Below are 57,055 nucleotides of genomic sequence, written 5' to 3' on the forward strand. Positions count from 1 at the left end.
GAATAAACCATTCTAATTTTAGATTAATCCATAACGGATGGGGGCGTAGAATTGTTCCTGCATAAAAATCAAAAACTGCCCCAATAGAACAAATGATTTTTGCATCTAATAAATGACTGTTATTGTACGACCATACTTCTTGCTTAGGAGCAGTCATACCAACGAATAAAACATCAGGTTTAAATTCGTTTATGGCATTAATCATTTCCTCATTTTGCATTTTGGTAAAATTATTTGTGAAAGCAGGTGAAAACGTTTTTACAAGTATATTTGGAAACTCATTAGAGACTTTTAGTTTAATTTTTGACAAAGTAGTTTCTGAGGAACCTAAATAAAAACATTTTCCTGATTTTTGATTTAATTCTTTTAAGAGAAATTGATGAATGTCGGCTCCTGCAATTTTTTTAATACTGGCTCCACTAAGCAAATTAACCGCCGATACAATTGCCATTCCATCAGGCAATAAAACATTCGATTTTTGAAGTGCTATTTTAAATTCTTCATTATCATTTGCCAAACAAAAAGAATATTGATTAATCGTATTGATAATCGTTTTTTTTACATCTTTAATTTGATTTAAATCACCACAAAATATCGAATAATCAATTAATGAAACAGTTGGTAAAGAATTATCCATTATTTAATCTTTAGAAAATTGGAAGCCTAATAATGAATTTTTCAGTCTATAGATTGGAGAGATAATCCGACCATAAAAAATCCTTGAAGAAAATCCAAAATAACTTTTAAATGATTTAAAAATAACAGGATTTGTTATTACTTTCCGAGCAAAAATAAAATTTTCATTTCTAGAAGTATCAAATACTGTTTTATATCTATTATAAGCATTCGTATGTGTGGCTAAATAATCAAATCCTAAATTCAAAACTTTTGATTGTATTGGATACACTGTTAATTGATTCTTTTTGTATTGATTAAAATACCATCGAATTGCCCACGAATCTATTTTTCTTGCTATTTGTTTCTCTAACATAGAACATAAATCTGATCCACCAACTGCAAAGTTTTTTTGGTCATTTCTATTTGATTTGAATTCTTGATAATCTTTTATTTCCCAATCAACACTTTCCCATCTCTCTTTCCAAGTTGCCCAACCCCATGACATTCCTCTAGGAGTAAAGTAGACGTCATATTCATAATTTTTAGGAATAGTTATTTTTAATCCATATCCTGAAATAGAAAATACATTTTCGTTATTTTCGTAGAATTCCAAGGCTGAATTCATGAAATATAAAAAATTTTCACTAGTAATTAGATCGTCCTCAAGTACAATTGCCTTTTTATGAATATTTATGATTTCTGTTACACCATTTATTATTGAATTAGCAAGACCTTTATTTAATGGTGATTCATAAATAGTAATCGTTTTAAATCCTGAAATTGTTTTTAGATATTTTCTCACTTCGCAAATAACTTCTTCCTCCAGACTGTTTTTAGGACCGTCTGAGTAAATTATAAAATCACTTTCTAAAGCTAAAGAATTAGAGGCTAATGCGTTAATTGTTTTTTTAAGCGTATCTAGTCTTTTGTATGTAAACAGTACTATTGGTGCCAATTTCATAGTAAAATGCTTTTTTTTATTTCTGAACCGATAATTCTCATATAATCTATGAAAAAGTATACAAATGGTATTGGACTATTCTTTCTTGCCCATGACCATCTTAATTTCAAGTTTACAGGAGATTTTTGAGATAACAGTAAATCTTTATAATATTTTGGTGTTTTTTTTTGATGTTCGCTTTTGATCCCTGTAGCATCAATCTCGCTAAGGACTGCAGCATTTGCTACTACAAATAAATCATATCCTTCCTTCTGACACCTAAGAGAAAAATCTTCATCAGCTGCATAATGAGGGAAATACACTTCATCGAATAGTCCAATTTTTTTAAATACTTCTATTGGAATTAATGTTCCTCTTCCTGGTAAAAGTTCACTCCTAATCAAAAAGTAATCTCTCATTATTTTTCCCCAAGAGTATTGTAAATTTATTGTAGATCGATATTTGGCTATAAAAGGATTCCATTTTGTGCCTGCAAATACTATTTTTTCAGGATTATTTTTGTCTAAGGATATACTTCCTAAAATACTATTGGGGTGCTTTTGAATAGCCGAAACTAAATTTTCTAAATAATTTGGATACACTATCAAATCGTTGTTTAATGTCAAAACATAATCCGCATTATTATTTATAGCATACAACACTCCTAGATTAGTAGCTGCTGTCCACCACATACCGTTATCTCCTTTTAATAAAACAACTTGTGGAAAATTAGACCTAATTTTTTCAGATGTCCCGTCAGTTGAACCATGATCAACAACAATAACCAAAAAATTCTTATACGATTGATTGTAAATGCTATGCAAGCATGATGCTGTAAAATACCAACGATTTAAAACTGGAATTACAATGTGTATCATTCAGGAATTAAAATTTTAGCTTTCGAAGTTTTGTTTTTTTTCTTTTGCAAAATTATAAAAGGCAATCCTAAATACAAAGGGTAATTAAACCATTGCTCCCCTTGAAGATTTAATAGCACAACAAGAACTACTATAAAAGCGAAAAATAAGCCTTGTCTGTTAGTGGCTTTCCATAAAAAATAAAAGAACCCAATTAAAAAAAAAACTCCTAACGATGCTAGATATCCTGTAAACCCATTACCACTAGCAATAGCATCTCCTTTTTCTCCCACAAAAAGATACTGATGTTCAGAATAACGCGTTTTTTCATTTAATCCATTTCCAATAAATGGATGCTTCTGTATGTAATACCAATCAAAAATTAAGGAACCAAATCGCGTGTTTGAAAATTCGCCAACTTTCTGATTACTTGATTTTTCTATTTGTATTTCGATTTTTTCTTTTAAAAAATCAGTTGTCTCATAAATGTATGTTATAGCGAATACAAAAACTGGAACAATAAAAATATTTTTTCCTTTAAATAAAAGAAACAAAAAAATAATTGCTCCGACTAGATATCCTGTTGTACTTTGTGTGGTAAGTAACGCTAAAATAATAATACCTAATTTAAAAGGTTGTTCAAACCAATAATTTTTTAAGTTATTATAATTTAGAGCCAGACACAAAGTCAAAATACCCGCAAAAGCACCTGGTTCCCAAAACATACCTGCATTTTTAAGCATATGTAACTCTGTAGATGTTCCGTATATAATATATGATTCTATTTCTGGTCCTAAAGTAATACTAGGTATTACAATTCCAAAAATATTAACTACTAAATAAAACATTAATGATATTAAACTTAAATCAGCAATAACTTTAAAAAAAATTGATGCAAATTGTTTCTTTAAATAATTAATTATAATTCCCCCTAATAAAAATTTTATCACTAAATTAATCATTCCTAATACAGATACATAACCTAGCTTAATATGTTGGAAAACGCCAATAATTAAAATTCCGGTAACAATAATGAAGATAAGTTTTATAAATTTTTTACTAAAACGGATACTTTTATAAATTATTAGGATAGTTAAAGTTAGCCCAACAACAGTTGAGAATTTCCCAAAAAGAAATGTAATTAATGGATTACCACTAAAAAAAAGGAGTATTAGTATTAATAAATATGATTTTTTATTTTTCATTTTAATTGTAACAAGAACTATACTTTTAAGTTTATTTTCGAAAAACCTTTTTGATTTGTACCAAAATTTAATTACTAATAGAGTCTTTTTTTTTCTTTTAATACTTTATTATAAATAGAATCAAAGTACAACTTTTGCAACTTTGGTGAATATTGATTTTGATAACTATGATATGTATTCAAATAAATTTGCTCTTTTTCTGAACTAGAAAGTAAATTAAACTTGTTTAATGTCTCTATTAAATTATTCTCATTTCCAGATTCAAACAAAAAGCCATTTTCTGCATCTGAAATCATTGACGACATTGCACCAATTCTGGATGCAATTACTGGAGTACTTGTTGAAAAAGCTTCAATTATTGTCATTGGCATACCCTCATACCAAACAGAAGGAAAAATTAATGCTTGACATTTATATAATTCTGCTATTACTTTTTCTTTTGATAAATTGCCTAAATAAATAATATTGGCAGATTTTTCACAAACTTTTAATACACTTTCTTTTAATGGTCCATCTCCTGCTATTCTTAGTTTAAAAGAAGTGTTTTGAAATGCTTTTACAAGAATTTCTACTCCTTTTTCTTCGGACAATCTACCAATGAATAAATAGTGATTTTCTCGCTTAATTGCATTACTATTTTCTATAACTGTAGTGAAATTTGGTTTTATAACAAAACGCTCTTTAGAAATTCCAAAATTAGATTTTTGGAAAACATCAGCTGCAAAAGGAGTTAAGCATATATAAGCATTAATTTTGTTCCAAGTACCTATTTTCTTATGTAACCAAATCGTGAAAGCGATCCAAAATGTCTGAGTTCTTGAAGAGCGATATACTTTATTACGAATAGATGTCCACGGAAATCTTTGAGTCAAACTATTCGTAAATAAATTTTGATTGTGAAATAAAATGGCTGACGGACAAAGCAAACGATAATTATGAATCGTATGAACTATAGGAATTCCTAACTTGCTAATTGCTCGAAAAAGCAATGGCCCCATAGCGAAATGCCAATTATGAACATGAATGATATCTGGCTGAAATTCTTTAATTTTTTGCTTTACTTCACTTATAGATACAAAATTCCATATTGACAACAAAAATTGTAAAGCACCCTGAAAACCTAAATGATTTTGAAAATATAAAACTTCTACATCATAATACTGTTTCAACAATTCAATTTCATGTTCAACAACGGCATCTTCGCCTCCTTTGAAATGATAATGTGTATGTATGATTAATATTTTCAATTTGAACGTATCTATTTTATTTCTTTGCCCTTAGAATTAATTCTTTGATTCTGTTTGTCTTTGCCTCTTCGCTAAAATAATTATTGTAACATTCTATAGTTTTTTTTGATTCTTCTTTCAATAAATCGTCATCAAATAGTATCTTTTGCAATAAATTTTTAATCTTTTCCTTATCCAAGTTAAAATTTTCTAAATCAAATCCAAAACCTATACCTCTATCTAAATAAACGACATGTGCTCCCGATTTACTAACTAGAAATGGAACTCCATAACTTATTGCTTCTAATAATGAAGCAGCACCTGAGTCATGTAATGAGGTCGAAACAAACAGTGAAGAATTTTTTAAAATATTGAGCATATCCTCTCTTTTCTTAAACTTGTTGTGATGAATAATTTTTATATTATCAACAAATGGTTTTATCTTACTATAATAAGGACCATCTCCTATAATAACAAGTTTATAATCTGTATTATTTTCAGTAATAAATTCACTAAATGCTTCTACAAACAGATGAGACATTTTCCAATCTATAAGTCTATTTGCAATAACAATGTTTTTTTCAGGATTTTTGTTTACAAAATTCTTATCCTTATCAAAAACCATTAATTCTATCTCTATTTTGTGTTTAAAGAAACGTGGAATCATCCTTGCACTTTCTGGAGAGGAACAAATAATTTTTAATGACTTTAAACACCCTAAATAAAATAAAGGATTGATATATATTGAGTTACGAATAATAATTCTTAATAATTCTTTAAGAGCGTCTCTCTTTTTTAGTGCATTCAAATAACTCAACGGAAAGAATTCTCCTCCTCCTAATGGTCCCCAAATAAACTTAAAAGGCAATAAAAAGATAATAGTAGGATAATAAAGTGGTGTAAACGTAAGCTGATGAATAATTGAACCTTTGTACTTACTATAATTAAAAAGTAAATGAAAAAAAACTAAAAATTGCCAAAGGAAATAGTATAATCGAATACCTAAAAACCGTTTAGTAAATAAAATGCTACTTGGGTAATCAATTCCTATAGAAAAAAGATTCGTATTGTTTACAATTGCTGATACATTATTATTTTTTCTAGTTATTAAAAGAATTTTTTCGTCCTTGCAAATAGTAGAAATTGCCTTTGTCCAATAGTAACCAACACCTGGCTCAGAACCACTGTCTTCGCAAGCATAAGCAATAATTATTCTATTGTATTTTTGCATTTAAATCAAATGGATTTAGTTATAAATTCTAACAACTTGTTTTCTCTTTCTGAATTCTCTTTATCGATAGTATTTACAAGAATCTTATTTATGAGAAAAAGTGAAAATACTTGTGAAAACTCATTTATTTGAATTTTATCTTTTACATATTCTACTATTCTTAAAGGAGATTTTAATGATTTGAGGTTTACTGCAATTTGATAATGATAATTTATAAAATCTAAATGCTGTAATCCATCTTTCACAAAATATTCAAAATCAAAGAAACTTATTTTGTTTTTTTTATTAATAAATATATTCCACGGAGCCATGTCTCCGTGTTCATAACTTAAAGAATATAATTCTTTAGAAGAATTAGATATTTTAATTAACACTTCTTGTAAATGAAAAAACTCTAAGTTTTTAGTCGTATTCATTAAAGCTATAAATCTAGGGTGCTCTTGTAAAATAAACTTCTTTTCTCGGTCAAATTTTCTAAGTTTTTTTAGAAGGTCTTCATCCGAAATTGGTTTATTTGTACCCTTAATTTTTTTTACTATTATATAATTATAATTAACATAATCACCATGCATAATTAGATACTCTTCTTCAAAAACATCCGATATGTTGGCTAATTCTTTGATGGCTTTTAATTCATTTTCAATTTTCAACTTTCCAGAATGGCTAAGGCCAATTTTTGAGTATCCTAATACTTTTCCGTCAGTTGTGAGTAATTGCAAAACCATTTTTCCTGCTATTGTAGGATAATATAGTGAAGCATGAATTTGTGTTTTTAATGTTTTTTCTAAATGAATAATAAAGCTACCAGAATCGAATTTTCTTGACAAAGTTTCTCTAAAATATGGAATATTTACTACTGCAAAAAAGACTACTTTCTTTAATATTTGAGCTTTTAAAGAAAAGGGATTATAGAGTTTAAAACTTTGTTTTACTATGCTAGATGAAGATACATTTAAGGAAACTCTAGGATTATGAAAAGGCAAATTTATAAATAGACCTTCTGAAAAAAAATCATCAAACTGCATGCTTTTTTCTATTTAGAATTTCGAGAATTACTTTATTTGCTATTTGAGGTATCGAATTGGATACATCTATTTTTATAAATTTATAATCTTCACATAAATTAGTATATCGCTCTAATTGTGACTCAAGCTCCATTTTACTAACTTCTTTTTTTCTAGAATAAATAATTTCAGATTTTGCAACAAGAACAAATGTAATTGCTGGTTTAGGTATAAACATCCTAGCTATTTTGATTGCTTTTAGAGAACCTCCGTATCTGTATCTTTTTGGGTCAGCAATAATATCATCAAAATATCTATCAAAAATAATAATTGTTGGGGTTAATTTAATGGTCCAAATATTTAGTATCCAGTTGACATTATATTGAAAAATAAGGTAAATTAATTTTAAATAAGAAACAAAAGCTGGATAAGATGGATTGCTATGTGGATTAATAATCGCATGTGACTTCTTATTGACAGTTGGTTTTAAATGAAAATAGTGAAAATTCACAAACGGATTCTGATTTCTTAATTCCTCAATAATGGTGCTTTTACCCGATCCATCTGGGCCTAAAAAGCAAATTGTTAGACTTGGTTTTTCATACATTCGAATAAAAAACAAATATAATTTTTGAATTTTTTTACGATAATCAAAACTAAATGTCTTGAATTTACTTGACTTTTTATCAAAAATAATTTTCAATTTATTAAAATCAATTTTTGAATTTAAGTCTTTGAAATATGCAAAATTATCATCAATTGTTTCTTTTTTGAAAGCCTTTTTATCTAAATAATATTCTATTTCATCATTGTTTTCAATCTTTGAAAAAAGAAATCCATTTACTTCCCGTTTCGTTTTCTTTTTCAGAAGCTTTTTTACATTTACATCTAGTAAGTTGTGATTTGAAAAAGTAATATCAAGTTCAATTTTAAAACTTTGATTTTCATTTAAAAAAATTAGATTAAACCGAGAGGTACCGCTATCAACTGTATGACTTAAAAAATACCCGTTATTTTCAGTACAAAAAAAGGAAATAAACTCTTTTAATTCTTTTTTACTACAATCTACAATTAAATCTATGTCATTATTTAGACTAAAAACATCTTCAACATGATGTAAAATAGCATATTGAAATTTGCTTTCTAAAGTCCTGAAAAAAGATAAAATTAGTGCTTGTCTCATCGCTTAAAAAGCCTTAAAATTTCTAAGGAAATCCTAATCATTATTCCAAAAAAACATTGATAAATAGTCATTCCCGCATTTCTTCTAGCGCTATAATTTTCTTTAATAGATTTAAATAGTGATAATTTAGCGCTAATACCTCCTATTCTATAATTAGTAATTAATGCTGGAATATATTGAAAACAGGTTTTGTCTTCTAAATAAGCTGACAATACTAGTTGATAATCAGACAACGACGATAAACTAGTATTATATTTATACTTTTTATATACTTCATTATGAATAAACATTGTAGGGTGATTAAGAATCATACCATGATATCTAATCAAAAAATCATTGTTATTTGCTTTTCTTATAAAACTCTCGTTGTTAGACAAAATACATTTTTTATCTCCATAAAATATTTTTTTAACCAAATTATTATTATAGGACTCTACAACTAATGCTACTGCATTTTGTTCATACCAATCATCACTATTTATCAAACCTATAAGCAATCCTTTTGCATGAGCAATTCCCTTATTCATAGCATCATAGAGACCTTTATCAGGTTCGCTTATATATATTGCTAATTTATCTTCGTATTTTTTAATAATTTCTATCGATCCGTCTGTAGAACCACCGTCTATAATAATATATTCAATATTAGAATACGATTGATCAATTACACTTTTAATCGTTTGCTCTAAAGTAGCAAATCCGTTGTAAACTACAGTTATTATGCTTACAAGAGGTTTGTCAGAAGTCATGTTTTATTTTTTTTGACAAATCTTTATCTCATTAAATTTTATAGTCCTCTTCTATAATATTATATACTCTATCAACTGTAAGTTTCCATGAATAATGAAGACTATGCTCGTAACATTTTTGTGCTTTTAATGCAACTTCATCATGGCTTTTTGAAATTGACGATAATCTTTCTGACATTTCCTCAATAACTTCTTGATAACTCTTTCCATTTACATCTGTAACCCATCCTATTTCATCATTATTAAAATATCCTGCTCCGCCTAAATTAAAACTCATCACTGGCAAACCATTGCTAATAGCCTCTAACAATACCATCCCGCCACTATCATGTAAGCTTGGGAATAAAAAAAGATCATTACTCTGATACAAATCTTTTAAATCTCCTTGAGGCAACCATTTTATCCAATGAATGTTTTTTTCAAGACCCAATTCGCGTACTTTATTTTTAAGCAATGATTCAAAATCTCCATGACCAACAATTGTAAAAGTAAATTCTACTTCTTTAGATTTTAAAATGAATAAAGCATCTAAAACAATTTGAATACCTTTCCAATAAATAAAGTTCCCAACGTATAAAATTTTTAAATCTGTATTTTTATTTTTTTTGTTCAAGTTAAGTTTCTCTCTATTTACACCAATAGCAGGAAAAACATGAATTTTACTTCTTAACGAATTTGGAAAATAAGAAGCAGATTCATAAGTAGTTGCGAAAATTTTTCTTGAGTGATTAAATATAGTTGTAGAAATCGGATTCCATTTAACCAAAGAATTTAATAGATTTCGTAATTTTTCTTTAAAATAATATCGAAAAGGAAGTCCTTTTAGAAGTGCGTCAGGACAAGTTTCTCCTCCTCCTAATGGACCATAATAAAACGGTATTCCTAAAAAACATAGAAAGCTATATTTTCTAATCGCAACAAAAGTTATGTGATGAATTATATCTGGTTTTAATATATGCAATTGTTTTTTAACTCTAAAATAAATGACTATTTGCCATAATAAATAATAAAGATGAACACCTATGATTTTTTTTATCCAAATGATATTACCTGGCAAATCATAATAAATATATTGAATATTTGCATTTGTATAATTTTCATTTTCAATGACCTCTTTATTATTTTTTCTAGTAATAACTGTTACATTATGTCCGCGTTCAGCTATTTGAACAAGCCAATTCCAACCTACTCCTGGCTCCGAACCTCTATTAGGTTCACATGCATATGCCGATAAGAGTATTTTCATATGTTGCTATTTATTGTTCATTATAACGACTAACCAAATAGTTGTGTATGTTTTTTTTAATTTCAAAAGCGATTATTTTTGTTTCTCTTTTAGTGTCAATAAATATTACTTTTTTAGATTTTAGAATATTTTTATTAGAAATTTTTTGTTCCGAAATTTTAAATGAAGAATCAACAACGAAAAAAAGATCTGGCTTAGGAATTATTTTACTTAAAATACGGTTGAAAAAAAAATTGCTATTTTGATTATAATAAGTTGTATCAAAGAATAATTTGTAAAAACAACTATCCAAAACAACTAACTTACTTCTAACTTTCTGTGGATAAACTATAAACCAATATTGATAAATAAAATAAAGCCATTTAAAATTAGACATACTATTAGTTTTCAAAAAATTAAGATTAGAAACACTTCTAAAAGCCTCTAAATCCTTAGCGTTTTCTATAACTAAATTTGTTAAATCAGACTTTGTTGTTTCATCATTACCAAGAATTTGAATAATCACACCTGTTGGTTTAATAAATCGAAATACTCTTCGTTTAAATTCGAGAATTGCTAGTTTTAAATTCTTTTTATGCGATTTTTGAGTTTCTTTTTTAAGGACTTTTAAAAATTCTGGAGTAAGATTTGTTTCGTTGCCGGTATCAAAAACATCAATAAGCTTGTTACATAATTCTAACCGAAAGCGGGAATGAAATTGTTCAATAATTACATTGCGATTTTGAATCCATAATTTATGTAAGTATTCAAATTGATTTTTAGAAATACTTTGTTTTATTATCTTTTTGTATAAATAATAAATAAATGCAATTTCATCTGAGCAAACCCAAAACTCAACACCGTTATTTCTAATTAGTTTCTTTGAAGCTAAAAGTTCTTTATCTGTAAGAACAATATTTCCATTAACCATGTAGTTAGCACAAAAATCTAAAGCTAACATTACTAAGTTGCATTCTTTATCATTAACACTAGATACAACAAAATATTTTCCTTCAATTTCATGTTGTAACAAATTGCAAGCCTCAAGGTTATTACTAACTAAAAATTGACTGACTAATAAATTTACTTTTCTGAATTGATTGGAATTTATAACTATATCTACGTCACTCCCTATTTTAACAGGATATTCATTTACATTACCTAGAATACAATATTCTATGTTCTCTTTTTTAAAAAAGTGTATTAATTTAATGAAAATGTCTTCCTTCAATTATTCTCTTTTTTTTATAAATTTTGCTGGAACACCACCAATTACACTGTTGTCAGGAAATGATTTGGTTACGACTGCACCTGAACCAATTATAGAATTACTACCAATACTAACTCCTGGCAATATAATAACACGAGTGCCTATCCAAACATTATTCCCTATTGAAACAGGATTTTCTATTGACGGATTTGTTGGGTCAATCATAGGTTTTGTTGTATCTGAAATATCGTGCGTGACTGCCATGATTACAACATCTGGCCCCATCATAACATAATCTCCAATTTGAACTGAACCTGATATTCTAGCATTTTGACCAAGTTGAGAATAATTCCCAACTCTTAGCTTTGAACCATCTCCAAAATAACATTTGTTTTTAACAACTACTTTTTCTCCACATGCTAAAATAATTCTTTTAACAAGAAAGAGTCGAATACTATAAAATAGCTTATAGCCAGGAATAGGCTGCATTGGTAAATGTGAAGCAAAAATATAATATATAAAAAGATACAATTTTTTCATTAAAATGACTTAAATATAGTTACTCGAATGAATCGTAATACAACAGAAAAAAAGTTCTGAAACAAACTTAAACCCGCCGCTTTTCTGGCTCTAAAACCTTCTTTTATTGCTTTGAAACTGCTCATTTTTCCACTTATCCCGTCAAGTCTATAATTCACATATGCTTCAGGGATGTAAAAAAAAATGCTTGAATTTTTTAAATATTGCTTCAATACAAACTCATAATCTGACAGTGATTTAAGATTGGTATTGTACAATTCATTTTCGTAAATTTCTTTGCTAACAAACATAGAAGGATGGTTGTATGTCATACCGTAATACAAAAATTTGAATTTGGAAGGATGGAATTTTTTAAGTTTTTTTGAACCATCTTCAAGAATGTCAAAACGATCTCCATGAAAAATGCATTTATTTGGATTTTGAGTATACGATTTTACAATTAATTCTACTGCATTTAACTCATACCAATCGTCGCTATTAATCATTCCAATAATTTCCCCTTTTGCATGCAAAATCCCTTTATTCATAGCGTCATAGAGTCCTTTATCAGGTTCACTTGACCAAAAGGAAATGTTATTGTCGTATTTTTTTAAAATATCAATTGTACCATCTGTCGAACCTCCATCAATAATAATATATTCGATAGTTGCATAGGTTTGATTAATTACACTTAGAATGGTTTGCTCTAATGTTTTGGATGCATTATAAACAACTGTAATTATACTTACTAATGGTTTTGAATGATTATTCATTTAAGCAAATGCAGGTGTGAATTTTCTTTTTGGCTTATTCAAAATGCCAATTAAAATCCAAATAAAGAAAAAATGTACTCCAAAGCTTGGAAAATTTTCAACTGACAGCATTGCAAATTCGATTAATAACCAAGCTGCAATTAAAAATTTAAAGCTATTGGGTTTATAATTTATTATACCAAAATAAATGCTTTTAATAAATAACAATATTGTAGTTATTAGCAATAGAAGCCCGCCCTTTAGAATAATCTGGAGAAAACCAATTTCAACAGAAAATCTTTGAGAACTATCACCTCCATCACCTAACCATTCTTTAAAATAAGGACTATAATAAGTTCCTAAATATCCTCTTCCCATAGCATAATCGGCTCTTTTTAAATCTGAAAAAAGTTCAATAAATAAAAATGAACGAGAGTCTGTTTTACTTAAAGTTTCAGCCTTTATTGAAGAGGTTAGGTATTCAAACATTTCTGCAAAATAAAAGAAAAGAAAGTAAACTAGAGTAAATGAAGCAACTAGGAAAGTAAATTTTAACATTTTCGACCTAACTAATTTAAATATTCTTGAAGATAAAAACGCCAGTAAAAAAATTGTTATTACAATAATACCCGATCTATAATCGTATAGCCTAAAGAAATTAATTGCAGCTAACAACAATAAAACAATAAATAACTTTCTTTTAGTACTTGTTGTAGTTAAAAAATCAAATAAGAGAAACGAATAACCAGCAACAAGCATAATGGGATGTTTGAAAATAATTAAATCTATAATGGTAAATAATGGAATTAGTTTAGTCATGTAACTACTTACTAAAGATAAAAATGAAATACTATTCTTATTTACAAATAGAGCAACAACTGCTAAAAAAAATGCGGGAAAGGCATAAGGATGAAAAAACAAAGTTATGTAATCAATTTTCGTTCTAGTTAGTGAGAAAATTAAAATTATAAAAACTACTAGTAGATATATTGAAATTGGGTTTACAGAAAAAAAATCTTTATTTAACTCTTTTATACGTAATGAAAAGTTCATAGAAATAAACAAGTAAAAAAAAGATAAACCTGCAAAAGATAGTGCTCTAAAGGCAAACAACCCCGTTGCTGTAAAATAAGAATAAGCAATACCTGATAGAAAAATTGAAATAAATATATAGTTCTTTAGTCTCTGCACTTAATTAATGAATTTTATAAATTTTGCAGGATTACCCCCCCATATTTCATTACTTGGAATATCTTTCGAGACTAATGAACATGCCCCAATAACTACATTATCACCAATTGTAACTCCTTTTAGTATAGTAGAATGTGCTCCAATAAAAACATTATTCCCTATTTTAATAGGTGTCGTTTTTGTGTGTTCGACATCAGATTCACGATTTAATCTTTTTAGAGAATCTAAACTATGGAAATTTGTATCGTATATCACAACATTACCGCCAATATTAACATAATCTCCTATTTCTATTGAATCTTGACAAACAATTGCAGCAGAACTCATTCCAACATTACTGCCTATTGTAAGCATGCCTTTTTTGCCTACAACAATACTACAAGCATGAAAACGACCAATAGGATTTGATGATTCCCGATTATTCATTCTAAAATTAGTTCCAATTATACATTTTCCTCCTATGCTAATATTCACTTTTGGAATTCCAATACTTTTAAACGAGTTAAATTTGCACCCGTTAGCATAAAGTATAAAAAAACTAATCATCCAATCAAAGGGGATAAGAATATAAAATTGTATTTTTTTTATACTTTTAAAAAAATAGATAATTAAGTATTGCATCTTAATTGCTTAAAATTTTATTATAACATGCGAGTAAATCTGAAAATATAGTTTCTTTATCATGTCTAATTATTGCTTCTTGTTTCGCTTTTTCAGCAATATTGAAATATTTTTTAGGGTTACTTATATAATCCTGAACAATTGCAGTAAGTTCATAAATACCATTAGAAGGAAATAATGTTCCTGTTGTACCATTTTTTATCAATGAAGATATACCTCCAACGTTACATGCAACAACTGGAATTCCTAATATTTGCGCTTCGCAAACACTGTTTGGACTATTGTCAATATAAGATGGATGGATGAACAAATCAGATTGTTCTAGAATTGAAATTAAGTCATTAGGCGATTTTCGACCAATGCATTCTATATTGATATGTTTATGATTAATTCCTGTTTTCTTTTCAAAATGTCTCAATAACTTATCGGTATCATCAATACCAATTATTCGCCATTTGAATTTGATATCGGTTTTTCCGTGTAATAATTTTGCCGTATTTAAAACTACGTCGATTCCTTTATAAATGGTAGATGATAATGTTGAAACCAAATTAATTGTATTTGAATCAAGATTTATTCTCTCGTTTTGATCATAAAAAGGCAATCTTAATACTTCGTCGATGTGAAAATATTGAGCTTTTGGAGCATATAAACGCACTAAAGCTTTATCCCAACTTGTTCTTCCCATTATAAATTGGGCAATTTTTAAATTATTTTCTTCTCGTATTGCTTGTTTTCTGAGTCTTTTTAGTGAAAAAAAATGGCTTTGTCCAAGCAAATTGTTTTTGAAAAAACTCAAATTAAAAAGAAAATCTAGTTTAGATTGTGAAGGCGGAAAATAGGCGTTTACTATTGGATTTAATAATCCTTGAAGATGAATTACAACCGGAATAACTGTTTCTGTTTGAATAGATGTAAACATACCTTCTGTTCCAAAAACATGAATTATATCTGGTTTAAAATCTTCAATTACTTTTTTTATTTGAAGATTATATTCAGAATTTTCAATTTTACCCGACCAATTATTTATAATATATTTTAATGGTGTTTTCTTTGCTGATTTTCTTAATATTGGATAATAGGTTGTGCTGTTTTTCTTAACTTTCTTTAAATCTTTAGGATGAAAAAAAGAAATCCCTAATTCAACTTTTGAACTTTGGGAAACTAACTGCTCTAATGACTCTATCCAGCCACCACCATAATAAGCATGATTGTCATTCTCATAAAGTGACGGTGTATTAGTAAACCAAAGAACTCTCATACTAAGTTATATTTTTTGATAAGCAACTAAAATAGTATGCCCTTTTAAATGCTGTTTGTTTAAGTTAGTTTCTTTAATTCTCTTATTATATAACCCCGATATTTTATGAAGTTTTTGGATTATTTTGCCAACAAGTTTGGAATATTTCGAATAATATTCTGAGAATACATATCCAGATATGTGATACTCTTGAAGCTCTTCAAAATGCACCTTAATTAATTTTAAAGGAAACATATTTGTCAATTCTACAAGGGATTTTTCATTCCAAAGTCCCATATGATGTGGAGGCATATTTAAGCAACCTTTTCCATCTTTTATAAAAGAATCATTATTAGGAACACTAATAATCAAGGTACCGCCTGATTTTAAACAATCTATTTTTCCTTTTATAAAACTATGAACCTCTGTAATATGTTCTAAAACTTGATAAGAACAAACAATATCAAATTTATTTTCATTTTGCTTTGAATAGTCTTGAATGGTTTGATTTATAATTTCCCATTTCCCATCCTTGTCTTTAGTAGTTTCATTAAGTTCTAGACCTACTGAGTATTCTAAATCATAATGCTCATTCACTTTTTTTATAAAATCACCATGAGCACAACCAACCTCAAGTAATTTCATTCCTGGCTTAATATATTCTTTTGTGATTTCATGCTCCCATTTCCATGACATATAATACCAGTCAAACTTTTGAAAGTGTTCATAAAAGGCACTATTCCCTGATAAATTAAATGGATAATAAAAACTATAATTGGTCTCATTACATTTATAAACGGACACTTCACTGATTGCACTAAAATAGCTAGAAACATCAATTTCGTACACTTTGTATGCATCAACAATCTCACTCACTTTTATACTTTTCTCAAAAGTAGTATTACTAGATTTTGTTAAAGGGGATAAAACAGCATTCATAGAATTAAATTATTTGTTCCAAATACCTTTGGCGGATTTAGAAATTATTTTGATATATTGAATTGGACTCAAAATTACACTGGGAATAAAACAAATTACAGTTGAAAAAATTACTCCTGAAGGTCCTAAATTGAAATACTTTGCAAAAAGAATAGATAATGGTATGTTTAACAATGCAGTTAATAATCCTTGAATAGCCTGCATTCTTATTTTTCCAATCCCATTAAGAAAAATTGTAAATGGTGTTACATAAATACAAAGAATAAAGAAAATACCCATAAAAATACTCAATGTTTTAGGCACAAACACCTTAGAACCTACCCAAAAATTATAGAAAAAATCTGAAAAAAGTATCATAAGTATAATTAATATTATAAAACTGAAAGCTAATTTTTTCATATTTGCAATCGATCTTTTAATCCAATTGAAATCTTGTTTTTGATAAGCTTCAGTAATACTTGACCAAAATGGAGTTGCTATAATTCCAAAAACCATTGTAGAAATACTGAAATATTTGTAGGCTATATTATATGGCACTACTTCTTTTGGGGAAAACAAATTTGATATAATTAGATTATCGGTTGAATAAAGAATTATCCCTGAAATTTGAACAATAAAAAAAATAAGACCTAATCCGAAAATATCTTTTAAATATTCTTTTTTCCAGAGCGATAAAGATGGTGAAAAACATTTATAGGTATTAGTGAACGCAAAAAAATTAAGCCCAAATAGAATTACTACGGGTAAAGCAGAAAAAATTGTTCCAAAAAGCAATAATGAACCATCGTTTATAAAAGTGATAAGCCAAATTGATAATAATGATATTGCTTGTGTATAAAAATTAATTTTTCCCTGCATAGAATGATTCTGATCAGCAGTATATATAGTTGTAATAAGTTTTACAATTAACTGTAAACAAAAAAAAGAGAAAACAATTGGCATAAGTATTCCAAGGTCTTTTTGCAAGTAATGGTTTGCATTAAAAACTAATGTCCAATCTATAAAGAAGTTAAGAAGAATAAATAGTAGCGCAAGAATTAAACAAATACTACCAATAGTAAAATAAGCAGAGCTTACATATCCTCTTGCCAAAGTTAAATCACCTTTAGCCTTAGCTTCTGCAAATTTATTTCGTAATCCGTTTCCTAACCCAATATCAAAAAAAGAGAACCAAGCAATAAATGAACTTAATGTAAGCCATATACCATAATTTTCAGAATCAAGAAAATTTATAGTAAGAGGCACCATAAGAAATGTTGCAATTATACTACCCCCTTTATATATAAAAGACGCGATAACATGCTTTGTTATGTTTTTAGTTCTATCGCTTTTAATTCCAACTTTTTTAAAACCCTTCTGAACCGTTTGTTTCAATTTTATTTATGCAATTTTAAATTAAAAACTCTTTCAATTCAAGCAATGAATTAATCCTCAGAAATTTTCTTTTTTAGGATAAAATTATGATTTAATATTGCTATTTTGAATAAAGTTAAACTTTTTAAATTAAACCTAATGTTTATTAAGACAATTATAAATTTGTGAAAATCATTATTTTAACCACAGCTTCGCAACTCTTACCCACAATAATGAGCAGAACCTTTGAATTAACTTGGCTTGCAAATATAGTTACAAAAAAAGGTTTACAGATAATTATATCTTTTTTAACAATTAAGTTATGTAATGTTTAATTTAAAAATCGCTAAATTATTACACTAAAATAATTTAAACTCGCATTTTTTCGTATTTTGGCATTCGATTAAAAAAAATATAAATGACTCCATTTGCCATATTAACCTTAATTGTAATTTACTTCGGAATTTTATTTTTTATTTCACATATTGTCAGCAATAAAAATAGTGGAAACGATGCTTTTTTTAAAGCCAATAAAAACTCAAAATGGTACTTAGTGGCTTTTGGAATGATTGGCACAGCACTTTCGGGCGTGACTTTCATTTCTGTTCCTGGAGAAGTAGGAAATCCTGATAACCAATTTAAATATTTTCAGTTTGTTATAGGAAATGCCATTGGATTTGTAATCATTGCCAAAGTTTTGCTCCCTTTATATTATAGAATGAATCTCACTTCGATATACAGTTATATCGAAAAACGCTTAGGAACTGTGAGTTACAAGACCGCAGCAAGTATTTTTTTAATCAGTAGAACTATAGGTTCATCCTTTAGACTGTATCTTGTAGTTATTGTTTTGCAACGGTATGTATTCGATTTTTATCAAATTCCGTTTGCCGCTACCGTTCTCATTTCGTTGCTATTAATATTTGCTTATACCTATCGTGGTGGTTTAAAAACAATTATAATTACAGATACTTTACAAACATTTTTCTTGGTTTCCTCTGTTTTCCTGACCATCTTTTTTATTTGTAATAGTTTAAATTTATCTGTTTTTGAAGCCTTTGAAGAATTAAAAAATAGCAATTATTCTAAAGTTTTTTTCTTTGAAGATTATATGAAAGGCACTTATTTCTGGAAACAAATTTTAGGAGGAATTTTTGTCACTATTGCCATGGTTGGATTAGACCAAGATTTAATGCAGAAAAATTTGAGTTGTGCCACCATTGGGGAAGCCCAAAAAAACATGTTTACCTTTACAGGGATTTTCGTGATAATTAATATTTTCTTCTTAAGTGTTGGTGCTTTGCTTTATATTTATGCTGATAAAAACGGAATTGCAATTCCTACTGACATAATAACCGGAAAACCAAGAACCGATTTATTATTTCCTGAAATCGCTTTTCATCATTTAACATTAATTCCTTCGATTGTTTTTCTATTGGGATTGACTGCAGCCACTTTCGCCACTACTGACTCGGCATTAACAGCACTAACAACTTCATTCTGTGTAGATTTTTTAGGAATGGATAAAGCGGAAAATCTAAATAAACCCAACATTGTTAGAACCCGACATTTGGTTCATATTGGTTTCTCATTTTTAATGTTTTTAGTCATAGTGATTTTCAATGCTATAAATGATGCCTCTGTTGTGAGTATGATTTTTAAGATTGCATCCTATACCTACGGACCGCTTTTAGGATTATATGCTTTTGGATTATTTATGAAATCGAAAACCGTACAAGACAAACTAGTCCCTATGATTTGCTTAATTTCTCCTGCTATTTGCTTTTTTATTAGTAAAAACTCATCACTACTATTTGGAGACTATGTATTTGACAACGAACTTATTATTGTAAACGGATTAATAACTTTTATTGGATTGTTACTAATTAGCAAACCTGCAATTTCAGAAACGAGATTTTAATTGAATGCCTAGCACTGATAGCAACGGCATACTTTTGTGTTTTTCTTTAAAACACAAAAGATAAAGTGAATAGCAGGATTAGCTCCTGAAAAATCTAATATTGATTAGTTGTTAATAAAACCAATGTACAAGCTATTTCAACTTTAATGTTATTCAATTGTAATAATTGGTAGAATTCTGGATTTTCAGTCCCGGGGTTAAAAATAACACGTTTAGGTTTTGCCTCAACGATATAATTGTAATAATCACGTTGACGATCTGGGTTTAAATACAACGTTACGGTATCTATATTTTTTAGGGGAATAGCTTTGGTTTGAATTTTAATTCCAGCAACTTCGCCAGCATTTTGACCTATTGCAAGTACTGAATGTCCTTTGTCTACAAGCATTGTAATTGCCAAATAAGCATATTTATCTGGTTTTGAGGTTGCTCCTAAAACCAATGTTTTTTTATTTTTCATAATGCAAACGTACAAAAAAGGAATAGTTAATTTTTTATTCTTTTGGCAAAAAAACCTCAGCCATCATACATCTTGCACTACCTCCACCGCACGCTTCGATAGTATCAAGGCTAGAACTTAAAATAGTTACATGCTCCTCTATTTGTGCGATTTGTTTTTTGGTAAGACTTTTATATGCTGCTGTACTCATTACTAAATATCTTCGATCATCGGTGCCTTTTACCTCAAGCATGTTTCCTGCAAAACTATTTACTTGATCTTCTGTAATTAGTATCACTTCTTTTTCATCTCCCCTTAAGCTGTCCAAAACCATTTTACGTTCTTTTTTGTCATCGATACAATCGGCACAAATAATTGCAAATGTTTCACAAACACTCATCATTACATTGGTATGATAAATCAATTTTCGTTCCCCGTTTATGGTTTGAAATGCTTCGAAAATTACTGGGCTGTATTCAAAATCTTCACAGAACTCTATGAACAATTCTTCATCAGCTCGTGGTGATAATGCACAATAAGCTTTACCATTTTCTCTATCTAAAACCATACTTCCAGTACCTTCTAAGAAATAACCATCGTCCTCGGCTTCAGTATAATCCATGATTTCGTTGATTATAAACCCTTTGTCTTCTAGCATATCTAAAACATCTTCACGGCGCTCTTTACGTCGGTTTTTGGCAAACATAGGATACATAGCTACATCACCCTCTTCGTGAAAAGAAATCCAATTATTAGGGAAAATACTGTCAGGAGTATCTGGTTGCAATGTGTCTTCTACAACTGTGACATCTACTCCTACCAAACGAAGTTTGTTGACAAAAGTATCAAACTCTTCCTGCGCTTTGGCATTTACTGTAGCTGGCGATAAAGTATCAATTACTTTTTGATAATAATTATTAACTGCGGTTTGTTCGTTCATTCTAAATGCTACCGGGCGAATCATTAGGATGGAGTTTGTAGTTTGTTTCATGGTATTGGTTGTATGTTTTATAAAGATTAATCTCTAATTAAAGGCAAGGTAGAACATCTTAATAACCCCTCTTGTTTGGCAATTTCTGCATATGGAATTTCCTCTACAATAAATCCGCTACTTCTAAGCCAATTATTTAATCTAGTGAAATTTCGTTCTGAAACAACCACGTTTGGAGCTATTGAAAAAACATTCGAATTCATATGATACATTTCTTCTCTAGTAATATGAAAAAGGTTTTCTTTTCCGAACAGTTTAACTAAGAATAGATAATCGGCTTCTTCTCGAAAGCCTCTTTTGTAAATAATTCCTTTATCCACACCAACAGGTTGAAAGCAACAATCTAAATGCAAAGCATTATCTCGAGCTTCAATTTTAGATTTTACCAAATCGAATTCTTTCACTATTTTATTTGGAAAAAATTCTTTTATAAAATGTACTCCTGCCGTATTTGTTCTTGCAGTAATGTAATCTTTATAATCGCTTCCTTTATAGGTTCCTATAAATATGTATTCATTCCAGAGCATGACATCACCGCCTTCAATGTGAACTTCTTCAGGCGGGCGAACCACTTTTTCAGGATTCATTTCATTAATAATGTATTGAATAGCCTCTAATTCTCTTTCTCTATCTGGAAGAATATTAGATTTAAAAAAAATATCATCAATCACAAAACCAATATCTCTCGCAAAAATTTGATTGTAGTTTTCAATCATTTCTGGCCTATAAACAGTAACATCATATTTTTTAAATACTTGATAAAATGCTTCCATTTCTTTAACCATATTAGCTTCGACTGGATAAGTTCCTGCTAAAATATGTTCTAAAGATTTAGGGTCGTATGCTTCATCTATACTTGGAGTAGGTCCGTTGTTTATTGCCGAACCAAGAACAACTGCTCTTAATCGTGCTGTTTCGTCCTTAATATTTAATTGTAGCATAAGTGGTTATTAATAGTGTATCAAAGATAAAAAAGCTTCTCGATTAGAAGAAGCTTTTTAAATATATAAATTATTTAAACAAATTATCTCTTGTCAACTGGAACAAATCCTCGAAAAGCATGTCCTGTATAAATTTGGCGTGGTCGTCCTATTGGTTCTTTATTGATTCGCATTTCTTTCCATTGTGCAATCCAACCTGGTAAACGACCTATGGCAAACATTACCGTAAACATATCTGTTGGAATTCCTAGTGCTCTGTATATAATTCCTGAGTAAAAATCGACGTTTGGATATAACTTTCTTGAAACAAAATACTCATCAACAAGTGCTGCTGCTTCTAATTTCTTTGCAATTTCTAAAATAGGATCATCAACACCTAAAGTACTTAATACTTCATCGGCTGCTTTTTTAATGATTTTAGCTCTAGGATCAAAATTTTTATATACTCTATGGCCAAAACCCATTAGACGGAAAGGATCATCTTTATCTTTTGCTTTCGCTAGGTATTTTTCAGTATCTCCTCCATGTGCATGAATTTCTTCTAACATTTCGAGTACCGCTTGATTTGCTCCACCGTGTAATGGACCCCAAAGTGCCGAAGCTCCAGCAGAAATTGATGCAAAAAGTCCTGCATGAGAAGAGCCCACCATTCGTACTGTAGAGGTAGAACAATTTTGCTCGTGATCAGCATGAAGTATAAACAATTTATCTAAAGCATCTACTATAATTGGATTGGCTTTGTATGGCTCTGTTGGTAGATGAAACATTAAATTCATGAAATTTTCTACATAACCTTTTGTATTATCGTAATAATTTAATGGATACCCCATTGTCTTCCTATACGTCCAAGTGGCAATAACCAAAAATTTACCCATGATTTTGCAAACCGATTCATACAACTCTTTTGGATTATCTGGATTGACGGCTTTTGGATTAAAAGCAGTTAAAGCACTTGTTAATGCAGATAAAACTCCCATAGGATGAGCCGTTTTTGGAAAACCGTCAATGATGTTTTTCATTTCCTCGTTTACCAAAGTATATTTTCTAATGTCGGTTTCGTATTGTTTCAACTGCTCAGCTGTAGGTAACTCACCAAAAATTAAAAGATAAGAAACTTCAAGAAAATGAGCTTTCTCTGCCAACTCTTCTATAGAATATCCTCTGTAACGCAAAATCCCTTCTTCTCCATCTAGAAAAGTTATTTCGCTTAGACAAGAACCTGAATTTTTATAGCCACGATCCAATGTAATCGCACCTGATAAATCACGTAACTTGTTAATATCTATAGCTATTTCATTCTCACTCCCTATAATTAATGGAAACTCGTATTTCTTGCCGTCAATTTCTAGTGTTGCTGTTTTTGACATAATATAATCTGTAATTTATCTTTTGAAATAATAATTTAACAAATCTATGGAATTTAGCACAAATTAAAAAATGATTTTAATCATGAATACGTTAATTATAACATAAAAATACTTTTTCAATTCATAAAAAATTTTACCTCATTAAAAAAATGGGTTGGATTGAAAGAGAAGGCTTATTTACTCTGTTGAGGCACTTATTAAAACATCAAATCATACACATTTTATATTAGTTACCCTTGGTACTTTTCAAAATTTATAATTTTGAAATCAAAGCGACCTAAATCTATTAAATTCAGGCTTTGTAGAATTATTCATTTTTTACTATTTTATATATTCTAATTACTTTTTCTATAGTAACTTATAAGTAATATATTCCATTTTGTTTTTCCGAATATATTGTTTTTATATATCAGTTTACGTAACTCCACCTCTATTTATCCGAATACATCCGTGATGTATATAGGAATTTTAAAATCCATTGCATTAAAACACTCGATTTGATGACGACTTTAAATTATATAAATTAAAAAACCCTTTCAAAACATAAGTTCTGAAAGGGTTTTAAAAATATAAATTCTAAACTTCTATTTTTGTTTAAAAGCTTTCAATCCAGGAAAGTAAGCTGTATTTCCTAATTCTTCTTCAATTCTTAATAATTGATTGTATTTTGCCATACGATCTGAACGAGAAGCTGATCCTGTTTTTATTTGTCCACAGTTTAACGCCACTGCTAAATCAGCAATAGTGTTGTCTTCTGTTTCTCCAGAACGGTGTGACATTACTGATGTATACCCTGCATTTTTAGCCATATTTACAGCTGCAATAGTTTCAGTTAAAGTTCCGATTTGGTTCACTTTTACTAATATAGAATTAGCGATTCCTTTTTCGATACCTGTTGATAGACGCTCTACATTAGTTACAAATAAATCATCACCAACTAATTGTACTTTATCTCCTATCTTTTCAGTCAATAATTTCCATCCATCCCAGTCATTTTCATCCATACCGTCTTCGATAGAAATGATTGGATAATTTGCTGCTAATCCTGCTAAATAATCAACCTGTTCGGCAGATGTTCTTATTTTTCCTGTTTCTCCTTCAAATTTTGAATAATCATATTTTCCGTCAACATAAAATTCAGATGCAGCACAGTCAAGAGCTATCATTATTTCGTCACCAAAACTATACCCAGCATTCTCAACTGCTTTTTTAATAGTGTCTAAAGCATCTTCTGTTCCACCAGCTAAGTTTGGGGCAAAACCACCTTCGTCACCAACAGCAGTAGAAAGACCTCTGTCGTGTAAAACTTTTTTCAAACTGTGAAAAATTTCAGTTCCCATTTGCATAGCGTGAGAAAAAGATGTTGCTTTCACTGGAAAAATCATAAATTCTTGAAATGCAATAGGAGCGTCAGAATGAGAACCTCCATTGATAATATTCATCATAGGAACTGGCAGAGTGTTTGCAGATACACCTCCAATATATCGATATAAAGGCAATCCCAATTCATTAGCCGCCGCTTTAGCAACTGCAAGAGAAACACCTAAAATTGCATTTGCACCAAGATTAGCTTTATTTGGAGTTCCGTCTAAATCAATCATAGTTTGATCGATTAAATTTTGTTCGAAAACAGAAGTTCCAACTAGTTCACTTGCAATTTTTGTATTTACATTTTCAACAGCTTTTAAAACTCCTTTTCCTAAAAAAGCTTTTCCACCGTCACGCAATTCAACTGCTTCAAATTTTCCAGTAGAAGCTCCGGAAGGAACTGCTGCTCTACCAAGAACACCACTTTCTGTTATTACATCTACCTCAATAGTAGGATTACCTCTTGAATCAAAAATTTGTCTTGCGTGAACTTTGATAATAATGCTCATAATATATTGATTTTTAAATTTTATACTCTATTTTTTGTATTACAAATATAATTCTATTAAAATAATGATAATGTGAAAATATCGAATGTTATTAACGATAACGATTTAGCTTAATGAAGATTTCATGTTCTCCACAAATTGGTCAAACAAATAACTAGAATCGTGTGGTCCCGGACTAGCTTCTGGATGATATTGCACTGAAAAACAATTTTTATATTTCATTCTCATTCCAGCAACCGTATTATCGTTAAGATGTAAATGTGTGATTTCTAATACTTCGTTATTCTCTAACTGTTCTTTATTAACAGCAAATCCATGATTCTGAGAAGTAATTTCGCCTTTACCAGTAATGATGTTTTTTACTGGATGATTGATACCTCTATGACCGTTAAACATTTTGTAAGTAGAAACGCCGTTGGCTAAAGCTATAACTTGGTGCCCTAAACATATTCCGAATAAAGGGTTATTGTTTTTTATAATTTCTTTTGCAACACCAATAGCACTAAATAATGGGTCAGGATCTCCAGGACCGTTTGACAAGAAATAGCCATTCGGATTGAATGCTGCTAAATCTGAATAAGAAGAATCAAAAGGAAAAACTTTTATATAACAATCTCTTTTAGCTAGATTTCGAAGTATATTGGTTTTGATACCTAAATCTAAAGCAGCAATTTTATATGTTGCATTTTCATTACCAAAAAAATAGGGTTCTCTAGTCGAGACCTTAGAAGCCAGCTCTAAACCTTTCATATCAGGAACATTTGCTAATTGTTTTTTCAAATCTTCAACAGCTGTTCCGTCAGTACATATTACAGCATTCATCGCTCCGTTATCTCTTATATAACTTACTAGAGCACGTGTATCTACATCAGAAATGCAAATAAGATTTTGTTTGATAAAATAGTCTTCTAAACTTTCTGAAGCATCTGATCTTGAATAATTAAAACTAAAATTTTTACAAACCAATCCTGATATTTTAATTGAATCCGATTCTACATCATTATTATTTACACCATAATTACCAATGTGAGGATTTGTTGCCACCATGATTTGACCAAAATAAGAAGGGTCGGTAAAAATTTCTTGGTACCCTGTCATTCCAGTATTAAAGCAAACTTCTCCAAAAGTAGTCCCGCTAATTCCTATGGATTTTCCATGAAATATGGTTCCATCGCTTAGCAGCAGTATGGCTTTTTGTCGTGTTGTGTATTTCATTCGTCGTAGTTATTGTTTTTTATTTGCCTCATGGAACTTCTCAATGCTTCGTTGCATTTGTAAAGTATTTGTTGCGTTGCAAATTTAATAATGCATAGGTCACTATTAAAAATAAAAAAAAGGACAAACTACTAAAAGTTTATCCTTGATTTCTATTGAATAATAATTCTCATTATTTTTCAGTTTCTGATGAATCAGTTTCAGAAGTTGATTCTTCTGGAGCATCAGCAGGAGCAACTGCTTCAGGAGCCACTTCAACAGCAGTATCCTCTTTTTTAGCTTTTCCACCACGACGGCTTTTCGCTTTTTTAACTTCTTTTTTACCACCGTTGTACAATTCGTTGAAATCTACTAACTCAATCATTGCCATATCAGCATTATCTCCTAGACGATTTCCAACTTTTATGATACGTGTATAACCACCAGGGCGATCTCCTACTTTTGAAGCTACATCTCTGAACAAGTCAGTTACTGCATATTTGCTACGTAAGTATGCGAAAACGATACGACGGTTATGAGTTGTATCTTCTTTTGATTTTGTTATAAGCGGCTCAACAAATTGTTTAAGCGCTTTAGCTTTAGCAACAGTTGTATTAATACGCTTGTGCTCTATAAGAGAACAAGCCATATTAGCTAGCATAGCTTTTCTATGTCCAGTCTGTCTGCTTAAGTGATTGAATTTTTTTCCGTGTCTCATGACATATTTTTTTAAACTTCATCTTGCTACAATCCGCTTTGGAGAGCAAAATATGAAGTAATTTACTCTTTATCTAATTTGTATTTTGCTAAATCCATTCCGAAGTTCAAATTTTTAATAGCCACTAGTTCATCTAGTTCTGTTAAAGATTTTTTACCGAAATTACGGAATTTCATTAGGTCGTTTTTATTAAAAGATACTAAATCTCCAAGTGTATCAACTTCTGCTGCTTTTAAACAATTTAAAGCTCTTACAGATAAATCCATATCGACTAATTTTGTTTTAAGCAATTGTCTCATATGCAATGACTCTTCATCATACGATTCAGTTTGAGCAATTTCATCAGCTTCAAGAGTAATTCTTTCATCAGAAAACAACATAAAGTGGTGTATTAACACTTTGGCAGCTTCAGTTAAAGCATCTTTAGGATTAATTGAACCATCAGTTTTAATTTCAAAAACTAATTTTTCATAATCTGTTTTTTGCTCCACACGGAAATTTTCGATAGCATATTTTACATTCTTAACAGGAGTAAAAATAGAATCTGTAAAAATAGTTCCTATAGCTGCGTTTTGTTTTTTGTTCTCTTCTGCGGGAACATAACCTCTACCTTTTTCGATGGTTAATTCTAAACTCAATTTGATTTTAGAATCTAAGTTACAAATAACTAGCTCTGGGTTCAGTACTTGGAAACCAGAAATAAATTTTTGAAAATCACCAGCGGTTAGTTGATCTTTACCTGAAATAGAGATAGTAACTGATTCGTTATCTATATCTTCAATTTGACGTTTGAAACGTACTTGTTTCAAGTTCAAAATGATTTCAGTTACGTCTTCAACAACTCCTGAAATAGTTGAAAATTCGTGATCTACACCTTCTATACGAACAGATGTGATTGCGTATCCTTCTAAAGCAGAAAGCATAACTCTTCTAAGTGCATTACCAACGGTCAATCCGTAACCAGGTTCTAAAGGTCTAAACTCAAATTTACCTTCAAAATCGGTTGAATCGATCATGATAACTTTATCGGGCTTCTGAAAATTAAATATTGCCATAATTTCGACTAAGTCAATTATTATTTGTTGTACAATTCGACGATTAACTGTTCTTTAATATTTTCTGGAATTTGAAGTCTAGCAGGAACAGTAACAAAAGTTCCTGATTTAGTATCATTATTCCATGTAATCCATTCATAAACATGAGAAGAATTTGATAAAGAACGCTCGATAGCCTCTAAAGATTTAGATTTTTCACGAACAGCAACTACATCACCTGGTTTTAGGTGATAAGAAGGAATGTTTACCAATTCTCCATTTACTGTAATGTGTCTGTGCGAAACGATTTGACGAGCACCTCTTCTAGAAGGAGCAATACCCATTCTAAAAACAACGTTATCTAATCTTGCTTCACACAATTGAAGTAAAATTTCACCAGTTACACCTTTCGATGCAGCTGCTTTTTCAAATAAATTTCTGAACTGTTTTTCTAAAATTCCGTAAGAATATTTAGCTTTTTGCTTTTCCATTAACTGAACAGCATACTCAGACTTTTTTCCTCTTTTTTTTGCCATCCCGTGTTGTCCAGGAGGGTAATTTCTTTTTTCGAAAGCTTTATCGTCACCGAAAATAGCTTCACCAAATTTTCTTGCGATTCTTGTACTTGGACCAGTATATCTTGCCATTTTAAATTTTTTAAGATAGAGATTATGAATTCAGGTCTTATCCTTCGATAATCTATAATCTATCTATGTTATACTATAATTACTTTGAGTATTAAACTCTACGTCTTTTAGGAGGACGACATCCATTGTGAGGCATTGGAGTAACATCGATAATCTCAGTTACCTCAATTCCACCATTATGTAAAGAACGAATTGCAGACTCACGTCCGTTTCCTGGTCCTTTAACATATACTTTTACTTTTTTAAGCCCAGCTTCTAGAGCTACTTTGCTACAATCTTCTGCTGCCATTTGAGCTGCATATGGAGTATTCTTTTTAGAACCTCTAAAACCCATTTTACCAGCTGAAGACCATGAAATAACTTCACCTTTTTTATTCGTTAACGAAATAATGATATTATTGAAGGTCGCAGAAATATGAGCTTCTCCAGTTGATTCAACGATAACTTTACGTTTTTTTGCAGTTGCTTTTGCCATATTACTTATTATTTAGTTGCTTTTTTCTTGTTTGCAACAGTTTTTCTTTTCCCTTTTCTTGTTCTAGAGTTATTCTTAGTTCTTTGTCCTCTTAACGGAAGACCAGATCTATGACGGATACCTCTATAACATCCAATATCCATTAAACGTTTAATGTTTAAAGAAACTTCTGAACGTAGCTCTCCTTCAATTTTGAAAAATGACACAGCATCACGGATTGCTCCAATCTGATCATCATTCCAATCTTGTACTTTAATATCTTGGCTAACTTGAGCTTTTTCTAAAATCTCAATTGCTCTACTTTTACCAATTCCGAAGATATAGGTTAAAGCGATAACTCCTCTTTTGTTTTTTGGGACATCTACCCCTGCTATTCTTGCCATAATTATCCTTGTCTTTGTTTAAATCTAGGATTCTTTTTGTTGATTACGTATAATCTGCCTTTTCTTCGTACAATTTTGCACTCGGCACTTCTTTTTTTAACTGATGCTCTAACTTTCATTTTTTTTAAACTTTTAGCTTTTGCTTTTAGCTTTTTACAAATAGCAATAAATTAATTTAGCTAATTGTTAATTACTAATCACTAATTGCAATTTAATACCTATAAGTAATTCTTGCTTTAGACAAATCGTAAGGGCTCATTTCTAGTTTAACTTTATCACCAGGTAACAATTTGATGTAATGCATACGCATTTTACCAGAAATATGTGCTATTACAATATGTCCATTCTCTAATTCTACACGGAACATGGCATTAGATAATGCTTCAATTATCGAACCGTCTTGTTCTATTGCTGATTGTTTTGCCATAAAAATTAAGCTACTGCTTTTCTATTTTTACCACTCTTCATCAAACCGTCATAATGTTTGTTTAATAAGTAGGAATTAATTTGTTGCATAGTATCTATGGCAACACCAACCATAATTATTAATGACGTTCCTCCAAAAAACATTGCCCAAGATTGTTGCACACCAAAACTAACTACAATTGCTGGGAACACAGCTATTAGCGCCAGAAATAATGAACCTGGAAAAGTAATTAAAGACATAATGTGATCTAAAAAATCTGAAGTATCAACTCCAGGCTTAACCCCAGGAATAAATCCACCACTTCTTTTTAAATCATCAGCCATTTTGTTTGTAGGAACTGTAATTGCAGTGTAAAAGAATGTAAAAACAACTATTAAAGTAGCAAATACAAAATTATACCAAAATCCAAACATATTACTAAAAGCTCCTGCAATAGACTGGGAAGTTTCTGATTGAGATAATCCTGCTAAAGCTGCTGGTATAAACATAATAGCTTGCGCAAAAATAATTGGCATAACTCCAGAAGCATTTAACTTTAAAGGAATCCATTGTCGGTTACCACCCATCATATCTGCTTCAAAATCACCCGTTGTTGTTCTACGAGCATATTGTACAGGAATTTTTCTAACTGCCATTACCAATAAAACACAAGCAATAATAACTAAAAGCCAAACTATTACCTCGATTACCAATAACATTGGACCACCATTGTTGTTTGTTATAGTAGATGAAAATTCTTGAATAAACGCTTGTGGCAATCTTGCTAAAATACCAACCATAATTAAAAGAGAGATTCCGTTTCCAATTCCTTTATCAGTAATTTTTTCTCCTAACCACATGGCAAAAATTGTACCTGTAGTTAAAATTAAAACTGATGAAAACAAGAATGAAAATGAATCAAATCCTAATAAAAAAGCATTGTTTGGTAAAGTTCTGTATAAATTATAAATATAGCCAGGACCTTGAACTAGTGTAATTGCAATAGTTAACCAACGAGTAATCTGATTGATTTTTTTTCTGCCACTTTCACCATCTTTTTGTAATTTTTGTAAATAAGGAATAGCTATTCCCATTAACTGAACCACAATAGAAGCCGAAATATAAGGCATAATTCCTAGAGCAAAAACTGAAGCTTTTGAAAAAGCACCACCGGTAAACATATCTAGTATTGAACCAATACCTTTTTCTGTCTGCCCACTCAAGCTACTTAATTGAGTTGCATCAATACCTGGAAGTGTTACATGTGCACCAAAACGATAAACTAAAAGAATACCTAATGTAATTAGAATTCGATTTTTAAGTTCTTCGATTTTCCAAATATTGGCTAATGATTCAAAAAAATTCTTCATCGTACTAGAAAGTTATAGTGTTACTGCTTCTCCACCAGCTGCTTCAATAGCCGCCTTAGCTGTAGCAGTAAATTTGTGAGCAGATACTTTTAATTTTGCTTTCAATTCACCACGACCTAAAATCTTTACGATTTCATTTTTAGTTGCCAAACGATTTGAAACATATACAGTCATATCAACTGCATCAGTAACAATACCATTATCTACTAATAATTGTAATGTATCAAGATTAACACCTTCGTATTCTTTACGATTGATGTTTGTGAAACCAAACTTAGGCACACGTCTTTGTAATGGCATTTGACCACCTTCAAAACCAATCTTTTTAGAATATCCAGAACGAGATTTTGCTCCTTTATGACCTCTTGCAGAAGTACCACCTTTACCAGAACCTTCTCCTCTACCTAATCTTTTATTTTGATTGTGAGTAGCACCTTCAGCAGGTTGTAAGTTACTTAAATTCATAACTATAATTTGTTATTTAGCTTCTTCAACAGAAACTAAGTGTTTTACTTTATTTATCATACCAAGGATTGCAGGATTTGAATCATGCTCAACAACTTGTCCCATTTTACGAAGACCTAAAGCCTCTAATCCTCTCTTTTGAGTAAGAGGACAGTTGATTTTACTTCTAACTTGTTTTACTAATAATTTAGCCATAATTTCCTTGAATTAACCTTTAAAAACTTTTTCTAAAGAAACACCTCTTTGTTTCGCAACAGTGTAAGCACTTCGCATTTGCAATAATGCATCAAAGGTTGCTTTTACTACGTTGTGAGGATTTGATGATCCTTGAGATTTTGATAATACATCATGAATCCCTACTGATTCAAGAACCGAACGAACGGCTCCACCAGCAATAACTCCTGTACCATGAGAAGCAGGAATTAAGAATACACGTGCACCACCAAATTTACCTTTTTGTTCGTGAGGAACAGATTGACCATTCAAAGGAATTTTTACTAAATTTTTCTTAGCATCTTCTACTGCTTTTGCAATTGCTTCAGAAACGTCTTTAGATTTTCCTAATCCGTGACCAACTACTCCGTTTTCATCACCTACAACTACAATAGCAGAAAAACCAAAAGCTCTACCTCCTTTTGTAACTTTAGTAACACGATTCACACTTACCAAACGATCTTTTAATTCAAGACCACTCGGTTTTACTAACTCTATACTTTTGTATTTATTAGACATACTATATTAGAATTTAAGTCCAGCTGCTCTCGCGCCTTCTGCTAATGATTGAATACGACCGTGATATAAATAACCTCCTCTATCGAAAGTAACATTTTCTATACCAGCTTTTAACGCTTTTTCAGCAACTAATTTTCCAACTGCAGTTGCTATTTCAACGTTTGTACCTTTACTTACTCCTTTTTCTCTTGAAGATGCAGCTAATAAAGTAACACCGTTTACGTCATCTATAAGTTGAGCATAAATTTCTTTGTTACTTCTAAATACAGATAATCTAGGTTTTGCAGCAGTTCCGCTTACAATTTTTCTAATTCTGAATCTAATTCTCTGTCTTCTATCAGATTTTGTTAATGACATAATCTTAAATTTTTTAAGCTGATTTACCTGCTTTTCTTCTTAATACTTCTCCTACAAATTTAACACCTTTTCCTTTGTATGGTTCTGGCTTACGGAAACCTCTGATTTTCGCAGCTACTTGACCTAAAAGTTGCTTGTCAAATGATGTTAATTTTACTATTGGATTTTTACCTTTCTCTGAAATAGTCTCAACAGCTACTTCTGGAGCAACTTCTAAAATAATATTGTGAGAAAACCCTAAAGCTAAATCAAGTTTTTGACCTTGATTTGAAGCTCTATAACCAACTCCTACTAATTCTAGAGATTTTGTAAAACCTTCAGATACACCGATAATCATATTATTGATTAATGATCTATATAATCCGTGTTTAGCTCTTTCGTCTTTATGATCAGATGATCTTTCAACTAGAACTTGACCGTCTTCAACTGTTACAGTTACGTCCGAGAACTCCTGTGTAAGTTGACCACCTTTACCTTTTACTGTAATAATACCATTTGCAACTTCAACAGTCACTCCGGTAGGGATTACAATGGGATTTTTACCTATTCTTGACATCTTATTTGGTCTTTAAAATTAGTATACGTAACAAATTACTTCACCACCAACATTAAGTTGTTTGGCTTGTTTTCCTGTCATCAAACCTTTTGATGTAGAAACAATAGCAATACCTAATCCGTTAAGAATTCTTGGTATTTTAGAAGCACCCGCATATTTACGTAAACCTGGTTTACTAATTCTTTGGATATCTTTTATTACTGGCTCTTTAGTATCTTTATCATACTTTAAAGCAATTTTGATAGAACCTTGAACGGCATTATCTTCAAATTTGTAACTTAAGATATAACCTTGATCAAACAAGATCTTTGTTATTTCTTTTTTTAGATTAGATGCTGGAATTTCGACAACTTTGTGGTTTGCAGCCACAGCATTTCTAACTCTCGTCAAATAATCTGCAATAGGATCTGTATACATGTTTATTGATTTGCGGTTTTGGTTTTCGATAAAAACTATTCTATCGAACCTGAAACCAATTTATAAATGTTTGATTACCAACTCGCTTTTTTAACACCAGGAATTAACCCGTTGTTTGCCATTTCACGAAATGTAACACGTGAAATACCGAATTGACGCATATACCCTCTTGGTCTACCTGTTAACTTACAACGGTTGTGTAAACGAACTGGCGAAGCGTTTTTTGGTAATTTTTGCAAACCTACGAAATCTCCAGCTTCTAACAAAGCTTTTCTTTTCTCAGCATATTTTGCTACCGTTTTTTCTCTCTTCACCTCACGAGCTTTCATTGATTCTTTAGCCATATCTTAATTCTTTTTAAAAGGTAATCCTAGTTCAGCCAATAACGATTTTGCTTCCTTATCTGTTTTTGCAGTAGTAACAAATGTAATGTCCATTCCAGAAATTTTATTTACTTTATCGATATCAATTTCAGGGAAAATGATTTGTTCTAAAACCCCAAGGTTATAGTTTCCTCTTCCGTCAAAACCAGTAGCTTTAATTCCGCTAAAATCACGTACACGTGGTAAAGCGGAAGTAACTAATCTATCAAGAAACTCATACATTCTTTCTCCACGTAAAGTCACTTTAGCTCCAATTGGCATCCCTCTTCTCAATTTAAAAGACGCAACGTCTTTCTTTGATATTGTAGCCAAAGCTTTTTGTCCAGTTATCTTCGTTAACTCATCAACTGCATAGTCAATTAGTTTTTTGTCAGATACTGCAGCACCAACTCCTTTACTTAAAACGATTTTTTCCAATTTAGGAACTTGCATTACGTTTTTGTATCCGAATTCTTCTTTAAGAGCAGAGATTACTCTGTTCTTATACTCCTCTTTTAGTCTAGGTATATAAGCCATTACTATAATACTTGATTAGATTTTTTTGAAAATCTTACTTTTTTATCTCCTTCAACTCTAATTCCAACTCTTGTAGTTTCCTTAGTTTTAGGATCTATAAGAGATATATTTGAAATTTGAATTGGAGCCTCTTTCTTAACGATTCCTCCTTGAGGGCTTTTAGCACTTGGTTTTGTATGTTTCGAAACCATGTTTACACCTTCAACAACCGCTTTATTCTTTTCACGATCTACTTTTAGAACTTTACCTTCGGAACCTTTATGGTCTCCAGCAATTACCCTAACAATATCTCCTGATTTTATTTTTAGCTTTATCATCTTGCAACTAATTAAAGCACCTCTGGTGCTAATGATACAATTTTCATGAATTGTTTTTCACGAAGTTCTCTTGCTACTGGACCAAAAACACGAGTTCCTCTCATTTCACCAGCAGCATTCAATAACACACATGCGTTGTCATCAAATCTAATGTATGAACCGTCGGCTCTTCTCACTTCTTTTTTGGTACGTACAACAACTGCAGTTGAAACAGCTCCTTTTTTAACGTTACCGTTTGGAGTTGCATCTTTAATAGATACTACAATCTTGTCACCAACAGAGGCATACCTTCTTTTGGTACCTCCTAAAACACGGATAGTTAAAACTTCTTTAGCTCCTGTGTTATCTGCTACTTTTAGTCTTGATTCTTGTTGTACCATAATTATTTAGCTCTTTCTAAGATTTCAACTAGTCTCCAACATTTTGTTTTACTTAAAGGACGCGTTTCGCTAATCTTTACAGTATCGCCAATGTTACAGTCGTTTGTTTCGTCGTGTGCATGATACTTTTTAGTTTTCAACACGAACTTACCGTATAATGGGTGTTTTACTTTAGTTACTTGTGCTACAACAATAGATTTATCCATTTTGTTGCTAGTAACTACACCAATTCTTTCTTTTCTTAAATTTCTTTTATCTTCCATTTTGCAGAATACAATTTATTGTAGCTCTCTTTTAGTTAACTCAGTAGCTAATCTTGCAACAGTTCTTCTCACAGTTCTAATCTGTAGAGGATTCTCAATTGGAGAAATAGCATGAGCCATTTTTAGGTCGGCATAAGTTTTCTTAGTTTGACTAAGTTTTTCTTGCAACTCCGCTGCAGAAAGATTTTTTATCTCTGATTGTTTCATAATAATTAATTAATTATGCTTCAAAATCTCTGGCAACGATGAACTTTGTTTTACATGGAAGCTTTTGAGCTGCAAGACGTAACGCCTCTTTTGCAACTGACAAAGGAACTCCTCCAACTTCAAACATTATTCTTCCTGGTCTAACAACAGCTGCCCAATATTCAACGGCACCTTTTCCTTTACCCATACGTACCTCAAGAGGTTTCTTAGTAATTGGTTTATCTGGGAATATTTTAATCCATAATTGTCCTTCTCTTTTCATGAAACGAGTTGCAGCGATACGCGCAGCTTCAATTTGACGAGAAGTTAAGAACATTCCATCTTCATGTACAGATTTAATACCAAACATTCCATTAGAAAGTTCGTGCCCTCTTTGAGAGTTCCCTTTCATCTTACCTTTTTGTACCTTACGGTATTTTGTTCTTTTAGGCTGTAACATTTTTCTTTACTTTTTAAAAAATTACTTTCTTTTACGGTCTCCTCCTGGTTTTCTGTCTTTGTTGAAAGGTTTACGATCTCCCCTTGGAGCATCACCGCCTTTACTACCACCGCCAGTTCCGGCTTGTTTTTTGTCCATCCCAACAAGTGGAGAAAGATCTCTCTTTCCGTAAACTTCACCTTTCATAATCCATACTTTGATACCCATTCTACCGTAAGTAGTATGTGCTTCAGCCAAAGCATAATCGATATCGGCTCTGAAAGTTGATAGAGGAATTCTACCTTCTTTGAATCCTTCTGAGCGTGCCATTTCAGCACCATTCAAACGACCAGAAATCAAAACTTTAATTCCTTCAGCATTCATACGCATAGAGGCTGCGATGGCCATTTTAATAGCACGTCTGTAAGAAATCCTGCTTTCTATTTGACGACAGATGCTTGTAGCAACTAGATACGCGTCAAGTTCAGGTCTTTTAATTTCAAAGATGTTAATTTGAACCTCTTTGTCAGTAACTTTCTTAAGTTCTTCTTTTAACTTGTCTACCTCTTGTCCACCTTTTCCGATAATGATACCAGGTCTAGCAGTAGTGATAGTAACGGTTACAAGTTTTAAAGTTCTCTCGATGATTACTTTTGATACACTAGCTTTTGATAAACGAGCATGAATGTACTTTCTGATTTTATAATCTTCGGCAATTTTATCACCATAATCATTTCCACCATACCAGTTAGAGTCCCATCCTCTGATGATACCAAGTCTATTTCCAATTGGATTTGTCTTTTGTCCCATCTTTATTAATTTGCTTGTGTGTTATCGTTAATAGCTCCTAACACGATTGTTACGTGGTTTGAACGTTTTCTAATTCTATGTGCTCTACCTTGAGGAGCTGGACGAAGTCTTTTCAACATCATTCCACCATCAACAGTGATAGTTTTTACAAATAAGCCTGCTTCTTCCATATTAGCATCAGGGTTTTTTGCTTGCCAGTTAGCAATAACAGATAAAACCAATTTTTCTAATTTTCTTGAAGCTTCTTTAGAGCTGAATCTTAAAATATTCAAAGCCCTTTCCACTTTCTGACCTCTTACCAAATCTGCTACTAAGCGCATTTTTCTAGGTGAAGTAGGGCAGTTATTCAATTTCGCGAAGGCTAGAGACTTATTAGCCTCTTTTCTTGCATCTGCTGTTTCTCTTTTACGAACTCCCATTGCTTCTTATTTTTTACCTTTATTTTTTGCTCCAGCGTGACCTCTAAAAGATCTAGTTGGTGAAAACTCTCCTAATTTGTGTCCTACCATGTTTTCTGTAACGTAAACTGGTACAAACTGACGACCGTTATGAACTGCGATTGTTTGTCCAACAAAGTCAGGTGTTATCATAGAAGCTCTAGACCAAGTCTTTACTACTCCTTTGTTTCCTTTTTCAATGTTTTCTTGAACTTTCTTATCTAATTTATAATGAACGAAAGGTCCTTTTTTTAATGAACGTGCCATATCTTATTATTTCTTTCTACGTTCTACGATATACTTGTTACTCGGGTTCTTTTTAGAACGGGTTCTATACCCTTTAGCAGGTATGCCGTTTCTAGAACGTGGATGACCTCCAGAAGAACGTCCTTCACCACCACCCATTGGGTGATCTACTGGGTTCATTGCAACTGGTCTTGTTCTTGGTCTTCTACCTAACCATCTAGTTCTACCTGCTTTACCAGATACAATTAATTGATGATCAGAATTTGATACCGCTCCAATTGTAGCCGAACAAGTCAACAAAATTAATCTTGTTTCACCAGAAGGCATTTTAATTGTTGCGTATTTTCCATCTCTTGCCATTAATTGAGCGAATGTTCCAGCAGAACGAGCGATAACAGCCCCTTGCCCTGGACGTAATTCGATACAAGAAATTACAGTTCCTAATGGAATTTTACTCAATGGTAAAGTGTTACCAATTTCTGGTTGAGCGTCAGCACCAGAAACTAATTTCTGACCTACTTTCAATCCGTTTTGAGCAATTACATAAGTTTTCTCACCATCAGCATAAGCTAATAATGCGATAAAAGCAGTACGATTTGGATCGTATTCAATTGATTTTACTGAAGCTGGAATTCCATCTTTAGTTCTTTTGAAATCGATTATACGATATCTCTGCTTGTGACCACCACCCGTATAACGCATGGTCATCTTTCCTTGACTATTTCTACCTCCTGAGTTTTTTATCGGCGCTATCAAAGAGCGTTCCGGCTTATCAGTTGTAATAGCGTCAAAACTATTCACAACTCTAAATCGCTGACCAGGGGTAATAGGTTTTAATTTTCTTACTGACATCTTTATATTCTAGATATTGTTGTAAAAATCTATTGTTTCTCCTTCTTGTACTTGTACAATTGCTTTTTTGTAAGCATTTGTCTTTCCACTTAATAAACCACTTTTAGTGTACTTCGTAGTTCTATCTGGTCTAACATTCATTGTATTAACACTCAAAATAGTTACTCCATAAGCAGCTTCTACGGCTTTCTTAATTTGTAGTTTATTTGCTTTTCTATCTACAACGAAACCAAATTGATTTAAAACTTCACTTTGTTTGGTTACTTTTTCTGTTACTATAGGCTTGATTATAATACTCATATTCCTATTATTTACTTAAATTATCTTCAATTCCTTCTAAAGAGCTTTCTAAAAGAACTAAATTATTAGCATTTAAAATAGCGTAAGTGCTTAATTCTGAATTACTTACCACGCTAGAGCCCTTTAAATTGCGTGAGGACAAATATACATTTTTATTTGACTCTCCCAACACAAATAAAGATTTTTTACTTTCTAACCCTAAAGCCTTTAAAACAGAGATAAAATTCTTAGTATTTGGCGTTTCAAAATTGAAATCTTCTACTACAATAATATTCGATTCTTTAGCTTTAATTGAGAAAGCTGATTTTCTTGCCAAACGTTTCAAGTTTTTATTCAATTTGAATGAATAACTTCTTGGACGTGGCCCAAAAACAGTTCCACCACCTTTAAACAATGGATTTTTTGCACTACCCGCACGAGCAGTACCAGTTCCTTTTTGTTTTTTAATCTTACGAGTACTTCCTGCTACTTCAGCTCTTTCTTTAGCTTTGTGCGTTCCTTGTCTTTGATTGGCAAGATATTGCTTCACATCAAGGTATACTGCATGATTGTTTGGTTCTATTGCATATACTGCATCAGAAAGTTGAACTTTTCTGCCAGTATCTTTTCCGGTTTTATCTAAAACTTTTACTTCCATTACTTCTGAATGATTACATAAGAGTTTTTACATCCAGGAACACATCCTTTAATAACAAGCAGGTTCTTATCAGCCACTACTTTTAAAACTCTAAGATTTTGTACTTTTACATTATCTCCTCCCATTCTTCCTGCCATTCGCATTCCTTTGAATACTCTAGAAGGATAAGAAGAAGCTCCTACAGAACCCGGCGCTCTTAAACGGTTGTGTTGACCATGAGTTGCTTGTCCAACACCACCAAAACCGTGACGTTTTACAACTCCTTGAAAACCTTTCCCTTTAGAAACTCCTTGAACATCTACAAATTCTCCTTCAGTAAAAACATCAACTGTTAATACCTCTCCTAATTTGTACTCGTTTTCAAATTGGAATTCAACGACTTTTTTCTTAGCTACAGTTCCTGCTTTTTTAAAGTGACCTACGGCCGCTTGCGTGGAATGTTTCTCGTTTTTGTCATCGAAACCAAGTTGCAACGCTTCATACCCGTCGACCGCTTTGGTTCTGACTTGGGTAACAACACATGGCCCAGCTTCGATTACTGTACAAGGAATATTCTTCCCGTTTTCGTCGAAAATGCTAGTCATGCCGATTTTTCTACCAATTAACCCAGACATAATTATTATTTATTGATTATTAAAATTGTATTAAGATTAATGTATTAAGTATTAAGACTAATCTTATACTTAATACAAAGTTTCTATAACACTGGAAATTATACTTTAATTTCTACTTCAACACCGCTTGGCAACTCTAATTTCATTAGGGCATCGATAGTTTTTGAAGAAGAAGAGTAAATGTCGATTAATCTCTTATATGACATTACTTCAAATTGCTCTCTTGCTTTTTTATTAACGTGCGGAGAACGTAAAACGGTGAAAAGTTTTTTATGAGTAGGTAAAGGAATTGGTCCTGTTACTACTGCACCTGTACTTTTTACAGTTTTTACAATCTTTTCAGCAGACTTATCTACCAACATGTGATCGTAAGATTTTAATTTTATTCTGATTTTTTGACTCATTTTCTTTAGAATTAAGCGTTTCCTTTTGCTTTTTTGATAACTGCTTCCGAAATATTGGATGGTGTTTCTGCGTAATGTGAAAATTCCATTGTAGATGTTGCTCTACCAGAAGACAATGTTCTTAATGTTGTTACATATCCAAACATTTCTGATAACGGCACATCGGCTTTAATAGTTTTTGCACCAGCTCTATCACCCATGTCGTTTACCTGACCTCTACGACGGTTAATATCACCTACGATATCTCCCATGTTTTCTTCAGGTGTGATAACTTCCATTTTCATGATAGGTTCTAATATAATCGCTCCAGCAGCTTTAGCTACTTCTTTATACCCCATTCTTGCAGCTAATTCAAAAGAAAGCGCATCAGAATCTACAGGGTGAAAAGAACCGTCTGTTAAAGTTACTTTTAAACTATCTACTTGATATCCTGCTAAAGGACCAGTTTTCATAGCTTCACGGAAACCTTTTTCTACCGACGGAATGTATTCTTTAGGTACGTTACCACCTTTTACAGCATTTACGAATTGTAACCCAACAGGTACTTTTCCATCAACCTCATCAGCTGGTTCTAATGTAAATACGATATCACCAAATTTACCACGACCTCCTGATTGTTTTTTGTAAGTTTCTCTATGAGTTGCTGTTCTTGTAAAAGCTTCTTTATATTCTACCTGAGGCTCTCCTTGATTCACTTCCACTTTGAATTCTCTTTTCATTCTATCAACAAGAATATCTAAGTGTAACTCACCCATTCCTGAAATGATAGTTTGACCTGAAGCTTCGTCTGTTCTTACTGTAAATGTTGGATCTTCTTCAGCCAATTTAGCTAAAGCCATACCCATTTTATCTACGTCGGCTTTAGTTTTTGGTTCGATTGCGATACCAATTACCGGTGCCGGAAATTTCATTGACTCAAGAATAATTGGGTGTTTTTCATCACACAATGTATCTCCAGTTTTTATATCTTTAAATCCGACTGCTGCTCCAATATCTCCAGCTTCGATGTATTCGATTGGGTTTTGCTTGTTAGCATGCATTTGGTAAATACGAGAAATTCTTTCTTTATTACCTGAACGTGTATTTAAAACATAAGAACCTGCATCTAAACGTCCTGAATAAGCACGGAAGAAAGCTAAACGACCAACGAATGGATCAGTAGCAATCTTGAATGCTAAAGCAGCGAATGGCTCTTTAACATCTGGTTTACGCAATATTTTAGTTTGATCTTCTTCTAATAAATCTTGATCATCAGGATGAATCCCTTCGATACCTGATTTATCCATTGGAGAAGGTAAATATTTACATACCGCATCTAACATGAATTGCACCCCTTTATTTTTAAAGGATGAACCAGCAATCATAGGAATGATAGCCATATCCATTACCGCAGCTCTTAAGGCAATATTAATTTCCTCTTCAGTAATTGATTCTGGATCTTCCATGTACTTATCAAGCAGATTCTCATCATAATCAGCAACTGCTTCAATAAGAATATCTCTGTACTCTTTCACTTCATCAAGCATGTCAAAAGGAATAGGCACAATCTCGTAAGTTGCTCCCATACCTGCATCATCCCAAACGATAGCTTGATTTTTTACTAAATCAACCACACCTTTGAAATCATTTTCTTCTCCAATTGGCAAAGTGATTGCAACCGCGTTTGATTTTAACATATCTCTTACTTGTTGACATACCATCAAAAAGTTAGAACCTTGTCTGTCCATTTTATTAACGAATCCAATACGTGGCACTCTGTATTGATCAGCTAATCTCCAGTTAGTTTCTGATTGTGGCTCAACACCATCAACAGCACTAAATAAGAAAACCAAACCATCAAGTACACGCAAAGAACGGTTTACTTCAACTGTAAAGTCAACGTGTCCTGGGGTATCGATAATATTAAAGTGATAAGGTAATGTTTCAGGTAATAATTTACCTTGTGTTGTTGGAAAATTCCATTCACATGTTGTAGCAGCAGAAGTAATTGTAATACCTCTTTCTTGCTCTTGTGCCATCCAGTCCATTGTTGCAGCACCATCGTGTACTTCACCAATTTTGTGTGATTTTCCTGTGTAGAATAATATACGCTCTGTTGTTGTTGTTTTACCAGCATCAATGTGAGCAGCAATTCCTATGTTTCTTGTGTATTTAAGATCTCTAGCCATTTTTCAAAGAATTAAAATCTAAAGTGAGAGAATGCTTTGTTAGCTTCTGCCATTTTGTGAGTATCCATTCTTTTCTTAACCGCCGCTCCTTCTTCTTTAGCTGCTGCTAAAACTTCTGAAGCTAACTTTTGAGCCATTGATTTCTCATTTCTTCTTCTTGCATAAAGAATCATCCATTTCATCGCCATAGAAATTTTTCTATCTGGACGAATTTGCATCGGAATTTGAAATGTTGCTCCACCTACTCTACGACTACGTACTTCTACGTGTGGCATTACATTAGTAAGTGCATCTTTCCAAATTTCTACAGAAGATTTTTCTGCATCTTGTTTCTTAGCCTCTACGATGTCCATTGCATCATAAAAAACCGTGAAAGCTGTTGATTTTTTACCGTCCCACATCAAGTTGTTTACAAAACGTGTTACCAGCTGGTCATTAAACCTTGGGTCTGGTAAAAGTGGTCTTTTTTTTGCCGCTCTTTTTCTCATTTTTTTTGTTTTAGGAAAAGATTATAAGGTTTAGGAGGTTATTAAGGTTTAGCAAAAAACTAAACTTCTAAACTTCTAAACTCCCACACTTTTTCAAATTACTTTTTTGCTTCTTTAGGTCGTTTTGCTCCGTATTTAGATCTTCTTTGTGTTCTTCCTGCTACACCTGATGTATCAAGCGCACCACGCACAATATGGTATCTTACTCCTGGCAAATCTTTTACCCTTCCACCCCTAACTAATACTATCGAGTGCTCTTGTAGATTGTGTCCTTCTCCAGGTATGTAGGCATTTACTTCATTTCCATTAGTCAAACGCACACGCGCTACTTTACGCATTGCAGAGTTTGGTTTTTTTGGAGTAGTAGTGTAAACACGCGTACAAACACCTCTTCGCTGAGGACAAGAATCTAAAGCAACCGATTTACTCTTCTTAGTTATTTGAGTTCTTCCTGTTCTTACTAATTGTTGAATTGTTGGCATAATTAATACTAAAAATTACTTATATATTAAATTTCCCGCTTTTTACGGGGTTGCAAATGTAGTAATTATTTTTAATGAAACAAATCATAATTAATTAATTTTTTAACGAATTAAATATTTGTTTTTTAACGATATAGATAATCGTTATTTAAATAAATTTGAAGAAATAGAAATACTACATGTATTACCCATTTTACAATATTTTTTATTGAACATTTTTTATATTATTTGCCCTATTTTTGCGTTAGTTTTACAATAACTTTCAATAATTTTGAATAAAACAGCATTCTTTTATTTATTTTTTTGCTTTAGCTTGAATGCTTCTGCACAAAAACTATACTTAACCGTATCTGGAAATTCAGATGCAGAAAAGAAAACTATTGACTCTATTGGTTATATCCATCAACATGAAAATGCAAAATCAATTCTTGATGAAGAAACCCAACTTTCTGAAAAATTTACTCAAAACGGTTATATTGAAAATAAAATCGTCAACAATACTAAACAAAACGACAGCACTTTTTTATGTCGATTTAGTTTAGGAAAAAAAACAAATTATATACATATATATATAGGCAAAACTATTTCAATGCATTTTGCTTCACTTTTTGATTTAAAAAAAGATACTTTGATTATTCCATTTAATGAAATTGAGTTATTTTTAAAACAAACCTTGAACAAATTAGAGCGTAAAGGATTTGCGTTAGCCAAGCTAAAACTGATTAATATTAAAAAAATCAACAACTATCTTAGTGCTGAGTTAAATATTACATTTGAAAAACAGCGACAGCTTAACGATATTATTATTAGAGGTTATGATGCGTTTCCAAAAGGTCATCTTAAAAATACTAAACGGTCTTATAAAAATAAAACATTCAATCAAGAAAATCTAAAAAACATTTATTTCGATTTTGAACAGTATCGATTTGTAAAACAAATCAAATATCCTGAAATCCTTTTTGAAAAGGATTCTACAAAAATTTATGTCTATCTCGAAAAAGCGAAGTCGAATACATTTGATGGATTTATTGGATTTTCTAATGACAATTCAAATAAAGTCATATTAAATGGTTATTTAGATTTAAACTTAAACAATGCCTTAAATTCCGGAGAACAGTTTACTTTGTTTTGGAAAAGCGATGGTAATGACCAAAAAACTTTCAATACGTCTATAACACTACCATATATTTTTAAAAGTCCTTTTGGCTTAAAGGCTCAACTTAATATTTTTAGGCAAGACAGTACTTTTCAAAACACAAAAACAGCCATTGATTTGGGCTATTTTTTTAATTACAATACTCGAACCTATATTGGCTACCAGTCTACAGAATCAAGCGATATTCAAAACCAAAATAACTCAAGCATAAGCGATTATAGCAACACATTTGCGACAGGAAACTTTGAATATTCGGCGTTTAATCCCGAAGGGTCGGGAGATGATTTTTTGTTTCCTGAAAAAACAAGAATAAACATTAAGATTGGTATAGGCTCCAGAAATTCAAGTTTCAACACTAATAAACAAGTATTTACATCGATAGATTTAAAACATAATTTTTATTTGAATAGTAAAAATAGTATCGCCATTAAAAGTCAAAATTATTACTTAAAAAGCAATCAATACATCATTAATGAATTGTATCGATTTGGGGGCATCAATTCGATACGCGGATTTAATGAAAACAGCTTACAAGGAAATTTATTTACTTCACTTTTAACTGAATATCGATATACAATTAGCCCAAGCCTATATATACATTCTATAATTGATTATGGCTACTACAAAGATCAGACTAGCAATAGGAACGAAAATCTTCTAAGTCTAGGAATGGGCTTCGGAATTCTTACTAAAAACGGACTAATCAATTTGATTTATGCTAACGGAAGCACAAAAGAACAAACCATAAAAAGCTCCAACTCAATAGTTCATGTTAGTTTTAAAACAAATTTCTAAATAAAAGTGTTAAAACCGAATAAAAATTCTTTAAAATATTAGGAAACTTAACAAAAAATTAGGACTTTTGATTAACTAATTCAAAATAATCAAAAATGAAACTAAAGTTTAATGGATTTTTAACACTTCTTTTAGTGTTACTAACGCAAATTACATTTGCGCAAGACAGGACTGTATCCGGTGTTGTTACCGACGGAAGTGGACTACCAATTCCTGGGGTAAATGTCTTGGTAAAAGGGACGCAAACCGGAACGCAAACCGATTTTGACGGGAAATTTAAAATTACTGCTAGCCAAGGACAGAAACTTGTCTTTAGCTTTTTAGGCATGAAAACTCAAGAAGCATCCGCTTCCTCCACTACCTTAAATGTAAAGTTGCAAGATGATTCTGTGCAGCTAGAAGGTGTGGTAGTTACTGCCTTTGGTATTAAAAGAAATCCTAAAGATTTAGGATATTCGGTTAGTAGTATTAAAGCAGCTGAGTTAACGGAAAACTCTGAGCCAGATTTAATTCGTTCCATAAACGGAAAAGTAGCTGGGGTTAACGTAAATGTTTCTTCAGGTGTTGCTGGAGCAGCAAGTCAAATTACTATTAGAGGTGTCTCTACCTTTAATGGTGATACACAACCCTTAATTATCGTTGATGGGATTTCTTATGACAACTCTTCAGTTGAAACTTCAAGTCAAGTTACTGGTGGTGGTGGATACGAATCAGCTTTATCAAGTTTAGACCCAAATGATATTGCTTCTGTAAACGTACTTAAAAGTGCTGCAGCAGCAGCATTATATGGCTCGAGAGCTTCTAAAGGGGTAATCGTAATTACTACAAAATCAGGCTCTGGTAGTTTAAAGAAAGGAAAAAAACTTAGTGTAAACGTAGGTACTGGTACTTACTTTGAAAATATAGCAAATTTGCCTACGTATCAAAATACGTATGGCGCAGGAACTAATTTTAATATTGGAAACACAAACGGTTCTTGGGGACCTCGTTTTGATTCTTTAGCAACCATACCAACATGGCCAAATTTATTAGATGCATTTCCTGAACTTGGACCTACAGTTCCTTTTGTAGCCAAACCAAACAATGTAAAAGATTTGTTTAAAACTGGAGTGGTTCTAGACAATACGGTAGGACTTAATTATTCTGGTCAAGATGGAGGATTTAACGTAACCATTTCTGATTTAGCTCAAGATGGCTACATCCCTTTTAACACTTATGATAGAACCTCTATTTCTGTTGGGGGAAATTTTAAATTGGCAAATGGTTTAACTTTAGGTGGTAATATGAGTTATTCTGATACTAAACAGATTGGTGGTTTCTTTGGTGAAAATCAATTTGCAGGTGCTTCTTCCTCTTTTGCGAGAACTTTATTATTGGCTAGAAACTGGGATTTAAGTTTACCGTATGTAAACCCAAAAACTGGAGCATCAGTTATTCCTAATGCAGGATGGGATCATCCTTTATGGTCATGGGAAAATGACCAAATAATTACAAATACCACTCGAACTGTGGCAGGATTGAATATGAGTTATAAATTTACCGATAAAATTTCTGCATCATACAGAGTGGGATTTAATAGATATTCCTTAAGTAGAAGACAAATTCGTGATATTGGTTCTAGAGCTGATGGTGGTTTAGGATCATTAACAACCGATGATTTTATTAACGAAGATATAGAATCGACTTTGTTGTTTAATTTTGATTATAAATTATCCGATGATATTGGTTTTAGTGCAATACTAGGAAACAATGTTTTACAAAATAATAATTCTCGAATTGGTTTTTCAGGAAAACAATTTAATGTCCCAGATGTATTTACCTTGAGAAATACTTTAAACGTAGCTAGCTTAGTTGACGAAAAAGCACAAAATAGAAATGTGGGTGTTTTTGTCGATGCTACTTTTTCGTATAAAGAATTTTTATTTCTAAATGCAACTGCAAGAAATGACTGGAGTTCTACTTTACCAAAAAACAATAACTCCTACTTCTACCCATCAGTTAGTGCATCATTAATTGTAACCGATGCTCTTAATATTAAGAGTGATGTTTTAACTTTTGCAAAACTTAGAGGTGGATTCGCAAAAGTAGGTAGTGATGCTGCAGCTGAGTTTTTAAATCTTACTTTTAGATCGGGAGACGCCTTTAACAGCAATCCAGTAATTGGAAATAACACTGTTTTTTCAGACCCAAAAATCACACCTGAGTTTACTGAAGAGTTTGAGCTTGGTACTGATTTAGAGTTTTTTAGAAAGCGAATTGTCGTTGATTTGAGTGTTTATAAAAAAACAACAAGTGATTTAATAACTCCAATAACAACCGCAACAACAACAGGATTTGATACTTTTAACACAAATTCGGGAGCTGTTGAGAATAAAGGTATTGAACTAGGCTTGACTCTTGTTCCTATTAAAACAGACAACTTTAAATGGTCTCTTTTTACAACGTTTACAAGAAACATAAATAAAGTGACTGAAATAACAGCTGGATTAGAGCGATATGCATTAGACGCTAATGAAATAGGTTATGTACAAGTTGGTCAACCTTTTGGTGTTTTTTACGGAACAAGATTTGCAAGAGACGAGCAAGGCAATTACTTAATTAATGAATCTGGTGGAGGAATCATTCAAGATAGAACTCCTGGAATAATTGGAGACCCTAATGCCGATTTTAAAATGAGCTTTATGAATACGCTTTCCTACAAAGGCTTTAGTTTAAGAACACAGTTTGATTGGAAACAAGGTGGTGATATAAAATCATCAACCATAGAATCATTACTAGGGAGAGGTGTTACAAGAGATACTGAAGACAGAGAACGAACATTTATTATTCCTGGATTTTACGGAAACAATGACGGAACTCCTATTTTAGATGGTAATGGAAACAAAATTCCTAACACAACACAAATTAGTATGAATGAGCTTTATTTTTCTCCTGCAGGTGGAAACACTTTTGGGATTAATAGTACTGACGAAAGTGGCGTGTATGACGGAACTGTCTTCAGATTAAGAGAAATAAATTTAACCTACGATGTTCCTGCTAAATTATTAGAAAAAACACCTTTTGGACAAATTAGTTTTAGTCTTATAGGAAGTAATCTTTGGTATTTTGCACCAAATGTCCCTAGATATACTAATTTTGATCCTGAAACTACTAGTTATGGTTCTTCAACGTTACAAGGTATTGAAGTATCATCAGCACCAACAGCGAAGAGATATGGATTTAAACTTAATTTAACATTCTAAATAAATAAATATGAAACTTTTAAAAATAAAAAATAATAGTAGCATTTTTGCTGTATTATTATTAACAACACTTTTTCTGAGTTGTAGTGATTACTTAGATGTTGATACAGATACTGATAATCCTACTGTAGCACCATTAAATCAATTATTGACTAATATTGAAGTAGCAGTAAATAATATTGGTGACTTTGAAAACTACACAGGAAGCATCTTGCAAGTATATACACATCAAATGACCGTTAGAGAAGAGCAAGATCAATACGGCACTAGAGGCGATAATATTAATATGTTAAATGATTGGAATGCTACCTATTTGGCGTTAACAGATATTAACACATTAATAGCGCAGGCAACTGCAAGTAACAGCTCAATATATGTTGGTATTGCTCAAATGCAAAAAGCCTACTTATTGGCAAATGCAGTCGATTTGTGGGGAGATGTACCCTATTCAGAAGCTAATCAATTAGCAAGTGGTATATTAAGTCCAAAATTTGACAATCAGAAAGCAGTTTATGCAGCTGTTTTTGAATTAATTGAAACCGCTAAAGAAAACTTATCGAGTACTACTGACTTAGTTAAGCCAGGTAAAGATGATTTGTTTTACGGGGGAGATGCAGAAAAATGGATACGCTTTGCCAACACCTTTAAATTAAAATTATACAATCAATTGCGATTGACTTCAGATTTTGACCAAGTTGGATTTGATGCCTTAATTGCAGAGGATAATTTCTTCAAATCGAATGCTGATGATTTTGAATTTAAAAGATACAACAAACTAGCTCCTACCGATGAGAGAAATAGATTTTTCTTAGAGTCGTATAACAGTACTCAATTTACTACAAACATGAGTCCATGGTTTTACGAAATCTTAAAAGGAATGAATCCAAATATCCATAACGCTAATCCTGACCCTAGAATACCATATTACTTTTTTAATCAATTAAAGAAAGATGAGTTTCCACCAGACCAAGGAAATGAGGAAACTGGAGATCCTAAAGCTGACTATTGGGATGCCTCTACTGGATTTTTTACGATTCGTTTTGGTAGTATAGGTCCTAATAGAGATTTTTCAACAGAAAACTCAGGAACCTACCCTGGAATTTTTCCTTCAGGAGGAAGATATGATGATGGCAAAGGAGGAGTTGTTGACAAAATAATGGCAGGAGAAGCTGGTCAACCAACAGCTCCAACTGGTATTGCACCACATCGTATTTTAACGTATGATGAATTTTTGTACATTCAAGCAGAATTGATGCAGGTAGGGAAAATATCAGGAAATGTGGCTGATAAACTTGAAGAAGCGATGCAAGCAAGTTTTGCAAAAGTAGACCAAGTTGTTGCAAACAATGGTACTGACCAAGTTGTTCCAAAACTAGTAGGATCTGCTGGAGTTACTACCTTTATAGAAGGTATATTAACTGAGTTTAATGCAGGTGATGCTACAAAAAAGCTTGAAATCATAATGACACAAAAATGGGTGGCTACTTTTGGAGATCCAACAGACCAGTATACTGATTACAGAAGAACGGGTTTCCCAATATTAGCAAATCCAGATTCTAGTTCTAAAGAATACCAATTGGATAATGGCGATGGTTTTCCTATAATTGATTCGCAAACTGTGCTTAATAACGCTTTTCAACAGTCTCTTTTCTGGCCTCAAAGCGAATTAAACACAAATAAAAATGCTCCAAAACAAAAAGTACCTGGAGATTATAAAATATTTTGGGATAATTAATATAAATAAAATATTATGAAAAAAATTAAATTAATATTCACGATTTTAGCAATTTCCTTGCTAGTCACGTCTTGTGATAATGATGGCGGAGATTCTAAATTAGATTTAGAAGTTGGTGCAGTGCCAGATATCAATAAGATAGACGATACTGATAGCTTTATCAATTTACTGGCTTTAAATGATGGAGCAACTATCGATTTAGGGTTTACTATTAAAGTGGGCCAAGGCGAAATATCATCATTAAATGTAATTGGCTTTTATGTTAAAGGTAATGGTGACGTATATAGAGCAGTACTTGCAAGTAACTTAACGACTTTTCCAGCAACTTTTAATCTTTCTCAAAACGATTTATTTGAAGCTTTTGCAGAATTAAATTCAGCTAGCGATTTTGAAATAGGAGATAAGTTGATTGTAACTGCCGATATGCTATTAAAAGATGGAAAAGTTGTAAACATTTTAAATACAGATGGTAGCACCAATTACGGTCAAGATATTGCAAATTCTAAAAAATATACTGTAAGCCAAACTTTTAATGTGTCGTGTCCGTCAGAATTAGAGGGAACTTATAGTGTTTTAAGTTCTGGTTCCTCTACAGATACTGGCCCAACTCCTGATGAAAACCCAATTACAAACCATCTTTATACTGTTACAATTACAGCTAAAGGCGGTGGAGACTATACAATGTCTGATGGTTTTGGTGGTTTGTATTTATTATGGTATGATATATACGGTATAGATGGAGACAGCGCAGGTAGTTTTAGTGATGTTTGTAATGTAATTTCAGGAACGTTTTCAGAGCCATTCGGTACAGCAGTTACAGTTACAGGATCAGTTAATCCTGACGGTACTTTAACTATAGAATGGGTAAACGGCTATGGAGATACTGGAGTAGGAACTTATACAAAAAATTAAACTTTTTGCTTAAATTAAATTAAGGGCTAATCAATGATTAGCCCTTTTTTTATGTAGTTGTAATTTATAAAAAAATTAAGCGCCTTTGTTATATAAACCTAAAAATAAAAAGAAAATAGTTGTTTTTAAGCAAGCATTTTTAACTATTTTTACGCCATGGAAAAAGAACATTTAATTTTTGGAATTCGTGCCATAATAGAAGCTATTCAATCAGGTGCGGCAGTTGATAAAGTCTTTATACAAAAAGAAATATCTGGCGAGTTGATGAAGGATTTGATGAAAGTCATGAAACGAGCCAACGTCAATTTTTCTTATGTTCCTGTCGAAAAACTAAACCGTTTAACTCCAAATAACCATCAAGGTGCTGTAGCAAGTATTTCTCCAATTGGTTTTATAGAATTAGAGCATTTGGTCGATTCTACTTTAGCATCTGGAAAAGAACCCTTGTTTTTAATTTTAGATCAAATATCTGATGCTCGAAATTTTGGCGCTATAATTAGAACCGCAGAATGTACAGGTGTAAATGGAATAATTGTTCAAAAATCAGGTTCGGCACCCGTAAATGGAGATACAGTAAAAACTTCAGCCGGAGCGGTATTTAATGTGCCTATTTGTAAAGTAGAACATATAAAAGATGCCATATTCTATCTTCAAGGTTCAGGTATAAAAACGGTAGCTGCTACCGAAAAAACGGATCAAAACATTTATGATATTGATTTAAAAGAAGGTGTAGCCTTAATAATGGGAAGTGAAGAACGTGGTATTAATCCATCGGTACTTAAAATTGTTGATGAAAAAGCAAAACTTCCAATGTTTGGTTCAATTGGGTCGCTTAATGTTTCTGTTGCTTGTGGAGCCTTTCTATATGAAGCAGTAAGACAAAGAAGTTAAAATAAAATTACTCTCTCTTTTTTATTATATATTTATTTTCATGAGCATCATACTCTACATAATATTCTGAAGAGGTAGAATCAATACTTATCGGTAATTCCTCGACCAATTCGGGAATGGGCAAATTGACAAAATTTCCGTTTTCGTCAAATCGTTGCATGAATTTATCGTTTTCAGGGTTATAATTTGGATCTTCCCAATCATAACGAATTAATTTTTTGTAATCATTCGTTTTTAAAGTTAATGCGAAGGTAAAACCGGTAATTAATCCCGCGAGATGTCCTTCCCAAGAAATTCCTTCTTCTATATTCGGAAAAACATACCAAACCATACTACCGTAAACCAAAATAACCAATAAAGACAAAGCAACTAATCGGTAATATTTTGTTCTAATTCCTTTAAAAAAAATAAAACTAACCAATACATAAACTAATCCACTAGCGCCAATGTGGTAGGATTCTCGTCCAATAATCCAAGTTAAAAATCCAGACATTAAAATTCCGTAACCCAACACTCTATTTGACTGTTCTCTATAGAAGTATCGTAACGCGACTAGTAGAATTAGCAACGGAATAGAATTGTTATATAAGTGCTCTATATTTCCGTGAATAAATGGGCTAAAAAGTACTCCAAGTAAACCAACAAAAGTTCTTGGATAAATACCTAACTCTTCTATATCTAAATTAAATTTGATACCTGCCCAAAAAACAACCCAAAGCAATAGGACAAACAAAAAAGGGAGTGCAATAACTGATGTAGAGAATTTAAAATGATTTTCGCTCATTTGCTGTTTTAGTTTTGGAATTATCAACATCTAACATAAATCAAAAATACAACCAAAAAGATATTAAATGCTATTTTGTCATATTTGAGTAAAGAGATTATAGAATGAATACTTTAATTAGAATATCGTTAAATTTAGTAACCTCAAATAAAAACAGTAATTTTACCAAAATAGTTATTGAATTTTGATTTTAGATTAACGAATTTTGATTTCAGATTTTAAAAAAATGGAAGCACCTCTTGCCGAAAGAATTCGCCCACAAAAGTTAGAAGATTATATCAGCCAATCACATCTTGTTGGTCCAAAAGGGTCGTTGACTCAACAAATAGAGAAAGGAATTATTCCATCTCTTATTTTTTGGGGTTCGCCAGGTACAGGAAAAACAACTCTAGCACAAATTATTGCACAGGAATCGAAACGTCCTTTTTATATTTTGAGCGCTATTAATTCAGGAGTAAAGGACATTCGTGATGTTATAGAAAAAGCAAAACAGAGTGGTGGGTTATTTACAGCAAAAAACCCAATCTTGTTTATTGATGAGATTCATCGCTTTAGCAAATCGCAACAAGATTCTTTATTAGCGGCTGTCGAAAAAGGTTGGATTACTCTTATTGGAGCCACTACAGAAAATCCTAGTTTTGAAGTGATTCCTGCCCTATTGTCGCGTTGTCAGGTATATATTTTAAATCCGTTTTCTAAAACAGATTTGGAAACCTTGCTAGTACGAGCCATGACAATTGATATTGTTTTGAAAACCAAAAAAATAAATTTGCAAGAATCAGAAGCGCTATTGAGACTTTCTGGTGGCGATGGACGCAAACTATTGAATATTTTTGAACTGGTCGTAAACGCCTCCAATGAAGACGAAATTTTAATTACCAATGATCGTGTTTTAGAATTGGTTCAACAAAACACTGTACTCTATGATAAAGCTGGCGAGCAACATTATGATATTGTTTCTGCATTTATAAAATCGATTCGAGGGAGTGATCCAAATGGCGCGGTTTATTGGTTGGCAAGAATGATTGAAGGCGGAGAAGATGTAAAATTTATTGCACGCCGTATGCTTATTTTAGCTAGCGAAGATATTAGCAATGCCAATCCAACTGCATTTATTATGGCAAACAATACGTTTCAGGCAGTTGCAACTATTGGTTATCCTGAAAGCCGCATTATTTTGAGTCAATGCGCTATATACTTAGCCACTTCTCCAAAAAGCAACGCAAGTTATTTAGCTATTAGCAAAGCACAAGAAATTGTAGCGCAAACTGGCGATTTACCTGTTCCAATTCATTTGCGAAATGCTCCAACAAAATTAATGAAGGAATTGGGCTATGGCGAAGACTATAAATATTCTCACGATTATCAAAATAATTTTACTGAACAGGAATTTTTACCTGATTCTATTGCTAATACTTCTATTTATATTCCTGGAAACAACAGCCGAGAAAACGGCACACGTGAATTTTTAAAAAATCGTTGGAAAGATAAATACGGCTATTAAATTATTCTAGGATAAATTATAATAACTTTTTTTTTAAATTCAGAATCTTATTCAACGAAAAAAAAGCAAATTTTGATAGTGGTTTGTTTAAATAAAATCAACGTATTTTAAATAGATTTATTTAAAAGTCTTAAAAAGAATTTTTATTCATTTCATTTAATTCAGATGGAGATAAATTTATACTTTGGCTTGCTTAAAACGCTTCAACGTTTCCTTAGTAAAATCAGATAAAACTAATCTTCCGCTAATGGCGGCGCGTTCTGCTAGCATTAAATCCCAACGATCTGTTCCTGTCCAGAATATTTTTTTGGCTTCCATCATGGCTTCTAGATTGTACAAACAAACACTTTCTGCTAAAACTTTGACCGCATCATCCAAGTCTTGATTGGTATCATAAACATCGCTATACAATCCTTTATCTTTAGCCCAAGTAGCCTCAAAAAATTGAGTTGCATTTATTGTCATTTGAGACAGAGCCGAAATCCCCATTTTACGTTCTATGGCAGGACCTACTACAAAAGGACCAATACCAATTGTAAATTCACTTAACTTAATGGCCGCGTGCTTAGTCGCCAAACAATAATCTGCTGCTGCTGCAATACCTACTCCACCACCAACAGCTTTGCCTTGGATGCGTCCAATAATAAACTTCGGGCATTTGCGCATCGCATTGATAACATTAGCAAAACCAGAAAAAAATGCGTTACCAGAATCTATGTCGTTTATCTGAACCAATTCCTTAAGGCTAGCTCCAGCACAAAATGTTCGATCGCCAACACTTTTAAGAACAATTACTTTTACAGTATCATTTGTTCCCGCATTAGTTATAGTTTCTGTTAGCGCTGTCAACAGATTTGTTGGTAACGAATTGTGTTCTGGATGAAAAAATTCAATAGTAGCAATTCCGTTATGGATGTCTTGTTTTACGTAAGCCTCGGTCATTGTATTTATCTAAATATCATATCAAATATAGAATTTATTTTAGTTTAAGGTAACTTTTGTTACCAAATAATTCTATTTAGCAAACTAGATTTGCAACATAAAATAGTAAAATTATGGGATTATTCGATTTTTTAGGTTTAGGAAGTAAAACAGACAGCATTCAAGAATTTATTGCTAATGGAGCTGTAATTATTGATGTTAGAAGTGTTTCAGAGTTTCATAATGGACACGTTTCGAATGCTAAAAACATTCCATTAAACAATCTTGAAAGCAAAATAGATGAAATCAAAAAATGGAACAAACCCATAATTGTTTGTTGCCTCTCTGGTATGCGAAGTGCTCAGGCAACTTCTTTATTGAAACAAAATGAAATTAAGGTAATTAACGGTGGTGGTTGGCAAAGTTTAAAGAGTAAATTATAAAATAGTTACATCTTTATTTTTTGACTTAAATCTAAATCATTAATAATGATTTTGTCTTCATATTGAAGCCTCCAACCCATAGTATTGGTAAGAATTAATATTTTTGATAATTCGCTGATTAATCGGTTTTGAGCATTGGCCTTAAGCGATGATTTTCCAATTTTTTTGGCAAGATTCGCTTTTACAGATTTATTAATTTTATTATAATCATCTCCTGTAAAAGGATTCAATTTACTCTGTTCGACATCATAAAACTGAATGTCTGGCGAGATTTTAATTTCTTCTTTTGGAATATGTAAAATGGTAATGGTTTTGTTTTTCTTATCAATATCGTATTTCATTTGACGCAAATCATAAGCCACAGTAACATCGGCATTAACAATAATCAAGGCTTTTT

The 57,055-nt window shown here is 31.7% G+C and carries 67 protein-coding genes (2 of these 67 cut by a window edge); 8 read left to right on the forward strand and 59 right to left on the reverse strand.

All coding sequences use genetic code 11. The features are described from left to right. From ACFQ0S_RS03990 to ACFQ0S_RS04075, 18 genes are all read right to left on the reverse strand, one after another. Positions 1 to 637: the 5' portion of a WecB/TagA/CpsF family glycosyltransferase gene (locus ACFQ0S_RS03990; protein ID WP_379754199.1), read on the reverse strand. 119 nt of this gene lie to the left of the window's left edge; 637 of the gene's 756 nt are visible here — the first part of the coding sequence; the start codon lies at positions 635 to 637; its stop codon lies beyond the left edge, outside the window. A gap of 3 nt (positions 638 to 640) precedes the next feature. Then, positions 641 to 1,579: a sugar transferase gene (locus ACFQ0S_RS03995; RefSeq protein WP_379754202.1), complete on the reverse strand. Its 939-nt coding sequence runs from the start codon at positions 1,577 to 1,579 to the stop codon at positions 641 to 643. Further along, a complete protein-coding gene (locus ACFQ0S_RS04000) occupies positions 1,576 to 2,436 on the reverse strand; it encodes a glycosyltransferase (protein WP_379754206.1) in 861 nt (286 codons plus the stop codon). The genes ACFQ0S_RS03995 and ACFQ0S_RS04000 overlap by 4 nt, the downstream gene beginning before the upstream one ends. Then, positions 2,433 to 3,620 carry a hypothetical protein gene (locus tag ACFQ0S_RS04005; RefSeq protein WP_379754209.1) on the reverse strand — a complete coding sequence of 396 codons (1,188 nt, stop codon included), beginning with the start codon at positions 3,618 to 3,620 and terminating at the stop codon, positions 2,433 to 2,435. Before ACFQ0S_RS04005 ends, ACFQ0S_RS04000 begins: the two co-directional genes overlap by 4 nt. 74 nt (positions 3,621 to 3,694) lie before the next feature. Further along, on the reverse strand, positions 3,695 to 4,867 hold the full coding sequence (locus ACFQ0S_RS04010) for a glycosyltransferase (RefSeq protein WP_379754212.1): 1,173 nt from the start codon (positions 4,865 to 4,867) through the stop codon (positions 3,695 to 3,697). Between the two features lie 16 nt (positions 4,868 to 4,883). Then, the gene (locus ACFQ0S_RS04015) at positions 4,884 to 6,077 is read right to left on the reverse strand and encodes a glycosyltransferase (protein ID WP_379754215.1); all 1,194 of its coding nucleotides are present in this window, start codon (positions 6,075 to 6,077) and stop codon (positions 4,884 to 4,886) included. Positions 6,078 to 6,082: 5 nt separating this feature from the next. After that, entirely contained in the window at positions 6,083 to 7,102 is a 1,020-nt protein-coding gene (locus ACFQ0S_RS04020; protein WP_379754218.1) for a hypothetical protein, read from the reverse strand. Beyond that, on the reverse strand, positions 7,092 to 8,264 hold the full coding sequence (locus ACFQ0S_RS04025) for a hypothetical protein (RefSeq protein WP_379754221.1): 1,173 nt from the start codon (positions 8,262 to 8,264) through the stop codon (positions 7,092 to 7,094). Before ACFQ0S_RS04025 ends, ACFQ0S_RS04020 begins: the two co-directional genes overlap by 11 nt. After that, positions 8,261 to 9,013, reverse strand: a complete 753-nt coding sequence (locus tag ACFQ0S_RS04030; protein WP_379754224.1) for a glycosyltransferase family 2 protein — start codon at positions 9,011 to 9,013, stop codon at positions 8,261 to 8,263. The genes ACFQ0S_RS04025 and ACFQ0S_RS04030 overlap by 4 nt, the downstream gene beginning before the upstream one ends. 31 nt (positions 9,014 to 9,044) lie before the next feature. Further along, the gene (locus tag ACFQ0S_RS04035; protein ID WP_379754227.1) at positions 9,045 to 10,259 is read right to left on the reverse strand and encodes a glycosyltransferase family 4 protein; all 1,215 of its coding nucleotides are present in this window, start codon (positions 10,257 to 10,259) and stop codon (positions 9,045 to 9,047) included. A gap of 10 nt (positions 10,260 to 10,269) precedes the next feature. Next, a complete protein-coding gene (locus tag ACFQ0S_RS04040; RefSeq protein ID WP_379754230.1) occupies positions 10,270 to 11,469 on the reverse strand; it encodes a hypothetical protein in 1,200 nt (399 codons plus the stop codon). Next, a complete protein-coding gene (locus tag ACFQ0S_RS04045) occupies positions 11,470 to 11,937 on the reverse strand; it encodes an acyltransferase (protein ID WP_379819053.1) in 468 nt (155 codons plus the stop codon). 50 nt (positions 11,938 to 11,987) lie between these two features. Continuing rightward, on the reverse strand, positions 11,988 to 12,740 hold the full coding sequence (locus ACFQ0S_RS04050) for a glycosyltransferase family 2 protein (protein ID WP_379754236.1): 753 nt from the start codon (positions 12,738 to 12,740) through the stop codon (positions 11,988 to 11,990). Beyond that, entirely contained in the window at positions 12,741 to 13,910 is a 1,170-nt protein-coding gene (locus ACFQ0S_RS04055; RefSeq protein ID WP_379754239.1) for a hypothetical protein, read from the reverse strand. It lies immediately after the preceding gene. Continuing rightward, entirely contained in the window at positions 13,911 to 14,384 is a 474-nt protein-coding gene (locus ACFQ0S_RS04060; RefSeq protein WP_379754242.1) for an acyltransferase, read from the reverse strand. Positions 14,385 to 14,532: 148 nt separating this feature from the next. Further along, on the reverse strand, positions 14,533 to 15,792 hold the full coding sequence (locus ACFQ0S_RS04065; protein ID WP_379754245.1) for a glycosyltransferase family 4 protein: 1,260 nt from the start codon (positions 15,790 to 15,792) through the stop codon (positions 14,533 to 14,535). A 6-nt stretch (positions 15,793 to 15,798) separates the two neighbouring features. Beyond that, the gene (locus tag ACFQ0S_RS04070) at positions 15,799 to 16,710 is read right to left on the reverse strand and encodes a class I SAM-dependent methyltransferase (RefSeq protein ID WP_379754248.1); all 912 of its coding nucleotides are present in this window, start codon (positions 16,708 to 16,710) and stop codon (positions 15,799 to 15,801) included. A 9-nt stretch (positions 16,711 to 16,719) separates the two neighbouring features. Beyond that, on the reverse strand, positions 16,720 to 18,084 hold the full coding sequence (locus ACFQ0S_RS04075; protein ID WP_379754251.1) for a lipopolysaccharide biosynthesis protein: 1,365 nt from the start codon (positions 18,082 to 18,084) through the stop codon (positions 16,720 to 16,722). 397 nt (positions 18,085 to 18,481) lie between these two features. Here ACFQ0S_RS04075 and ACFQ0S_RS04080 point away from each other — a divergent pair, with 397 nt between their 5' ends. After that, positions 18,482 to 19,984 carry a sodium:solute symporter gene (locus ACFQ0S_RS04080; RefSeq protein ID WP_379754254.1) on the forward strand — a complete coding sequence of 501 codons (1,503 nt, stop codon included), beginning with the start codon at positions 18,482 to 18,484 and terminating at the stop codon, positions 19,982 to 19,984. 94 nt (positions 19,985 to 20,078) lie between these two features. Here ACFQ0S_RS04080 and ACFQ0S_RS04085 read toward each other — a convergent pair whose 3' ends face one another. From ACFQ0S_RS04085 to rpsL, 38 genes are all read right to left on the reverse strand, one after another. Continuing rightward, positions 20,079 to 20,444 (reverse strand): CoA-binding protein, encoded by a 366-nt coding sequence (locus ACFQ0S_RS04085; protein ID WP_379754257.1) that lies wholly within the window; start codon positions 20,442 to 20,444, stop codon positions 20,079 to 20,081. Positions 20,445 to 20,478: 34 nt separating this feature from the next. Further along, on the reverse strand, positions 20,479 to 21,414 hold the full coding sequence (gene ctlX, locus ACFQ0S_RS04090; RefSeq protein WP_379754260.1) for a citrulline utilization hydrolase CtlX: 936 nt from the start codon (positions 21,412 to 21,414) through the stop codon (positions 20,479 to 20,481). 26 nt (positions 21,415 to 21,440) lie between these two features. Continuing rightward, positions 21,441 to 22,355, reverse strand: a complete 915-nt coding sequence (locus tag ACFQ0S_RS04095) for a dimethylarginine dimethylaminohydrolase family protein (protein ID WP_379754263.1) — start codon at positions 22,353 to 22,355, stop codon at positions 21,441 to 21,443. An 83-nt stretch (positions 22,356 to 22,438) separates the two neighbouring features. After that, on the reverse strand, positions 22,439 to 23,722 hold the full coding sequence (locus ACFQ0S_RS04100; RefSeq protein ID WP_379754267.1) for a citrate synthase: 1,284 nt from the start codon (positions 23,720 to 23,722) through the stop codon (positions 22,439 to 22,441). Positions 23,723 to 24,306: 584 nt separating this feature from the next. Further along, the gene (gene eno, locus ACFQ0S_RS04105; protein ID WP_379754270.1) at positions 24,307 to 25,599 is read right to left on the reverse strand and encodes a phosphopyruvate hydratase; all 1,293 of its coding nucleotides are present in this window, start codon (positions 25,597 to 25,599) and stop codon (positions 24,307 to 24,309) included. Positions 25,600 to 25,704: 105 nt separating this feature from the next. Beyond that, complete coding sequence (carA, locus tag ACFQ0S_RS04110; RefSeq protein ID WP_379754273.1) at positions 25,705 to 26,814, reverse strand: glutamine-hydrolyzing carbamoyl-phosphate synthase small subunit; 1,110 nt, start codon at positions 26,812 to 26,814, stop codon at positions 25,705 to 25,707. A gap of 172 nt (positions 26,815 to 26,986) precedes the next feature. Beyond that, the gene (rplQ, locus tag ACFQ0S_RS04115; protein ID WP_379754276.1) at positions 26,987 to 27,511 is read right to left on the reverse strand and encodes a 50S ribosomal protein L17; all 525 of its coding nucleotides are present in this window, start codon (positions 27,509 to 27,511) and stop codon (positions 26,987 to 26,989) included. 62 nt (positions 27,512 to 27,573) lie between these two features. Further along, entirely contained in the window at positions 27,574 to 28,566 is a 993-nt protein-coding gene (locus ACFQ0S_RS04120) for a DNA-directed RNA polymerase subunit alpha (RefSeq protein ID WP_379754279.1), read from the reverse strand. 20 nt (positions 28,567 to 28,586) lie between these two features. Further along, the gene (gene rpsD, locus ACFQ0S_RS04125) at positions 28,587 to 29,192 is read right to left on the reverse strand and encodes a 30S ribosomal protein S4 (protein WP_379754282.1); all 606 of its coding nucleotides are present in this window, start codon (positions 29,190 to 29,192) and stop codon (positions 28,587 to 28,589) included. Between the two features lie 91 nt (positions 29,193 to 29,283). Then, the gene (rpsK, locus tag ACFQ0S_RS04130) at positions 29,284 to 29,667 is read right to left on the reverse strand and encodes a 30S ribosomal protein S11 (protein WP_024981527.1); all 384 of its coding nucleotides are present in this window, start codon (positions 29,665 to 29,667) and stop codon (positions 29,284 to 29,286) included. Between the two features lie 8 nt (positions 29,668 to 29,675). Beyond that, complete coding sequence (gene rpsM / locus ACFQ0S_RS04135) at positions 29,676 to 30,050, reverse strand: 30S ribosomal protein S13 (protein ID WP_379754287.1); 375 nt, start codon at positions 30,048 to 30,050, stop codon at positions 29,676 to 29,678. Between the two features lie 2 nt (positions 30,051 to 30,052). Continuing rightward, the gene (gene ykgO, locus ACFQ0S_RS04140; RefSeq protein ID WP_073370549.1) at positions 30,053 to 30,169 is read right to left on the reverse strand and encodes a type B 50S ribosomal protein L36; all 117 of its coding nucleotides are present in this window, start codon (positions 30,167 to 30,169) and stop codon (positions 30,053 to 30,055) included. A 92-nt stretch (positions 30,170 to 30,261) separates the two neighbouring features. Further along, on the reverse strand, positions 30,262 to 30,477 hold the full coding sequence (infA, locus tag ACFQ0S_RS04145; RefSeq protein WP_007136545.1) for a translation initiation factor IF-1: 216 nt from the start codon (positions 30,475 to 30,477) through the stop codon (positions 30,262 to 30,264). 5 nt (positions 30,478 to 30,482) lie between these two features. Beyond that, entirely contained in the window at positions 30,483 to 31,826 is a 1,344-nt protein-coding gene (secY, locus tag ACFQ0S_RS04150) for a preprotein translocase subunit SecY (protein ID WP_379754290.1), read from the reverse strand. A 12-nt stretch (positions 31,827 to 31,838) separates the two neighbouring features. Then, positions 31,839 to 32,291 (reverse strand): 50S ribosomal protein L15, encoded by a 453-nt coding sequence (rplO, locus tag ACFQ0S_RS04155; protein ID WP_151107585.1) that lies wholly within the window; start codon positions 32,289 to 32,291, stop codon positions 31,839 to 31,841. 12 nt (positions 32,292 to 32,303) lie between these two features. Then, a complete protein-coding gene (rpmD, locus tag ACFQ0S_RS04160) occupies positions 32,304 to 32,486 on the reverse strand; it encodes a 50S ribosomal protein L30 (RefSeq protein ID WP_026706255.1) in 183 nt (60 codons plus the stop codon). A 12-nt stretch (positions 32,487 to 32,498) separates the two neighbouring features. Further along, positions 32,499 to 33,023, reverse strand: a complete 525-nt coding sequence (gene rpsE, locus ACFQ0S_RS04165) for a 30S ribosomal protein S5 (RefSeq protein WP_151107583.1) — start codon at positions 33,021 to 33,023, stop codon at positions 32,499 to 32,501. 6 nt (positions 33,024 to 33,029) lie between these two features. Then, complete coding sequence (gene rplR / locus ACFQ0S_RS04170; protein WP_379754295.1) at positions 33,030 to 33,380, reverse strand: 50S ribosomal protein L18; 351 nt, start codon at positions 33,378 to 33,380, stop codon at positions 33,030 to 33,032. A 13-nt stretch (positions 33,381 to 33,393) separates the two neighbouring features. Continuing rightward, positions 33,394 to 33,936, reverse strand: a complete 543-nt coding sequence (rplF, locus tag ACFQ0S_RS04175; RefSeq protein ID WP_379754298.1) for a 50S ribosomal protein L6 — start codon at positions 33,934 to 33,936, stop codon at positions 33,394 to 33,396. A gap of 18 nt (positions 33,937 to 33,954) precedes the next feature. After that, the gene (gene rpsH, locus ACFQ0S_RS04180) at positions 33,955 to 34,353 is read right to left on the reverse strand and encodes a 30S ribosomal protein S8 (RefSeq protein WP_077377752.1); all 399 of its coding nucleotides are present in this window, start codon (positions 34,351 to 34,353) and stop codon (positions 33,955 to 33,957) included. Positions 34,354 to 34,427: 74 nt separating this feature from the next. Then, positions 34,428 to 34,697 carry a 30S ribosomal protein S14 gene (gene rpsN, locus ACFQ0S_RS04185; RefSeq protein ID WP_026707007.1) on the reverse strand — a complete coding sequence of 90 codons (270 nt, stop codon included), beginning with the start codon at positions 34,695 to 34,697 and terminating at the stop codon, positions 34,428 to 34,430. A 3-nt stretch (positions 34,698 to 34,700) separates the two neighbouring features. Further along, positions 34,701 to 35,252, reverse strand: a complete 552-nt coding sequence (rplE, locus tag ACFQ0S_RS04190) for a 50S ribosomal protein L5 (protein WP_379754301.1) — start codon at positions 35,250 to 35,252, stop codon at positions 34,701 to 34,703. Positions 35,253 to 35,254: 2 nt separating this feature from the next. After that, on the reverse strand, positions 35,255 to 35,569 hold the full coding sequence (gene rplX, locus ACFQ0S_RS04195) for a 50S ribosomal protein L24 (RefSeq protein ID WP_379754304.1): 315 nt from the start codon (positions 35,567 to 35,569) through the stop codon (positions 35,255 to 35,257). A gap of 11 nt (positions 35,570 to 35,580) precedes the next feature. Beyond that, positions 35,581 to 35,949, reverse strand: a complete 369-nt coding sequence (rplN, locus tag ACFQ0S_RS04200) for a 50S ribosomal protein L14 (RefSeq protein ID WP_007803649.1) — start codon at positions 35,947 to 35,949, stop codon at positions 35,581 to 35,583. 2 nt (positions 35,950 to 35,951) lie between these two features. Next, entirely contained in the window at positions 35,952 to 36,212 is a 261-nt protein-coding gene (rpsQ, locus tag ACFQ0S_RS04205; RefSeq protein WP_151107578.1) for a 30S ribosomal protein S17, read from the reverse strand. Positions 36,213 to 36,227: 15 nt separating this feature from the next. Continuing rightward, complete coding sequence (gene rpmC, locus ACFQ0S_RS04210; protein WP_379754307.1) at positions 36,228 to 36,419, reverse strand: 50S ribosomal protein L29; 192 nt, start codon at positions 36,417 to 36,419, stop codon at positions 36,228 to 36,230. 13 nt (positions 36,420 to 36,432) lie between these two features. Further along, on the reverse strand, positions 36,433 to 36,858 hold the full coding sequence (gene rplP, locus ACFQ0S_RS04215; RefSeq protein ID WP_194312439.1) for a 50S ribosomal protein L16: 426 nt from the start codon (positions 36,856 to 36,858) through the stop codon (positions 36,433 to 36,435). Between the two features lie 21 nt (positions 36,859 to 36,879). Continuing rightward, on the reverse strand, positions 36,880 to 37,647 hold the full coding sequence (rpsC, locus tag ACFQ0S_RS04220; protein WP_379754311.1) for a 30S ribosomal protein S3: 768 nt from the start codon (positions 37,645 to 37,647) through the stop codon (positions 36,880 to 36,882). Positions 37,648 to 37,652: 5 nt separating this feature from the next. Beyond that, a complete protein-coding gene (gene rplV / locus ACFQ0S_RS04225) occupies positions 37,653 to 38,066 on the reverse strand; it encodes a 50S ribosomal protein L22 (protein WP_151107575.1) in 414 nt (137 codons plus the stop codon). Positions 38,067 to 38,072: 6 nt separating this feature from the next. After that, complete coding sequence (gene rpsS, locus ACFQ0S_RS04230; protein WP_014085019.1) at positions 38,073 to 38,351, reverse strand: 30S ribosomal protein S19; 279 nt, start codon at positions 38,349 to 38,351, stop codon at positions 38,073 to 38,075. A gap of 6 nt (positions 38,352 to 38,357) precedes the next feature. Beyond that, positions 38,358 to 39,182, reverse strand: coding sequence for a 50S ribosomal protein L2 (rplB, locus tag ACFQ0S_RS04235; RefSeq protein ID WP_151107574.1), 825 nt, complete (start codon positions 39,180 to 39,182; stop codon positions 38,358 to 38,360). A 9-nt stretch (positions 39,183 to 39,191) separates the two neighbouring features. Then, complete coding sequence (rplW, locus tag ACFQ0S_RS04240) at positions 39,192 to 39,482, reverse strand: 50S ribosomal protein L23 (RefSeq protein WP_379754316.1); 291 nt, start codon at positions 39,480 to 39,482, stop codon at positions 39,192 to 39,194. Positions 39,483 to 39,489: 7 nt separating this feature from the next. Then, positions 39,490 to 40,119, reverse strand: a complete 630-nt coding sequence (gene rplD, locus ACFQ0S_RS04245) for a 50S ribosomal protein L4 (protein ID WP_379754319.1) — start codon at positions 40,117 to 40,119, stop codon at positions 39,490 to 39,492. After that, positions 40,119 to 40,733 carry a 50S ribosomal protein L3 gene (rplC, locus tag ACFQ0S_RS04250; protein ID WP_379754321.1) on the reverse strand — a complete coding sequence of 205 codons (615 nt, stop codon included), beginning with the start codon at positions 40,731 to 40,733 and terminating at the stop codon, positions 40,119 to 40,121. The genes rplD and rplC overlap by 1 nt, the downstream gene beginning before the upstream one ends. Positions 40,734 to 40,831: 98 nt before the next feature. After that, the gene (gene rpsJ / locus ACFQ0S_RS04255; RefSeq protein WP_011963470.1) at positions 40,832 to 41,137 is read right to left on the reverse strand and encodes a 30S ribosomal protein S10; all 306 of its coding nucleotides are present in this window, start codon (positions 41,135 to 41,137) and stop codon (positions 40,832 to 40,834) included. An 11-nt stretch (positions 41,138 to 41,148) separates the two neighbouring features. Next, the gene (gene fusA, locus ACFQ0S_RS04260) at positions 41,149 to 43,305 is read right to left on the reverse strand and encodes an elongation factor G (RefSeq protein WP_379754323.1); all 2,157 of its coding nucleotides are present in this window, start codon (positions 43,303 to 43,305) and stop codon (positions 41,149 to 41,151) included. An 11-nt stretch (positions 43,306 to 43,316) separates the two neighbouring features. Next, entirely contained in the window at positions 43,317 to 43,793 is a 477-nt protein-coding gene (rpsG, locus tag ACFQ0S_RS04265; RefSeq protein WP_116725070.1) for a 30S ribosomal protein S7, read from the reverse strand. 98 nt (positions 43,794 to 43,891) lie between these two features. Next, complete coding sequence (rpsL, locus tag ACFQ0S_RS04270; RefSeq protein WP_007136570.1) at positions 43,892 to 44,275, reverse strand: 30S ribosomal protein S12; 384 nt, start codon at positions 44,273 to 44,275, stop codon at positions 43,892 to 43,894. Between the two features lie 313 nt (positions 44,276 to 44,588). On the opposite strand from rpsL, the gene ACFQ0S_RS04275 reads away from it, so the two are divergent. The 5 genes from ACFQ0S_RS04275 (at position 44,589) to rlmB (ending at position 53,006) form a co-directional block, all read left to right on the forward strand. Further along, a complete protein-coding gene (locus tag ACFQ0S_RS04275; protein ID WP_379754327.1) occupies positions 44,589 to 46,226 on the forward strand; it encodes a hypothetical protein in 1,638 nt (545 codons plus the stop codon). 95 nt (positions 46,227 to 46,321) lie between these two features. Then, complete coding sequence (locus ACFQ0S_RS04280) at positions 46,322 to 49,468, forward strand: SusC/RagA family TonB-linked outer membrane protein (RefSeq protein WP_379754330.1); 3,147 nt, start codon at positions 46,322 to 46,324, stop codon at positions 49,466 to 49,468. A gap of 10 nt (positions 49,469 to 49,478) precedes the next feature. Then, a complete protein-coding gene (locus ACFQ0S_RS04285) occupies positions 49,479 to 51,203 on the forward strand; it encodes a SusD/RagB family nutrient-binding outer membrane lipoprotein (protein ID WP_379754333.1) in 1,725 nt (574 codons plus the stop codon). A 15-nt stretch (positions 51,204 to 51,218) separates the two neighbouring features. After that, a complete protein-coding gene (locus tag ACFQ0S_RS04290; protein WP_379754336.1) occupies positions 51,219 to 52,115 on the forward strand; it encodes a hypothetical protein in 897 nt (298 codons plus the stop codon). A gap of 156 nt (positions 52,116 to 52,271) precedes the next feature. Beyond that, complete coding sequence (gene rlmB, locus ACFQ0S_RS04295; RefSeq protein WP_379754339.1) at positions 52,272 to 53,006, forward strand: 23S rRNA (guanosine(2251)-2'-O)-methyltransferase RlmB; 735 nt, start codon at positions 52,272 to 52,274, stop codon at positions 53,004 to 53,006. Positions 53,007 to 53,013: 7 nt separating this feature from the next. On the opposite strand, the gene ACFQ0S_RS04300 is transcribed toward rlmB, so the two are convergent. Beyond that, on the reverse strand, positions 53,014 to 53,790 hold the full coding sequence (locus ACFQ0S_RS04300; RefSeq protein WP_379754342.1) for a rhomboid family intramembrane serine protease: 777 nt from the start codon (positions 53,788 to 53,790) through the stop codon (positions 53,014 to 53,016). A gap of 226 nt (positions 53,791 to 54,016) precedes the next feature. Between ACFQ0S_RS04300 and ACFQ0S_RS04305 the strand changes: the two genes are divergently transcribed. After that, positions 54,017 to 55,294, forward strand: a complete 1,278-nt coding sequence (locus ACFQ0S_RS04305; RefSeq protein WP_379754345.1) for a replication-associated recombination protein A — start codon at positions 54,017 to 54,019, stop codon at positions 55,292 to 55,294. 177 nt (positions 55,295 to 55,471) lie between these two features. Here the strand turns inward: ACFQ0S_RS04305 and ACFQ0S_RS04310 are convergent, their stop codons facing one another. Continuing rightward, positions 55,472 to 56,236 (reverse strand): enoyl-CoA hydratase/isomerase family protein, encoded by a 765-nt coding sequence (locus tag ACFQ0S_RS04310; protein ID WP_379754348.1) that lies wholly within the window; start codon positions 56,234 to 56,236, stop codon positions 55,472 to 55,474. 113 nt (positions 56,237 to 56,349) lie between these two features. On the opposite strand from ACFQ0S_RS04310, the gene ACFQ0S_RS04315 reads away from it, so the two are divergent. Next, on the forward strand, positions 56,350 to 56,658 hold the full coding sequence (locus tag ACFQ0S_RS04315) for a rhodanese-like domain-containing protein (RefSeq protein WP_379754351.1): 309 nt from the start codon (positions 56,350 to 56,352) through the stop codon (positions 56,656 to 56,658). 5 nt (positions 56,659 to 56,663) lie between these two features. On the opposite strand, the gene ACFQ0S_RS04320 is transcribed toward ACFQ0S_RS04315, so the two are convergent. Continuing rightward, positions 56,664 to 57,055, reverse strand: partial view of a DUF4230 domain-containing protein gene (locus ACFQ0S_RS04320; protein ID WP_379754354.1) — the 3' portion only. Its footprint extends 229 nt past the window's final position; 392 of the gene's 621 nt are visible here — the last part of the coding sequence; its start codon lies off the right edge, out of view; the stop codon is at positions 56,664 to 56,666.

The organism is Flavobacterium myungsuense (assembly GCF_042677265.1).
Classification (GTDB): Bacteria; Bacteroidota; Bacteroidia; order Flavobacteriales; family Flavobacteriaceae; genus Flavobacterium; species Flavobacterium myungsuense.

What these genes read in the sequence shown, in the direction of transcription:
- ACFQ0S_RS04030 (WP_379754224.1), bottom strand. Translation starts at nt 9,013, where the DNA reads ATGACTTCTGACAAACCTCTTGTAAGCATAATAACTGTAGTTTACAAC.
- rplX (WP_379754304.1), bottom strand. Translation starts at nt 35,569, where the DNA reads ATGATAAAGCTAAAAATAAAATCAGGAGATATTGTTAGGGTAATTGCT.
- ctlX (WP_379754260.1), bottom strand. Translation starts at nt 21,414, where the DNA reads ATGAAACAAACTACAAACTCCATCCTAATGATTCGCCCGGTAGCATTT.
- rpmD (WP_026706255.1), bottom strand. Translation starts at nt 32,486, where the DNA reads ATGGCTAAATTATTAGTAAAACAAGTTAGAAGTAAAATCAACTGTCCT.
- carA (WP_379754273.1), bottom strand. Translation starts at nt 26,814, where the DNA reads ATGAAATACACAACACGACAAAAAGCCATACTGCTGCTAAGCGATGGA.
- ACFQ0S_RS04025 (WP_379754221.1), bottom strand. Translation starts at nt 8,264, where the DNA reads ATGAGACAAGCACTAATTTTATCTTTTTTCAGGACTTTAGAAAGCAAA.
- ACFQ0S_RS04085 (WP_379754257.1), bottom strand. Translation starts at nt 20,444, where the DNA reads ATGAAAAATAAAAAAACATTGGTTTTAGGAGCAACCTCAAAACCAGAT.
- ACFQ0S_RS04290 (WP_379754336.1), top strand. Translation starts at nt 51,219, where the DNA reads ATGAAAAAAATTAAATTAATATTCACGATTTTAGCAATTTCCTTGCTA.
- rplN (WP_007803649.1), bottom strand. Translation starts at nt 35,949, where the DNA reads ATGGTACAACAAGAATCAAGACTAAAAGTAGCAGATAACACAGGAGCT.
- rpsM (WP_379754287.1), bottom strand. Translation starts at nt 30,050, where the DNA reads ATGGCAAGAATAGCAGGGGTAGATGTCCCAAAAAACAAAAGAGGAGTT.
- infA (WP_007136545.1), bottom strand. Translation starts at nt 30,477, where the DNA reads ATGGCAAAACAATCAGCAATAGAACAAGACGGTTCGATAATTGAAGCA.
- rplD (WP_379754319.1), bottom strand. Translation starts at nt 40,119, where the DNA reads ATGGAAGTAAAAGTTTTAGATAAAACCGGAAAAGATACTGGCAGAAAA.
- ACFQ0S_RS04100 (WP_379754267.1), bottom strand. Translation starts at nt 23,722, where the DNA reads ATGTCAAAAACAGCAACACTAGAAATTGACGGCAAGAAATACGAGTTT.
- ACFQ0S_RS04035 (WP_379754227.1), bottom strand. Translation starts at nt 10,259, where the DNA reads ATGAAAATACTCTTATCGGCATATGCATGTGAACCTAATAGAGGTTCG.
- rplP (WP_194312439.1), bottom strand. Translation starts at nt 36,858, where the DNA reads ATGTTACAGCCTAAAAGAACAAAATACCGTAAGGTACAAAAAGGTAAG.
- ACFQ0S_RS04280 (WP_379754330.1), top strand. Translation starts at nt 46,322, where the DNA reads ATGAAACTAAAGTTTAATGGATTTTTAACACTTCTTTTAGTGTTACTA.
- rplR (WP_379754295.1), bottom strand. Translation starts at nt 33,380, where the DNA reads ATGTCATTAACAAAATCTGATAGAAGACAGAGAATTAGATTCAGAATT.
- rplC (WP_379754321.1), bottom strand. Translation starts at nt 40,733, where the DNA reads ATGTCTGGGTTAATTGGTAGAAAAATCGGCATGACTAGCATTTTCGAC.
- rpsC (WP_379754311.1), bottom strand. Translation starts at nt 37,647, where the DNA reads ATGGGACAAAAGACAAATCCAATTGGAAATAGACTTGGTATCATCAGA.
- rpsL (WP_007136570.1), bottom strand. Translation starts at nt 44,275, where the DNA reads ATGCCAACAATTCAACAATTAGTAAGAACAGGAAGAACTCAAATAACT.
- rlmB (WP_379754339.1), top strand. Translation starts at nt 52,272, where the DNA reads ATGGAAAAAGAACATTTAATTTTTGGAATTCGTGCCATAATAGAAGCT.
- ACFQ0S_RS04000 (WP_379754206.1), bottom strand. Translation starts at nt 2,436, where the DNA reads ATGATACACATTGTAATTCCAGTTTTAAATCGTTGGTATTTTACAGCA.
- rpmC (WP_379754307.1), bottom strand. Translation starts at nt 36,419, where the DNA reads ATGAAACAATCAGAGATAAAAAATCTTTCTGCAGCGGAGTTGCAAGAA.
- rplB (WP_151107574.1), bottom strand. Translation starts at nt 39,182, where the DNA reads ATGTCAGTAAGAAAATTAAAACCTATTACCCCTGGTCAGCGATTTAGA.
- ACFQ0S_RS04305 (WP_379754345.1), top strand. Translation starts at nt 54,017, where the DNA reads ATGGAAGCACCTCTTGCCGAAAGAATTCGCCCACAAAAGTTAGAAGAT.
- rpsQ (WP_151107578.1), bottom strand. Translation starts at nt 36,212, where the DNA reads ATGGAAGATAAAAGAAATTTAAGAAAAGAAAGAATTGGTGTAGTTACT.
- ACFQ0S_RS04285 (WP_379754333.1), top strand. Translation starts at nt 49,479, where the DNA reads ATGAAACTTTTAAAAATAAAAAATAATAGTAGCATTTTTGCTGTATTA.
- secY (WP_379754290.1), bottom strand. Translation starts at nt 31,826, where the DNA reads ATGAAGAATTTTTTTGAATCATTAGCCAATATTTGGAAAATCGAAGAA.
- rplW (WP_379754316.1), bottom strand. Translation starts at nt 39,482, where the DNA reads ATGAGTATTATAATCAAGCCTATAGTAACAGAAAAAGTAACCAAACAA.
- ACFQ0S_RS04015 (WP_379754215.1), bottom strand. Translation starts at nt 6,077, where the DNA reads ATGCAAAAATACAATAGAATAATTATTGCTTATGCTTGCGAAGACAGT.
- rplV (WP_151107575.1), bottom strand. Translation starts at nt 38,066, where the DNA reads ATGGGAGTTCGTAAAAGAGAAACAGCAGATGCAAGAAAAGAGGCTAAT.
- ACFQ0S_RS04005 (WP_379754209.1), bottom strand. Translation starts at nt 3,620, where the DNA reads ATGAAAAATAAAAAATCATATTTATTAATACTAATACTCCTTTTTTTT.
- rplO (WP_151107585.1), bottom strand. Translation starts at nt 32,291, where the DNA reads ATGAATTTAAGTAACTTACAACCTGCTGAAGGTGCTACTCACAATCAA.
- rpsJ (WP_011963470.1), bottom strand. Translation starts at nt 41,137, where the DNA reads ATGAGTCAAAAAATCAGAATAAAATTAAAATCTTACGATCACATGTTG.
- ACFQ0S_RS04070 (WP_379754248.1), bottom strand. Translation starts at nt 16,710, where the DNA reads ATGAATGCTGTTTTATCCCCTTTAACAAAATCTAGTAATACTACTTTT.
- ACFQ0S_RS04120 (WP_379754279.1), bottom strand. Translation starts at nt 28,566, where the DNA reads ATGGCAATATTTAATTTTCAGAAGCCCGATAAAGTTATCATGATCGAT.
- rplQ (WP_379754276.1), bottom strand. Translation starts at nt 27,511, where the DNA reads ATGAGACACGGAAAAAAATTCAATCACTTAAGCAGACAGACTGGACAT.
- rpsG (WP_116725070.1), bottom strand. Translation starts at nt 43,793, where the DNA reads ATGAGAAAAAGAGCGGCAAAAAAAAGACCACTTTTACCAGACCCAAGG.
- rpsH (WP_077377752.1), bottom strand. Translation starts at nt 34,353, where the DNA reads ATGTATACAGATCCTATTGCAGATTATTTGACGAGAGTTAGAAATGCT.
- rpsE (WP_151107583.1), bottom strand. Translation starts at nt 33,023, where the DNA reads ATGTCTAATAAATACAAAAGTATAGAGTTAGTAAAACCGAGTGGTCTT.
- rpsK (WP_024981527.1), bottom strand. Translation starts at nt 29,667, where the DNA reads ATGGCAAAAGCAACTGCAAAAAAACGTAAAGTTATCGTTGAATCAACT.
- ACFQ0S_RS04020 (WP_379754218.1), bottom strand. Translation starts at nt 7,102, where the DNA reads ATGCAGTTTGATGATTTTTTTTCAGAAGGTCTATTTATAAATTTGCCT.
- ACFQ0S_RS04080 (WP_379754254.1), top strand. Translation starts at nt 18,482, where the DNA reads ATGACTCCATTTGCCATATTAACCTTAATTGTAATTTACTTCGGAATT.
- ACFQ0S_RS03995 (WP_379754202.1), bottom strand. Translation starts at nt 1,579, where the DNA reads ATGAAATTGGCACCAATAGTACTGTTTACATACAAAAGACTAGATACG.
- ykgO (WP_073370549.1), bottom strand. Translation starts at nt 30,169, where the DNA reads ATGAAAGTTAGAGCATCAGTTAAAAAAAGAAGTGCCGAGTGCAAAATT.
- ACFQ0S_RS04310 (WP_379754348.1), bottom strand. Translation starts at nt 56,236, where the DNA reads ATGACCGAGGCTTACGTAAAACAAGACATCCATAACGGAATTGCTACT.
- rpsS (WP_014085019.1), bottom strand. Translation starts at nt 38,351, where the DNA reads ATGGCACGTTCATTAAAAAAAGGACCTTTCGTTCATTATAAATTAGAT.
- eno (WP_379754270.1), bottom strand. Translation starts at nt 25,599, where the DNA reads ATGAGCATTATTATCAAAGTTCACGCAAGACAAATTTTTGATTCAAGA.
- rplF (WP_379754298.1), bottom strand. Translation starts at nt 33,936, where the DNA reads ATGTCAAGAATAGGTAAAAATCCCATTGTAATCCCTACCGGAGTGACT.
- rplE (WP_379754301.1), bottom strand. Translation starts at nt 35,252, where the DNA reads ATGGCTTATATACCTAGACTAAAAGAGGAGTATAAGAACAGAGTAATC.
- rpsD (WP_379754282.1), bottom strand. Translation starts at nt 29,192, where the DNA reads ATGGCAAGATATACTGGTCCAAGTACAAGAATCGCAAGAAAATTTGGT.
- ACFQ0S_RS04050 (WP_379754236.1), bottom strand. Translation starts at nt 12,740, where the DNA reads ATGAATAATCATTCAAAACCATTAGTAAGTATAATTACAGTTGTTTAT.
- ACFQ0S_RS04300 (WP_379754342.1), bottom strand. Translation starts at nt 53,790, where the DNA reads ATGAGCGAAAATCATTTTAAATTCTCTACATCAGTTATTGCACTCCCT.
- fusA (WP_379754323.1), bottom strand. Translation starts at nt 43,305, where the DNA reads ATGGCTAGAGATCTTAAATACACAAGAAACATAGGAATTGCTGCTCAC.
- ACFQ0S_RS04315 (WP_379754351.1), top strand. Translation starts at nt 56,350, where the DNA reads ATGGGATTATTCGATTTTTTAGGTTTAGGAAGTAAAACAGACAGCATT.
- ACFQ0S_RS04065 (WP_379754245.1), bottom strand. Translation starts at nt 15,792, where the DNA reads ATGAGAGTTCTTTGGTTTACTAATACACCGTCACTTTATGAGAATGAC.
- ACFQ0S_RS04045 (WP_379819053.1), bottom strand. Translation starts at nt 11,937, where the DNA reads ATGCAGCCTATTCCTGGCTATAAGCTATTTTATAGTATTCGACTCTTT.
- rpsN (WP_026707007.1), bottom strand. Translation starts at nt 34,697, where the DNA reads ATGGCTAAAGAATCAATGAAAGCTCGTGAGGTGAAGAGAGAAAAAACG.
- ACFQ0S_RS04095 (WP_379754263.1), bottom strand. Translation starts at nt 22,355, where the DNA reads ATGCTACAATTAAATATTAAGGACGAAACAGCACGATTAAGAGCAGTT.